Origin of the sequence: Desulfopila aestuarii DSM 18488 (genome assembly GCF_900143695.1) — a bacterium.
Taxonomy (GTDB): Bacteria; Desulfobacterota; Desulfobulbia; order Desulfobulbales; family Desulfocapsaceae; genus Desulfopila; species Desulfopila aestuarii.
Genome location: NZ_FRFE01000029.1, coordinates 1 through 57,671 on the forward strand (window position 1 = coordinate 1; position 57,671 = coordinate 57,671).

Here is a 57,671-nt window from a genome sequence, read left to right on the forward strand (position 1 = left end):
GACAGACCGTGGTTAAGTGTAGGAGCTGAAACCATATCTTCAACTCACTCACTTTTCAATCTTCAGTCTGTTGCACTTATTGTATTACTCCAGCCAAAATCTATTACAAAAAAATTATCCATGATTCTTCCGAAGGCAATAGCTCAAGCAATTTCTGCAATCTGTGTCGCTATACTATGCAGCATTTCCACCTTTTCTCATGCTGAGACGATGAGAGTTGGCTATTTCATTACTTCTCCCCATGTCATCATTGAACCTGAAACGAACAAACTTACAGGAGCATGTGTTGAATTTTTTGAAAAATACATAGCGCCAGAAATGGGTATAACTGTTGAGTGGGCAGCAGGTGCTTCGTCTATTCCACGTCTATTGAATCAACTTGAAAATCACACTCTTGATGTCGGTTTGGTTTTTGCCAAGAATGCTGAAAGAGAAACAATACTCAATTATCCACAAAACCCGTTTCTTACATCCCATACAACACTTGCTTTCCTGAAAAATCACCCCATCAACAAAATTGAAAAACCTGAAGATATATTTGGATTAATAATTGGATATGGAAATAAAGCACATATATCCCCATTTATGAGGAATAAAAAAATAATATTTGATATTGTTTCTTCGCCTGACTGGATGGACGTCAATCTTCTGAAACTTTTATCAGGAAGAAATGATGCGATTTTTCAACCAGAAAGCTCTTCCCTTCTATACTATATTAAGAAACATAAGCTTGAAGACAGAGTCAAACTTATTAGCCTACCTGAAACCGTCGGTTTATATACTACTTTTTCTAAAAAAGCTGATAAGAGTTTGACAGAGCGATATGATCGAGCTTTTGAAAAAATTAATGGAACCGAGCTCTACTTGCAAATTCTTTCAAAATATATTGATATTAACAGTCTTCGATAGCTTTCCGTATCAGAATCGACACCGCGGCAAAACGTCAGTATTTCAACGGAATCAGTCATCCAGTGCGCTTCTAACTTTTGAGGCAAGCGCAGTGGTGGTGAACGGCTTGTGAATAAAATGGGCCCCATCACTGAATATCCCGTGATGGGTAACTACATCACTTGTATAGCCCGACATGTAGACAACCTTGAGATCCTCCCGCCTCTCCTTCAACGTTTCATAGAGCTCCTTACCATTCATGTTGGGCATGATGATATCGGTCAGGAGCAGGTCGATTTCCTCTGCATGGGTGTTGAATATTTCAACCGCCTGCGCTCCGCTTGAGGCAGCAAGAACAGTATAGCCCAGTGACTGCAAGAGCTCCAGAGTCACTTGCATAACCTGCTCGTTGTCCTCTGCAAGAAGTATTTTTTCATCCCCTCGGAGGTTCGCAGGTTGTATTTTTGCGGCCGTAGGCAGCATGTCCTGCGAGTCTGAAACGGGCAGATAGACATGAAAGGTCGTCCCCTTGCCCTGCTCGGAGTAGAAGTTGATAAACCCCCCATGCTGCTTGACGATACCGTATACGGTGGAAAGCCCAAGGCCTGTCCCCAGCTCTCCTTTCGTTGTAAAGAATGGTTCGTAGATCTTCTCGCAGGTTTCTTGATCCATACCTGTACCGGTGTCGCTTACTGTCAGTCGCAGATAGGAACCGGGTTGGGCTGTCAAGTGAGATGAGGCATACAGCTCGTCCAGTTCTATCGATGAAGTCTCGAGGATTAGCTTCCCTCCGTCGGGCATGGCGTCTGACGCGTTGACGATCAGGTTCATCACCACTTGCTCAAGCTGACTGACATCTCCGAGAATGGGGCTGAGGCCGTCCCCTTTATTGACCGTAATTTCAATATTTTCTCGAACAGTTCGATAAAACAGATCTTCCAGGCCCGAAATGACACTGTTGATGTCGACTGGTTTGAATTCGAAGGTCTGTTTCCTGCTGAAGGCGAGGAGCTGTCGCACAAGATCCCTCGCCCGTTTTCCTGCGTTTGCTATCTGTTCGATGGCGAATTGCTGTTTCTCTGCCGGGAGCACTGCCTGTCCCAGCAATTCAGCATACCCGAGTATCGGGGTAAGGAGGTTGTTCAGATCGTGGGCGACCCCACCGGCTAGCCGGCCGATTGAGTCCATTTTCTGGGATTGAACCAGCTGATCCCGAAGGTTTTTTTCCTCGGAAAGATCCCTCAGGAAACTGAGAATTGCAGGACGCTCCTGCCAATCGATCAGGACGGAATTCACTTCAGCAAACCGAACCTGCCCGTTTTTGTGAAGAATACGACAGGAAAAGGTTGGCGACAGGCGTTCCCCCCTCAGGCGCCGGCTTATCCTGTCCTGAACAAGCTCCTTGTCGTCCGGATGAACCAGGTTGCTGATCGGGATATGGGATAACTCATGAGCGCTGTAACCGGTTATTGATTCGGTTACCTGGTTACAGAATCTGACCGCACCATCCTGGATTATATATATGGCATCATTGGCATTTTCGACAAGCTTTCTATAAGCTTCTTCTCGTAAAAGAATCTCCTTTCGCGCTTTATCCCGCTCTTCCATTCCTGATTCAAGCCTGTCGAGAACCTCGTTGATCGCCTTAACCAGCTTGCCGAGTTCATCCTTACCGTTGCCCGGGTTGACAGGCAAGCGGCTGTTGATCCGCTCGGCGTCGATTTCTGAAGCAAAGTTTGCTATACGGGCAAGGGGTGTAGCGATGAAGCGCCGAAAAAGCATTGAGACGACAACAGCCAACAGGCAAAGAGCGATAAACAGGGAGACCAGCCTGACCGAAAGCCAGTTCCAGACCACCTTGTTTACCACATCATATTTGACTTTTACTTCAAGCCTTCCAAGATACAGGCTCTTGCCGGAGGGGTAGATGTACTCCAGGTCGTAATTCTGGCTTTCGTCATCACTTGTGCTCCTGGGAAGGGGGGAGTCGCCTTCGATGATCGAGCAGGAGGCAACTCCGTCAAGTCTTTGTATGGCATCGAGAAGAAGGCTCAATTCCTCCTGGTTATAATTATAAAGGCTAAGAGCGACGGGTTTAAGGTAGCTCCGCTCGATGAATTCAAGATTGCTTTCTACCTTCCTCACCCCGGCCAGGTAACCCTGGTATACTTCCAGCAGGGTTGAAACCGAAAACACAAGGAGGCTGCTGAGAAAAATAAAGCCAACAAATTTGGTATTTAGTGACATTGAGTTTTCAGTTCATGTTTAAAATGTCGGCGAAATGCAGATATCCGGAACTCTTGCAAATCTCTATTTTGCAACTGACATTGATATTTTAGCCTGACTGGAACCGGAAAACAAGGTGAGGTGATCGCAGACAGTAGATCGGCATGTGAAACGCTTTCCTTCAGTCAATATACGCATTGTCGGGTACCGCGCCCCCCTTATGACTTTCACTTGATACAGCATAGTGCAATAAGTAGACTAAAATAAGATATCCACGGTTAAAAAAGGTTAGAAAGTCTGAGAGGCAACTGTTCTTCATTGTCATGAAACCACGATCCGCATAGCGGCCGACTCCGGACTTCGACCTTCAAGCTATGGCCTTGATCGCGCTTTGCGGCATACCTATCAAGCTTAAAGCATAAGCAGAGTGGTGGGTTGCCCTGTATCACCTAGCAATTTCAGAACCAGATAAATCTTCCCCAAATAGGTGGCAAAAGAAGAGATTTTTTCATGTTACTCAAAAAAACAGATCGGTCTTTCTGGATACAATGAACAAGAGAACCATTCCCATATACCAGGCTATCATCCCAAGGCGCATCATGGGTTATCAAATTTTTTTCTCGTGCTTTCTGCTTGTGTTATTAATCGCACCTCTCTCCTATGCAGAAGAAGAGATCTTGATAGCCACTGAAGACTGGCCCCCATACAGCTATGTACAAAACGGGGAGATCACCGGTGTATCGGCAGACATCGTGAAGCACATTCTTACAATGTTGAACAAGAGCTATGAAATATTCTTGTTTCCAAGCACTCGAAGCACATATACTCTCAACAACAGACCGCACACGATGATGTTTACATTGTTTCGAACACCTCAACGAGAATCTCAATATAAGTGGATAGGGCCGCTCAGCAACGGTTCAATCTACCTGTATAAACGGAAAGATACCTATGAAGAAATCAAAAGCCTTGATGATATCAAAGAGGCAAATCTACTGATCTGCTGCAGGAAGGAAGGTTTGATCCACGACTTGCTCACAGAGAAAGGTTTTAAAAATCTAGATGATACGGCGGCACTTGGCCCGCAAATCTACAAAAAACTCTTGGCGGGAAGATGTGATTTTGCGATAAGTGAGACCGACCTCGGCGTTCGATACATTCTCAAATCATTCAACCTTAAGGTTGAGGATCTCCTCGAAAAAGTACCATTCCCCATCTTCGAGGCGGAACTCTATATTGTCGCGAGTAGAGATATTCCTGATGAAGAAATACAACTCTGGCAATCTGCACTGGAGTCCATGAAATCCACCGGCGTCTATGAGGAAATCATTCAGAAGTATCGTTGAGAGCAATAACATCTTCAACAGCGACGGCCGTTACTGCTCTGGGAGCGGTCTCAACCCCTTAGGTAAAGGCGATAACAAGCTCTTTTATCCAGAATCATTCCTTGACTGAACCGGCCAGCAATCCACGAATAAAGTACCTGCCAAGAACAATATAGATAAGCAATACCGGCAAAGCCGCGAGAATGGAGCCAGCCATAGGCAGGTTCCAGCTCACCGCCTGTCCACCTGCCAGTTGGGCCAGCCCAACGGTGATCGGATTGTCGGCATGCCTGGTCAAACAGATACCCCAGAGGAACTCATTCCAGATCTGGGTGAACTGCCACAGCGATGTCACCACAAAACCGGGAATCGAGAGAGGAAAGATAATTCTGGTATAGATCGAGAAAAAGCGGGCACCGTCAAGGGTTGCCGACTCCATCAGGGAATCGGGAATCTGGGCGTAAAAATTTCGAAAGATGAGCGAGGTGATCGGCAGGCCGTAGACCACATGGGCAAGGATCAGTCCCGGCAGGCCGCCATACAGGTTCATGGCCCGGAGTGTCTGAAAAAGCGGGATCAGGATGACCTGATAGGGAATAAACATCCCGAACAAAAAGAGAGTGAAAATAATTTCACTCCCCGGAAACTTCCATTTGGAAAAGACATAGCCGTTCAATGATCCCAACACTGTCGAGAGCAGTGTCGCCGCAACAACCAGGATGACGGAGTTGGCAATATTGCCTTTCAACAGGGCAAACGCTTCCGAAAAGCTCGAGTAGTTGACATCCTTGGGGAATTCCCAGGATTGCGGCAGACTGATGTCCGCCGGGAATTTCAGAGCAGTGACAAAGGTCAGATAGGCCGGCATCAGATAGGCGACTGCCAAGAGCACCAGCAGCAGATAGAGACCAATGGTCGCAGGAGTTATTCGTCGTCTCATCTATCTGCTTCTCCTCTGCCGGTAACTGCTGATCATATAGGGGATGATAAAGGTCGCGGCGATAATAAACAGAATAATCGCTATGGCAGCGCCCCTGGCAAAGTCGTTGGCCCTGAAGGTGGTGAGGTACATATTCAGGGCTGGATGGCCGGTCTGGCCGTTATCCGGCCCGGTCATGGCGAAGATCAGGTCAAACATCTTCAGGGAGATATGCGACAAAATGATAATGGCACTGATAGTAATGGGTTTCACCATCGGCAGAGCAATATAACGGTAGTATTTGGCCGTGCTCGCTCCATCCAGCATGGCAGCATCCCGGAGATCCTGAGATATCCCGGTAAATCCGGCAAGGTACAGGGCCATAGTATAACCGGAATATTGCCAGATGGTGGCCATGATAATACCGAAAGTTGCGGTATTAAAGCCGTGTATCTCTTCCATGAAAAGTGCCTGGGGTAAGAGATCGCCCCAAAGCCAGACACTTCCCCCAACAACGACACCGGGAATAAGTAACACCAGCGCCTTTGCCGGATTATTTTTCAGTCTCCATAAACCCCAGATAATCAAAACGAGCGATACCAGATATAACGCAATCGGAAGAAGATTCTGCCAGTTAAACAGCAGGATTGCGTCGGTACTCGACAGCCAGGGAAAGCGCAGCGGTGGCAGCCCCACATAGGTCGGCAGGATATTGACGCCGCCCTGGGGCGCAAGCATCCAGCGCCAGATGGTGCCGGTAACGATAAAAGAAAGGGACATGGGGTAGAGAAAGACGGTACGGAAAAACGATTCTCCCCGCGGTTTATTGTCCAGCAGCATCGCCAGGATCAAGCCTATGCCGATAGCCCCGGCGAGCAGCATGACGGAATAGAAGACCGCATTCACCAGGTCCTGGCGGAACCCGCCGCCCAGAAAACCGGTAAAGAGATCGAGATAATTGGCAAAACCGACATAGCTCTTCACCGGATTTTCTGCCAGGGCGGCCGCCCCACCCCAGTCGCTCAGCGATATCCAAAAGGTATTGCCGATAAAACCGTAGACGAAAATCCCGATAAGAATGATCGACGGAAGAAGTGTCAGAAACGCACTGATCCTGTCCTTATTTCTCATACTCGTCCCAATAGCCTGGTCCGGCATCACCGGACCAGGCATCTGTGTTCCTTCTTACTTGCCGATACCGTTCTTTGTCGCTACCTGCTGTGCCGCCTTGGCCGTGGCCACAGGACTATGGGTCTTCAGAAATACTTCCATAATGGAAGCGAAGTCATTCATGAACCCTTCATTGGCGGTAACACCATGTGCCAGAGAACCGACAATACGATCCTTCTTAAAATCGGCTGCTGCCGACTGGCCATAGGCATTATATTTCTTGAGATCACTATCAGTTCGGGCCGAAATGGAACCTTTCAGAGGATTAAATGCATCACTCCCCTCACGGCTGCCAAGCAGCGCCAGCCACGCAAGAGCGGTTTCGCGATTCTTTGCCCCTTTCGGCAGACCAAATGAGTCGGCAAGGAACATGAACTTTCCGCTGGTGCCAGGAGAAGGCGCCCAGCCGAAACCGGTCTTCGGTGCAAGTTGCTTTGTGGTGCTCAGGTAACCGGCGGCCCAGTCGCCCATGATGTTAAAGGCTGCCCGGCCATCAACCACCATATCAGTAGCCTGCTGCCAGCTGAGCGTGGAAGCGTCGGCGTTGGTAAACTCCAGAACCTTGGTAAATTCCACCCAGGCATTCATTGCTACCGGGCTGTCAAAAGCCAACTTGCCGGACCAGAGATTGTCCCAGTTCTCCGCTCCTAAAACCGAAAGGGTAACGGATTCCCAGAGATGGTTGACGGTCCAGTTTTCGCCGAGCGCCAGCGGCACAATGCCCTGCGCTTTCAACTTCGGAGCGATCTCAAAGAACTCATCCCAGGTGGCTGGAACCTTTACACCCCATTTCTCAAGATTGGCAGGGATATACCACATCACATTCGAACGGTGGATATTCACCGGTACAGACCAGATGCCTTTATCGGTACCAATGTTTTTCAGCAACCCTTGCGGAAAAACGGTCATCAATCCCTGTTTTTTGAAAAAGGGTGTGAGGTCTTCCATACGATCAGCCTTCACCCAGGTACCAATCAGTTCCTGACCTGCGTGCACCTGGAAACTGTCCGGCGGCTCGCCGCCCAGCATACGTGTCTTGAGCACAGCCTTGGCATTGACGCCTGAGCCGCCGGTGACAGTAGCATTTATTACCTTCACGTTGGGATTCTTCTTATTATAGATATCAATCAGCGCCTGCAGGGCTGGACCTTCGTCTCCGGCCCACCAGGAAAAAATCTCCAACTCACCGGAAAGCTCCTTGGCCTGAACTGCCGGAGCACCTGCCAGCAGCACTGCTGCGAAAGCAGCAACGCACGCCCGTAACACAAGCCTCTTCATAACAGCCTCCTTCAAAATACAGATAGTTTGATTTTACGGCAGCCGGCACATCCCGAACTGCCCATTCACAACATCGATTCAACAGCACAACATCAATACAGCGCTAATTCTGTCTCGGGATCAAAAAACAGCAGTCGGTTCAGATCAAAGCCCAACTCCATGCTCTCACCTTGACGGGCCAGGATCCGCCCTTCCAGTTCGGCGATCATGGTATTTTTTCCGGCAGTGAACTCCAAAAGCGACTGGCCGCCGAGAATTTCTGCAACAACAACATCCACGGTGAACCTCCACTCCTTCGGGAATCGGGTCACGCTATCCCCAGCTTTGATTGCATCGGGCCTGATACCGACCAGGACCCGCTGGTTATCCTGTAAATTCCTGGCTTCTGGCACCGGCAGGGTCAACGCTCCCATGGTAACGGACGAACTCTCACCCTCCCGGTGGAACACCCCGGGAAGCATATTGATTGGGGGATTGCCGATAAAACCGGCCACAAACCTGTTTGCTGGTCGCTCAAAAACTTCGACAGGAGACCCCACCTGCTGGATAAAACCATCCTTTAAGATAACGATCTTGTCGGCGAGTGTCATCGCCTCGACCTGGTCGTGGGTGACATAGATGGTGGTGGTCTTCATCTTCAGATGCAGCTTTTTCAACTCCATCCGCATCTGCGTCCGTAACTGGGCATCGAGATTGGAGAGTGGCTCATCAAAAAGAAAGACACTTGGCTGACGAACAATCGCCCGCCCCATGGCAACCCGCTGCCGCTGACCGCCTGAGAGTTCTGCCGGCTTTCGGTTCAGATACGGTGACAGCTCAAGAATTTCTGCCGCCTCATTCACCTTACGAAGAATCTCCTGTTTCGAATCACCAGCCATTTTCAGGCTAAATGCCATGTTGTCAAAGACGGTCATGTGCGGATAAAGGGCATAGTTCTGAAAAACCATAGCCACATTGCGATCTACCGGATCCACTTCGTTAATGGGTTTGTCGGCAATACGTATTTCACCGCCACTCACCGACTCAAGTCCGGCAATCATCCGCAGAATGGTCGATTTGCCGCAACCCGACGGGCCGACAAGGACAATAAATTCATTATCCTCTATGGTAAGATTGGTCCCATGCACCACCTGAGTGCTGCCAAATTTTTTTACAACATCCCTCAGTTCCACCTGGGCCATAATAGCAACTCCCAATACTTTCGAATTACCTATGCATATCGGGCAACAACCCGATTATCGCACCATGAATTTCGCCTGTGCCAGTAAGAACGGAGCTGGGGTACATCACAGACCTTCAGGGCCAGCACGTAAGAGTAACCACCCAGTCCCAGCATCAGGACAGAACACCCCTGTAAATACCCTCCAATCCAAGTAGGGTTACGAATAGCAGCCCTTCAGGCGTTTGGAAGTTTCGCACATCTATCTTTCGTGTTCGCAATGAAGATACGTTGCCGAAAACGTTTGCAATTGTGAATTTGTATAACAACAATAGCTGATAGGCAAGGTAAGACAATAAGGATCGGTCTAGTCATAATCCATTGAAATATAAAGCAACTCTCCCCAGTGGCTATCAACCTGATAATATTCTACCGGATCAATGCAGCCGAGTCCACACTTCTTCTTGATATCCTGAGTAATTGTCGAACCACCTGCCTAGGCCCTAGCGAACTGGCAGCATTACGGTAAACAGAGAGCAGGATATCTTGTGCTTTTAGAATAGTACAGCTATCGAAATGTTAGGGAATTCAGGCATTGACACATTCACCAAAGAAGCCTTACAGGTGAACGTCCAACAATCATTTCAATGCGGAGAGATTAAGAAGAATCTTGCAGGTTGGTCTGGGTTCTCTGATGAAGCAACTGCCAGGTATTCGCAGAAAGTTGATGCGAATACCCGGCGATATTGGGCTGCTCTGACCTACTCGGAAATGTGCAGATACTCTTGTTTCAGAGCGGCCATCTCCCCTTTCAGGATCATCTCATCCATCATGAAGTTGACCGAATCCTGCAGACGCTCAGCACTGGCCGGCATGAGATAGCCAAGCTCTGAACGGGTAAAGGGGGTATCGGCAAGCGGAGCGGCCAACTTTGCATCGGTTGCGGCGTAATAGAGTGCCTCAACGCTGTCTGTAATCATCACATCCACTTCTTTGGCAGCTACCGCAGGAGGAATGGCCAGATTGGATTCAAACATCACGATCTCGGCATTCTTCATATTTGCCTTAACGAATTTCTCATTGGTACCGCCGGGGTTCACGCCGATACGCACGTCTTTCACATCAATGTCGGCAAGCGACTTGAATTTTTGTGCATTGTCGGTGGCCACCAAAATCGTTTTGCCAAACATCACATACCCCTGGGAGAAGCGAGCCTCTTTCTGCCGGGCAACGGTACGGGTTATGCCGCTCATGCCGATATCATATTTCCCATCATGCAGGTCCTGTATCAACGTCGGCCAGGTGGTGGCAACCAGTTCAAGCTTGAGTCCCAGTTTTTCGGCAAAGCTCTTGGCTACAGCAATATCAAACCCTTCGTATGTTCCATTATTGTTAAAGGAAAAGGGTTTGTAATCCCCAGTTGTTCCAACCTTCAGCGTGCCACTGGCGACGATCTCATCCAGATCGCGTGAATGGGCTGTGCCCACAAGGGCAAAAAACATGGCGCAGGCTATCAACCAACATATTTGCTTTCTCATCTACAGGTCTCCTTAATAATTAAGCCAAACATCAATACTGCCTCATTATGCGAGGCGCCATTATACAAATCGCCATACAAATAACAACACAATTCATAATTTTCTGAGTATTATTCGGCAGACACATGCATCCATATCGACCTTGGTATTCTTGGGGACGTTGAAAATACATATCGATCATCACATTTTACAGAGAAAAATCTTGCCAGGCTGTTCCGATCATGTTAACAGCTGTTAACATGATCGGAACAAAAGAAACAATTCTTGCGGCGGCATGCGATATCTATCTGCTGGAAGGCTACAAAGGGATGAGCATGCGGAAAGTGGCCGACAAGGCCGAGATCTCAGCCACAGCTATCTACCGCCACTTTGAGAACAAGGAGGCCCTCCACCATCAGGTTCTCCGGGAAGGTTTCAGGACTTTCGACTCCTACCTGCAACCGGCCCTTGTGGGCAAAACCGCTATGGAGCGACTTAACCTTGCGGCCGAACTCTTTTTCGCCTTTGCTACCAAGCAGAAGAAATATCATGAGATCCTCTTTCTCACCATGGATCATACCGTTGAACATAAAGTAAAAGGCGCCCTCACCAAGGATGCCACGGTGAGTCAGAAATTCATGGTAGACCGTATCAGGGAATGCATGGCCGAGGGAAGCCTGAGGCAGGATGATCCAGAAGAAGTGGCCACGCTGCTACTCTGTACCTGCAATGGATTTTTCGCCCAGTATGTGTCAAAGAAGGTTGTGGATACTCCAGTTGTGATGAAGGAAAAATATTGGCGGATGTACAAGCGTTTGTTGCATGGATTAAAACCTTAAAGAATATAGATGTACCTAGAATATTCACTGTACTCTTCTCCCTTTAAGAGCACGTAATAAAGATTTTTTTGGCCATAAAGTTAACATGCGTTAACTGTGTCAAGTAAACGAAGTTGCCCATAATCACCACCAGGAGATAACACCATGTTACTCAACAACGGGAATACGACAATCAAGAACAGCCAGAACCATAAAGATCCCATCAAGGCAACCCAAAACCTTTTATTAAACCCCAAGACAACGTCGTATGAGGAACTTGATCACGACTCCAGACAACTGGTAAAAAAAACCATCGAGTTCTTTGAACATAAGGGTAAGGAGCAACTCAAACACGATGATCACGAACGCGTCTGGTACGCAGATTTTCTTGAATTCTCAAAAAAAGAGCAACTTTTTGCCACCTTTTTGACTCCCGAAAAATTGGGCAGCGCCCCCCAGCGCTGGGACACCTTCCGGAATTGCGCCATCAATGAGGTTCTGGGTTTCTACGGCTTGAGCTACTGGTACACCTGGCAGGTCACCATTCTTGGTCTTGGACCGATCTGGATGAGTAACAATACGACAATTCAGCAAAAAACTGCAAAATTTCTCAAAGAAGGAGCTATATTTGCCTTCGGTTTATCTGAAAAAGAACATGGCGCTGATATCTACACCAGTGACATGATCCTCACTCCACAGACAGATGGAACCTGGCTGGCCAACGGCTCCAAATATTATATCGGCAACGCCAACGAAGCAGCCCTTGTTTCAACCTTTGGCAAGTTCGGCGATTCCGGCGAATACGTCTTTTTTGCCGCCAACTCCCAGCACGAAAAGTACGAACTGGTCAAGAATGTTCTGAACTCGCAGAATTACGTAGCCGAATACAAGCTCAACGACTATCCAATTGCAGAGCAAGACATCCTCGCTAAAGGAAGGGATGCATGGGATATGGCACTGAACACCGTCAATGTCGGTAAGTTCAACCTCGGCTGGGCCTCGATCGGCATCTGCACACACGCCTTCCATGAGGCACTCAACCACGCTGCCAACCGCTATCTCTTTGACCATTACGTCACCGATTTTGTCCATGTTCGGCAGCTCTTTGTCGATGCCTATGTACGTCTTGCCGCCATGAAACTCTTTGCTCTGCGTGCCATCGACTATATGCGGATCGCCGGCCCGGAAGACCGCCGTTACCTGCTCTTTACCCCCATGGTGAAGATGAAGGTCACCACCCAGGGAGAAGAGGTGATCAACGCGCTCTGGGATGTCATTGCCGCCAAAGGGTTTGAAAAGGATATGTATTTTGAAATGGCCGCTCGTGACATCCGGGCCTTGCCGAAGCTGGAAGGAACCGTCCATGTGAATATGGCGCTTATCGTCAAGTTTATGGCAAACTACTTCTTCAAGCCAGGAAAATATACCGATACGCCGCGACAGACCGAACCGGCCAATGACGATTTTCTTTTCCAGCAGGGGCCGACAAAGGGCCTCGGCAAAACCCGTTTCCACGATTACCGCAAGATCTACAATGAGTACGACCTGCCCAATGTCAGGATATTCAAGAAGCAGATTCGATTGCTCAAGCTGCTGCTCGTTATCGACAAGCCAAGTAAAGAGCAGATTAAGGATTTTGATTTCCTCCTCAATCTAGGCGAGCTTTTCACGCTGGTGGTCTATGGCCAGCTGATCCTCGAAAATGGGAAACTCATGCAGATCGACCATGCACTTATCGACCAGATCTTCGAAGTGATGATCCGCGATTTCTCGAAATTTGCCCTGCAACTCTACACCAAGGGTTCCACCAGTTATATCCAGCAAAAAATCTGCACGCGCATGGTAAAACGGCCGGCGGTGAACAAAAAACAGCTGGACCATCTCTGGGAAACCTATGTGTATAGCATGAAAGATCAGTACACGATGAATCCTTGAAATCGATTATCTCAGCGCACTGTGATTTTTAGCATGGTGAAGACATCGTGACAATCAGCCCCGCCGCAACCTACCGGGTTGAGCGCGAAACCGGTTTGCCAAACAGTTCAAACTCAAATATACTGTCAGGCATGCTATACTTCGTTACCTAAGATAAATACATAACCGGATCGAGAGGGTATGGGCAGAGAGAATCAGAACGGTTTGCATCTCCTGGGGTTGTTCGTCGCAATCGGTTTGTCAGTCGCTGGCTATTTTATTGGCCAGACACTGTATAACGCCAAAGTCGGCCTTAATACTGCTGTGGTTAAGGGATTAGCGGAGAGGCGTGTCGTTGCGGATCGTGCCAATTGGGAAATTGTCTACAAAGTAAAAGGAACGAGTCGAGAAGAGGTGCCCAAACTCTATCAACAGGCAGAAGAGAACCAGCGTAAAATATCAACGCTGCTAAAAGACAATGGTTTCAGCGACAGTGAGATCCAATTGGGCGTGATAAATTATGAGTATTTAGAATATCGTGATGATAATCAGAACCTTGTAGACCAGACACACACTCTTGTTGGTAATATCAGTGTGGAAACTGATAAGGTTGAATTGGTGAGCAAAGTGCGCACCAGCGTGAATACCTTGATAGCCCAGGGGCTTGACATTGAAAACAGGTCTCCTGCCTATCGTTTCACAAAACTCAACGAGATTAAACCGGAAATGTTGCGTGAGGCCACCCAGAATGCTCGCATTGCAGCGAACGAATTTGCCGAAAATGCCGGAGTAACAGTTGGCAGTATTCAAAGCGCATTACAGGGAAGTTTCTATGTGCGTGACGCCGGTGAAGAATATGGAGATACGGTGAAGCTGGAAAAAGATGTCCGCGTTGTCACCACTATCACATTTTTCTTAACAGAATAAGCACCTCAAATACACCTTGCCGGAAGCGCAGAAAGAGCTCCCGGCAAGGCCTCCATTGTACCTCTCCTTTGTTCACATTCTTGCCCTCCTTTATTTAGCTGATCACAATGGCTGACATCTCCCAAGCCATTGAGATGGCGCTGCCATACCACAGGGAACCTGAAAACAATAGCTTTTCTATCACTATTGCCTGAGTCCGCATTGACATCCATATAATGAGTGGAAAAATTATCAATTAAGAAAGCCTCACGAGAAAGATGCGCGTTCATCTCAATCGCAGGCTGAAAAAATGCCGGACCGCAGACCACCCCCACCGTTGCAGTGGTATTACGCAAAGATGTAATCGTGCTCCAATGCAACCCGATATCAGGAGACTCGTTTCGTATCAATGTACGGCCGGCTGTAAATCACGCCTGGAAATGCGATTTTGAATACGGTACGTCCAGGCCTTGTAAAGGAAACAATGACCATGCCTGATTTTGTATACCGTCTTGGCCCGCTGGTGAAATATGGTTTCATCGGCTTTTTCGGTGGCCTTCTCTTTTTTCTCATCTTCTCCGCTACCAACTCCCAGTCGGAGATTCCCTGGATAAGTATTGCCGGAATCACTTTCGGCGCCGCGATCGGAGGTCATATTCTACAACGGCTCAATACAAGCGATGATACTGGCTCATCAAAAGACAATTAGACGAATCCACGCGACCTTTCTCACATTTTGATTGTATCGTTTATTGGTCCTCAGACAACAGAGGGGATAACGAAGCCTGTATTACCTCGTCGTCCCCTCTCCACTATTCCATCGGTCACAATAATGACCGATGGAACTGTCAGAAATCCCGGTTAGATTTCTATCTTGGCCCCAAGCTTCTCAACAAATTTCGCCAACCAGGCAGGATGGGCAGGCCAGGCAGGTGCGGTAACAAGATTTCCCTGCACATGGGCCGCATCCATTTCGACGGCGACGTAGGTCCCGCCTGCTGCCGTCACCTCCGGTGCACATGCGGGATAGGCAGAACACTCCCTCCCACTCAGCACGCCGGCAGCACTCAACAGTTGGGCACCATGACAAATAGCTGCAATTGGTTTCTCTGATTTGGCAAATGCGCGCACAACTTCCAGCACATTCTCATTTAAACGCAGATACTCCGGAGCACGTCCACCGGGAATGACCAGACCGACATAGTCATCTGTCTTCACCGTTGCAAAGTCCGCTGTCAGGGTGAAGTTATGGCCACGCTTTTCGCTGTATGTCTGATCACCCTCAAAATCATGGACAGAGGTACGGACAAAATCACCAGCCTTTTTGTCGGGACATACCGCATCCACCTGGTAACCGAGCATCGCCAGGGCCTGGAATGGCACCATTACTTCATAATCTTCAACATAATCACCAACCAGGACCAAAATTTTTTTCACTGACATGGCAAACCTCCGTGTTATGTATTTTTCAAGAATTCATTCTGCATCACTCCCGTACAGATGCTTGTAACCAAAATTAACGAAGCAATTCTGGTGCCACAACACTATGCGAGCGCATATGATCTTTAATTCATTCACAATAAAAGCTAAACATACCATGCATTGACACACCCTAAATGTTCGAATTTCGGACATGCACGACCCGTTTTCGGACATGTCCGAATAATATGGCCGAAAAACACCCTTCCTCATCCGGTCAGCGCCAGTTCCGGTCGCCTCGGCGCAGATCAGTCAGCTCTATCTCAAATTTTCTTAACTTTTCATAGAGGGTAGAGCGGGCAACACCGAGCAACTCGGCGCTACGGCGGATATTACCATCCGTGGTGCGCAACACATCCATGATCATGCTATACTCGCTGTCCCGAAGCGAGCGGGAAGCGGTCACTGCTGCGGATGTCCTGGGACGATCTGGATACTGAGGTACCTGCGATGTGGCCAAGGACTCTTCTCGTCCGCCGGCAACGCCGATATCGCGACCCAGATCTGCTCTCCTCACGATACCTCCCTGTTGGATGTGAACGGCCCTCTCAATGACATTCTCCAGTTCACGTATATTGCCCGGCCAGCTGTAACGGGTAATAGCCAGATATGCTTCGTTATCGAGCTGGGGACGTTTGCTGCCAATTGCATGACAGACCTTATCCAGAAAATAGTTCAGCAGCACCTCTATGTCCCCAGCCCGCAATCGGAGGGGTGGCAGATTGATGGTCATGACATTTAATCTGTAATAGAGGTCTTCCCGAAAGGTTTTCTCGGCAATAGCCTGCGTCAGCCTGCTGTTGGTGGCAGCAATGACCCGCACATCCACGGGGCGGGAATAGCTATCCCCCACCCTGACCACCTCCTTATTCTCCACCACTCGCAGCAGATTCACCTGGTCAGCAAGGGGCATTTCACCGATTTCATCAAGAAAGATGGTACCACCATCAGCCAGTTCGAACTTACCGGGATTACCCTGGCGCCTGGCGCCGGTAAAAGCGCCCTCTGCATAGCCAAAAAGCTCACTCTGAATAAGTTCTCTTGGCAAGGCCCCGCAGTTGATAGCAACAAAAGGCCCTTTGCGTCTATCGCTGCCATTGTGAATAGCCTGAGCAAACATCTCCTTGCCGGTACCGCTTTCACCGAGAATAAGGGTATTGGTGTTTGACTGCCCGGCAATTTTCGCCAAACGGATCGCCTCCCTGATCTGCGGGGACGCGCCAATAATATCATCAAAAGTGAATACCGCCTTGGCCCCCGCATATCTGTTCACCATCCGGCGGACAGACTTGGCCTCACGCAAGGTGATTACCAATCCGCCCGAGGTTGAGACAGGGGTAGCCGACAATGTACAGTTTACCACCCCACCCTCCAGGCGCAGGGTAACATCCTGATCATGGATACTTTTGGCCGATGCCACAAGCGCTTCGAAATCAAGCCCGGCAAGAACAAAATCGTACACCGGTCTGCCGCAGCCCAGCTCAGCCCCAATCCCCAACATTCTCCGTGCTTTGTCATTTATATCGGTGATCAGCAGACGGCGATCGACAGTGAGCAACCCATCCTGGATCAATTCAAAAATCACCTGCTTTTCCTGGAGAAGCGCCACTTTGTTGGCCAGTTCCGCCTCTATACGTAACTGCTGTTCGATGGAAGCCGCTGCCGCCATAACCATCCCAAGGGTATGGGTATGCACACTGTTCCAGAGACAGGAGAGGTTCAGGCAGCCAATCACCTTCCCACCAGGATCGTGAATCGGCGCAGCGGAGCAGCTCAGCTCATGATTGCGTCTGGCAAAATGCTCTTCTGCCCAGATCTGCACCGGACTGTCCAGATACAGCGAGGTGCCAATGCCATTGGTACCCACTGTACGCTCTGAGTACTCAATGCCCGGCTCGTAGGCTTTTGAATTGGAGAGATAATCAGGGTCCCCGGTTCGGCTCAGGATGATACCGTTCTCATCGCTCAAAATGATGATGGAACGAGAGCCTTTGATCAAGCCATACAGGTTCTCAATCACCGGAAAACTGATGCGAACGAGATGGCTGTGATCGGCAAGGATCGTTTCGAGTTGTTGTGCTTCAACCCTATGCGGTTGAACCTTCTCCGGATCGACGCGGAAATTTCGGCTTCTCCGCCACGACGCCAGAATAAAATCCCGCACCAAAGCGGGATCGGCACTGCCATCCGTGCAAAAACGTGACCACTGCTCGGCTATCTTTCTCTTTGCTGTGTTATCGACCATATGGTGCTCATGAATTGTTTCCTGAAAACCTTGTCGAACTCATCCTCTTGAAAACGTATCAGATAGTATTGCTTTTCCTAGTCCATCACATGATGAAGAACGAGCAATGGTGAGCAGAAGATAGAATGCCGCTCAATGGGAATCGGACTTCAACTTCCTATACAGCGTTGCCGAGCCTATCTGAAGCGCCTTGGCAGCCTTGGTCTTATTGCCGTTCATCATCTCCACCACTGAGCGGATATATTCCCGTTCAATGTCAGCAAGAGGACGAATCGGTCCGCTTCGCGCAACATATTGAGGAGCAACAAACTCCTCCGGCAGGTCGTCAATCATTATCTGTTCGCCAGAGGTCAGGGCGATTGCATATTCGACCGCGTTATGAATTTCGCGAACGTTGCCAGGCCAATCGTATTGCAAAAGCATCCTGAGCGTTTCCTGGCTGAAGGTGATGGGCTTTCTGCCTAAACGCCTGATATTCTCTTCAAGACAGGCCTGAGCCAGAGGAAGAATATCTTCCACCCTCTCCCGCATCGGTGGAATTTTCAATTCTATCACTCGCAGCCGATAATACAGATCCTGCCTGAATCGCCCGTTTTCCACATCGTCTGCCAGATTGCGATTGGTGGCAGCGAGAATACGTACATCAATAGGCCGGGCACGGCTTTCCCCAATTCGCCGCACCTCCCGCTCCTGTAATACACGAAGGAGCTTAACCTGCATCGCATAGGGCATATCCCCGATTTCATCTAGAAAAATCGTGCCGCCATTTGCCGCCTCAAACAAACCTGTCCGATCAGAAGTGGCATTGGTGAAAGCGCCCTTGATGTAGCCGAACAGCTCGCTCTCCAGAAGCGTTTCGGTAAAAGCTCCGCAGTTGACGGCGATAAACGGCTGCTTGGAACGAGGAGACTGATCATGGATGAGACGGGCTATCTTCTCTTTTCCTACACCACTTTCACCGCTGATAACAACCGTCGACTCAACATCGGCAATCTTTTTGGCCAGATCGATCACTTTACGCATAGTTGCGCTTCGCGCAGAAAACTGGCTATACAGCTGTTCATTGTCGATCTCAGAGATCTGCTTTTTTCGCAAATGCAGCTCTCTTTCCAACTTTCTGAGTTTTTTATTAATTTCCGGAAGAAAAGAGTCAATGGCTCCCGGACTGTAATAGTTCAGATGCTCGGCGTACTCCTCCCCCCAGTTTTTCTTCAATCGGCCTTCAACCCGGCAGACAGGATCACCGTTTGCGGTACATTGGGTTTCGATGAAGACGAGCTCTTGGCCCAGACGGTTCGAGGCATACCCTGAGCCAAATGCTGATATTGTCCAGCAAACAGGTTCTTCAGGGGAACCGAAATGCAGTTGGTGCTGTTCCACCTCATACGAATCTTTCCAGGTGTGGATGACAAACGGATCGCCATTCTCATCCGTCGTTCGCTCCATGCTGATATGGGTCAGCAGGCCCTGCATGGCGTGAAGACGCGGACCGGTCTCTTTGTCCTTATAAAAGAGCTCAGACCAGTTTTTTTTTAAACTCTCGGCTGTCCTCCAGCCATGTGCATACGCAAACCTGGCCAAGATGGTCCGGGCAACGTGCATACCCATGGAATCTATCAGCTCTTTGCGCAACAATCCCAACGCCATTGCATCAAATATCAGTATTCGGTGGTCCAGCAAGCGGATGATACCGCTATCTGGGGCATACTGCAGCAGGTCTTTCAGATGGAGATCTTTGGCTTTCATATATCAACCCTATCAAAATGAAACGCCACTCTATCAAAATGAAACACTTTGTCAAGACAAAACCATAAAATATATCGCAAACACAAGGCACTAGCATTTAGGCACGAATAGTGCTTTAGCGGGATGTTTTCCAGTTAGCGCGACCAATTTGGTCACATTCATCATTACACGCCGAATGGGCTGATTGAATCGCGGACAGGAAAACTGATTCGTCTCTGCTTCAGGGGCAGAGCAATATGAGCAATAGCAGTAATTGTAATCAGCCTGCTATGAGCTAGTTGTTTTTAAGGAGCCTGTACAAGAAGGAAGGAAAATGAAAAAAAGCTTACTGTTACTGTCCGCACTACTGCTGCTGTCGGCTTCAGCTTCGGCTGAAGAGATTGGCGGCGCGCACGCCGGCATGGATTTCAGTTGCGCCGACTGTCACCAGACCGATACTCCGGAAAAGTCGCCGACCACCAAGAATTGTCTCGAATGTCATGACAGCTATGAGGCACTTGCCAAAGCCACTGCACCAGAGCATATCGACCCAGAAGACAAAGAAAGCGCTGCCAATCCTCATGATTCGCATATGGGACCGATTGACTGCTTCAACTGCCATAAAACCCATTCCCCATCAGAACTGGTCTGCGCCGAATGCCACAGTTTTGAGTTTGAGCCCAAATAACTACAATTTTCGACCCTAGAAGGTCGGGAAACACTTCAATACCATATTTTTTTAGGAGATTGCATGAAAACATCGTGGAAAATGAGTCTTGCCGCCATGCTGGCGGTACCGGCCGTCATGGCCTTCGGCTCCCTCTCTTTTGGGGCGGAGAAGACTATGGAGTCAGACATTACTATCATCGGTGGCGGTACCTCTGGACTTGCAGCCGGTGTTCAGGCCATCCAGGAAGGGGCCAAAGTCATCATTCTTGAAAAGCAGGCAAAAGTTGGCGGAACAGGCCAGTTCTGTGAAGGAATTTTTGCTGCGGAGAGCAAAATCCAGAAACGCATCGGCATCAACGTTTCCAAGGAATTCGCGTACAAGACCATCATGGATTACAGCCATTGGAAGGCAAATGGCGCCCTGGTGGCACAGGTTGTTGATAAATCAGCTGAAACCATCGACTGGCTCGACGCACTTGGTGTCAAAATTGAGTATGTCGGTGTCGGCGGTTTTGGCGGCCCACTCACCTGGCATGTTATTGCTCCAGGCCCTGATTACCCTGACAAGGATCCAAAAGATTATCATTGCCAGCGCATGATCAACGTCTTCAACAAGTATATCCTTGATAACGGTGGCCAGATTTACACCCAGACTCCCGGCACCGGCCTTATCAAAGAAGACGGCAAAGTCGTAGGCGCGACTGCAACAGACAAAGAAGGGAATGCCATCACCATCAAGTCGAAAGCGGTTATTGTAGCAACCGGTGGATTTGCCAATAATAAAGAGATGATGAAGCAATATGCACCTGATCCTGACATCATCCCGGTAGGACAGATCGGCAAGGATGGCGACGGTATCAAAATGGCATGGAAAGCTGGTGCCGCCGAGGAAGGTGTATCTGTAATGCAGCTGTATCGTCCCGGCCTGAAAGGATTCCATCCTGCCGATCAGATGATCGCCCTGGCTGTTCAGCCATATTTCTGGGTCGATCCACAAGGAAAACGTTACACTGATGAAGCAAGCGTACAGTTGTGGCCATACTCAGGCAACGCCCTGCTGCGCATTGGTGGTGTAGCCTATTCCATTTATGATGATGCCACCCGCAAGAAGGCCGTCGAAGAGGGCATCGAGATGCCTCTTGGTGAATGGGTACTGCAGGGAACCAAGTTGACCAAGTGGGAAGACTCCTTCAACAAAGAACTTGCCAAGAAGAAAGGTAATGTTTTCAAGGCTTACACGATTGAAGATCTGGCCAAGCAGCTCGGTATGGATCCTGCTGCCCTCAAAGACAGTGTAGAGAAGATGAATACCTGGGCTGACTCCAGGCATGATGGTGAGTTCAAGAAGGAAAGCAAATTCCTGCGCCCGGTTGCTACCCCTCCGTTCTATGCGACCAAGCTGAACCCCCGTCATCTCGGAACCCTTGGCGGTGTACGCATCAATGAGAAAACAGAAGCTGTCAACGAAGAAGGCCATGCGATTCCCGGCCTCTATGTTGTCGGGACAGACGCCGGCGGCATGTACGGTGACAGCTATGACCTGCTCCTTGGCGGTGGTACCGTCGGTTTTGCTGTCAACTCAGGTCGAATCGCCGCTGAAAACGCAGCAAAATTTGTAAAATAAGCAGTTGATCCATCATGGAGCCTTCTCCCTGGAAATACGGGGAGAAGGCTTTCGTCGTAAAAGGTTGAGGTGGATCGGATGAAGTCATGTAATAACAGAATGTTCTTCCAAGGGCTGTTCGTCATGAATTTTGCTCTCACCCTTGGCTTCGGAATTGTTGAGACATTCTTTACCGTCTTTCTGCGCGGGTTTGGTGCTCGTGGGCTGACGATCGGAATCGCCATCAGCTGCTATGCGGCGGCCAAGATTCTCTTTGGTCCGGTGATGGGAACGCTTGCTGATCGTCTGGGCCAAAAGACAAGCATCCTGCTCAGCCTTCTTCTCCTTGCAACGACCTCACTTCTCTACCTTTTTATCACCAACCTCACCTGCATTATCATACTGCGAATGCTGCAGGGAATTGGCTTTGCCATGTATCGCCCGGCGGTCGTAGCCCTGATCGGAGATCTTGTCGGGACAAAGCAGCGCAGTACTGTCCTTGGCACCTTCGACATCTCTTTTTATACTGCGATCGGCACAGCACCACTCTTTGGTGGAATAATTAAGGATCTATGGGGCTTTGATGGCATATTCCCTTCGCTTTCCTCTTTGTGCCTCCTTGCGTTGTTTGCCTTTCTTTTCGCTGTCCATTCACTGCCTCAAGAGACGGGTGAGCTTTTTCGAAAACCAGGTCGGAAACCTGTTCAAACCACCAGGAATCCTTCCGTACGCTACTCCAGCAACCGGGTTTTTTCCGGCCTCCTGATCTACATCTTCGGCCGTTCCTGCGGAATTATCGTTTTCGTTTCGTTTTTGCCGGTTCTCCTTATCTCACAGCTGCATCTGAGCGGCACTGAAACCGGAATCGTCCTGGCTTCCACCACCATCATTACCGCCATGATGTTGCGACCAATGGGCAAGCTTGCCGACTGTGTCCCTCGCAAAGCCCTGGTTGTTGCTGGTGGCGCTGCCGTCTCCCTACTTTATCTCTTTATTCCCAGTGTGAATAGTTTTGCCGAAGTGTGTCTCTTAGGTATCGGCATCGGAGTTTTCAGCGGAGTCGCACAGCCTGCCAGCAGCGCTATGCTGTTTGAAGAGAGCGTCCAACTCGGTACCGGTTTTGCTCTTGGCATCTTCAACACCACGTTAAACCTCGGATTTGTCTGTGGTTCGCTGGCAGGTTCTCTCCTGCAAGGTTTCTCTGGAATTTCATCAGCATTCTATGGGGCAGGGATTATAGGAATTCTTGCAGTGGTTCTGTTCTCTATTCTCTCAAAATCAGAACCGGTGCAAGAATCTGTAGAATTTGCCAGGCCAATTCCAGGATTGCACAGGGTTGGGCCTGACTTCCTGAAAAGACTCTACTCGCCAGGCAGCAAGTGATTATCGCCTCTTTCGCTTTTCGTTTTTCTCATTGAGAAAACTGGATTTTTTTGTATTCTCAAATCCATATGATTTACGTGTGACACTTTACCGCATCTGTGGCAAAAGGACGGTTGCAAATAGTTGCAAGGCTCACCGGAACAGACGTCTACAGCGTTATGCAAACGGAGCGCATCATGAAAAAAAAGATATTGTCACTATCGTTCCTCCTCTACGCCCTTACCATGGTGCCGAATACAGGATATTGCGCTCAAAAGCCGGAAGATATTGATCCCTGCGGGCTCGTCACAGTCGAAAAGATGCGTTCAGCCTTTCCCCAACTGCAAAGGGCAGAAAAAAAACAGGTCGGCCCAACCATTGTCTGTAATTACCTCGATAAATTTGACATCCCGGCACTCATCGTTTCTGTCAACCAGGCTGGGGAACATGCCCGGGACACCTTCGCCCTGCTCGATTCAGGCTATGTGATACAGGAAATCGCCGATCTTGGCGACAACGCGGCCATTGCCATCCAGCAGGCCAATCCCACCTTTGGACTTCAGGAAGGAGTTGCCGCACTCCAGATCAATAAAGGCGATCTTGCCCTTAACCTGTCATTTACACGTTTGACCATTCAGCCAGAAGGACCTGAAATTGAATCGGTGAAAAGCCTCGCAACAGAAATGCTGTCGAGTTTATAACACGGTAAGCCCCTATGAATGGCAGGACCTGCGCCATCCTCCAGCTGCTCGCGACACCGATCTATTTAAATTATAATTACACTAGATAAATACGCCGTTTTTCAAGTCGGCCGCCCAAAAACAACTATTCATTCAGCCCCCCACATGAACGGCAATGAACCGTAAAGATATAACAATTGCCTTCCTTGTGGTAACAATCTGGGGAGCAAACTTCACAGTAATACGGCTTGGCCTTGACGGAATCCCCCCGATGCTTTTGGCATCACTCCGTTTTCTTTTGGCTGCATTTCCAGCTGTTTTTTTCGTAAAAATGCCGGCGGTAAGCTTTCGCTACTTGCTGGCTTACGGCATGTCCGTTGGTGTAGGACAGTTTGGTTGCCTTTTTTACGCGATGCACATCGGCATGCCTGCGGGGATAGCCTCAGTTGTCCTGCAGGCACAGGCTTTTTTCACGCTTTTCTTTGCAGTTACGTTGCTTCGAGAATATGTCGCCCTCAGGCAGCTCGCCGGGCTTGCTCTTGCAGCAACTGGCCTTTATCTGGTGGGAGGACTATCCGGTATGGCAAGTGAAATAACTCCAGGGGCACTCACGCTGACCCTGGCAGCAGCCGCCTGCTGGGGGATGTCAAATATCGTTGTGAGGAAAGCAGCAGCATTTTCCGCCTCTCAAGGTGAAAAGCTCGATATGCTGAGTCTGGTGGTTTGGTCGGCGCTGGTGCCGCCAGCCCCTCTCCTTCTCCTTTCATACCTGATTGAAACCCCGGACAAAATTATTCGCGCTTTCACCCATCTCAATGCTGTTTCGCTGTTTTCAGTTACCTATCTCGCCTTCGGTGCCACGATCTTTGGCTACGGCGCATGGAGTTACCTGCTATCCCGGCATCCGGCCAACCGCGTTGCCCCCTGGTCCTTTCTGGTGCCCGTGGCTGGATTGATCACCGCACGCATAGTCCTCGATGAACGATTGTCGGCAATACAATGGACCGGCTGTCTACTGGTTGTGACCGGTCTGCTGGTAGCTTTCTCCAGCTTTGTTTCATGGAAGCCTGCTGCCCGTTCGCTCTAAGCAATTAGTATAACTGTTTAAAAAGACAGGATGCATGGAATTTTTGAAGTCCATATATCCCTATCGATCAATTCAGACTAAAAGGCAACATCACTCATCAAATGAAGTTTCAAGCTAAATCAATGGGATTTCAACTTATTCCATGCGCCTCATGATTTTTGTTATTTAGAAGAAAATGATAAATCTCGAGAAGTGAACGACCAATAGAAATACAGCGGTGAATCAGTAAGGCGGTAAGAAAAAGCATCATAAGGGGGAGATCAACGGAATAAATATTGCGAAATATTTTAATCTTAGAGAAACCGGAAGAAATTCCCCCACACGAAAAGAGGGGAAATGCCAAAATTGACATTTCCCCTCTATTAACAGCCATAGAGAGCAACTATTTGCCCTCCCTCTCAGTGTAAACAGATCAGAACTTTCGGTTATCGATCACGCGTGCGCCTTTCCCATCAAAGCGCTCCAATGTGCGTTCTTCCACCAGCTTCACATCCACACCAACTCCGACCTCAGCGGCCAACCTTTTTTTAATGGTATCAACAAGGGTGCGCTGCTGTTTCATGGCGTCAAAGAATATCGATTCCACCACCTCGACCATAACCGTCAACTTATCCTCGTTGTTCTCTCGATCAACAATCAACCGATAATGCGGTTCGGTTCCTTCAATATCAAAGAGCACCGCCTCGATCTGGGTCGGGAAAACGTTGACACCCTTGATGATCAGCATGTCGTCAGTTCTCCCCATAACCCGATTCATACGGGTAAGGGTCCTGCCACAGGGGCAGGGTTCCGGCATGAGTCGTGTCAGGTCTCTGGTGCGATAGCGGATAACAGGGAAGGCCTCTTTGGTAAGCGTGGTAAGTACAAGCTCACCAACCTCGCCGGGAGCAACAGGCTCAAGGGTCTCAGGATCGAGGACCTCAACCAGAAAGTGGTCCTCGTTAATATGCAGGCCATTACATTCCTGACATTCACCAGCCACACCCGGCCCCATAACCTCGGAAAGCCCGTAATTGTCAGTGGCGATGATACCAAGCCGCTCATTGATCTCCTTACGCATCCCTTCAGACCAGGGCTCGCCGCCAAACAGCCCGTACCTGAGCGATAAGCCGCTGGGGTTGATGCCCATGTCCATCATGATGTCCGCCATCTTCAGTGCGTAGGATGGGGTGCACACCAGCGCGGTTGTTTTGAAGTCCCTCATGATCTGGATCTGCCGCTTGGTGTTGCCTGATGAAATCGGAATCACCGAAGCCCCTACCCGCTCAGCCCCATAATGAAGCCCGAAACCGCCAGTGAACAATCCATAGCCAAAAGCAATCTGAACCACGTCATCGGGTGTCACACCGGCACCGCAAAGAATGCGTCCCGCCAGATCTGACCAGGTATCGATATCCTGTCGGTTATAGCCTACCACCGTGGCCATACCGGTAGTACCGGACGATGAGTGAACCCGGACGATATCGCGGAGCGGCACGGCAAAGAGGCCATAGGGGTAGTTGTCCCGCAGATCCTGCTTCATGGTGAAGGGAAAATCACGAATGTGCTCAAGTGATGTTACTTGTGAGACATCGAGTTTCTTCTCCCGAAAAGTGTTCCGATAAAACGGTACACGAGCAGCTACCCGCTGCAGGGTATGTTGCAAACGTTTCAGTTGAAGCGCCCGCAACTCTTCTACAGGCATACACTCGGACTTCTGTTGCCAGATCATATTTTCATTCCCGAAAAGGCTGTTACCTCAGTTGATGTCTATCTCTCGTCAACAGGCTATAAAGAGCAAATCTGCTCGCCAGTCAGTAGAGTGTAACCTTCAGCCATGAGTGAATCGATCGCCTTGTCCATATCTTCGAAGCGAAAAATAAGAACCGCATTTTCCCCGCTTTTATTGACAAAAGCATACATATATTCGACATTCAGCCCCGCACCCTCTATTGAGCGCAGCACCTTAGCTAATCCACCTACCTTATCCGAGACTTCCACCGCCAGAACATTGGTCTTACCGACGGTAAACCCCTTTTCCTTCAGGGCATTCTGGGCTTTATCAACGTTGTCGACAATCAGCCGCAAAATACCAAAATCAGCTGTATCTGCTACAGACAGGGCCCTGATATTCACCCCTTCCTCAGCGATGATGGAGGTAATCTCGGCCAGTCTTCCGGATTTATTTTCCAAAAAAACTGCGATCTGCTCAACGCGCATCATCATGTCCTCCGTTAGATTTTTGGCCTCGTGATCAAACACGAAACCGAGCGATATATTCAAATAATCTGCGTATGTACTGTCGGCCTATGAAACTGAGTAAAGCCCAGTACTATTCTATCACATTTTACGTCGGTCAAAAACGCGCTGTGCTTTTCCTTCGCTCCGCTGAATGGTCTTCGGCTCAACCAGCTTCACGCTGCAGGTGACCCCAAGATAATCCTTGATATCGGCCTTGATCTTGTTGGCAAGATTCTCCAGCACCCTGATCTCGTCGGAGAAGATGTTCTCACTCACTTCAACCTGGACCTGCATGGTATCGAGGTTTCCTTCCCGCTCAACCACGATCTGGTAATGGGGCTCAACGCCATCAATTCCCATCAGCACATGCTCGACCTGGGACGGGAAGACATTGACACCGCGGATGATGAGCATGTCATCGGTACGGCCAGTCACTTTTTCCATTCTTACCAGAGTCCTACCGCAGGCGCAGGTCTCATACATAAGCCTGGAGATATCCTTTGTCCGATAACGGATCAGCGGGAACGCCTCTTTGGTGAGTGTGGTGAAGACCAACTCGCCCTTTTCACCCGGCGGCAGGACTTCGCCGGTTTGTGGGTCGATAATCTCCGGCAGGAAATGGTCTTCGAAGATATGCATGCCGCCCGAACTGGCCACACATTCCATTGATACGCCGGGACCGATAATCTCGGAAAGCCCGTAGATATCCACAGCCTTCAGGTTCAGTTTGCGCTCCACCTCTTCACGCATATTCTCGGACCACGGCTCCGCCCCGAATATGCCAACCCTCAGCGACAGCGATTGAGGATCAACCTCCATCTCTCCCATGGCATCGGCCAGGTTGAGGGCGTAGGACGGGGTGGACATCAGGACAGTGGAACCAAAATCGCGCATGATATTGATCTGTCGTTTGGTGTTGCCGCCTGATACCGGAATAACTGTCGCCCCCAACCGTTCAGCCCCATAATGGGCGCCAAGACCGCCGGTGAACAACCCGTAGCCGTAAGCGTTATGGACAATATCGCCGCTATGCGCACCGGCACAGCAGAGAGCCCGGGCCATGACACTAGACCAGAGTTTTATGTCGGCTTCGGTATACCCAACAACCGTACTTTTACCTGTAGTGCCGGAAGAGGCATGAACCCGCACCACTTCATCAAGCGGCACGGTAAAGAGACCAAACGGGTAATTGTCGCGCAAGTCATCTTTATACGTAAACGGCAGCTTTTGAAGATCAGCCAGACTATTGATATCTTCAGGTTTGACCCCAGCTGCATCCATCTTCTCTCGATAGGGTTTCACCTTTTCATAAACCCTGGCAACCAACCGCTTCAACCGGAGCAACTGAATCGATTCGAGCCCCACCCGGGGCAGGGTTTCTATTTCCTCTTCCCAGTATCTGGTCGTCATGATGTGTCCTTTCGCTCTTATTTACTTTGATCCCGACCAGCGCGATACGCCTTGAGGTTCACCTCAAGAAAACGCTCAGGTACCCGGGTTCGGATTGCTTCTTCGAAAATCGCCCCATCCACCGGCATAAAAGCGGCCATAGCTCCAACCAGTACCACATTGGCGGTACGCACTTCACCAACCGACAGCGCAATGTCAAAGGCATCCACCGGGACAACCTCGATGCCGCGTTCAGTAAGTTGTTCGACCAACCCTTCCGGATAAACGGCCTTACCGGTAGCCACTGCCGGAGGTAGAATCCGCTGGGTATTCACCACAACCTTGCTGCCTTTGTGCAGGTAGGGCAGATAGCGAACCGCCTCCATCATTTCAAAGGCCACCTGGATATCGGCGCAGCCCGGTTCAATCAGTGGGGAATAGACCTTTTTCCCATAACGCAACTGGGCCGTAACCGAACCGCCACGCTGGGCCATCCCATGCACTTCGCTCTTTTTCACATCAAAACCTGCACCGAGAAGCCCCAGCGCGGTGATCTCGCTGGCCAGGAGAATGCCCTGGCCGCCTACCCCTGAAAAGAGGATGTTTCCTGTCGTTTCCATTATTTTTCCTCCTTCCTGGTGATCGCGTTGAACTTGCAAAGAGATGCACATTGACCGCAGTCATTGCAAAGAATCTCATCGATCTTCGAAACACCCTTTTGTTTCGCTTTAAAGCCTTTAGCCTCGGCCTCACCTTCACCAAAGGCGGTCCAGCTGATGGCCGGGCAGCCAAGACGGATGCAGGCCATACAGCCCACACAGTTCTCCTGGTTGGTAAAGTAGGAGACCGGCTTGCGCTCCTTCATCTCGGGGAGCAGCACACACGGGGCTTTGGAAATAACAACAGACGGCTCTTCAAGTGCGATAGCCTCTTTCAGTACCTTTTTGGTCTCGGGCACATCGTGAGGATTGACGACAAAAACGTGCTTGACCCCGATGGCTCGACACAGTCCCTCGATATCGATACCGTGGGCGTGCTCACCCTTAATCGAACGACCGCTGGCCGGGTTCTGCTGCTGACCGGTCATGGCGGTTATGCTGTTATCAAGAATGATGGTGGTGGCCCCCGAGTTGTTATAGACGGTATTCATCAGACTGTTGACGCCTGTGTGCATAAAGGTGGAATCGCCGATAACGGAAACAACCTTATTATGCCCATCGGCACCGAGAGCCTTCGCCATGCCGTGCGCGATGGAAATTGAGGCACCCATGCAGACACAGGAATCCATTGCAGAAAGAGGTGGTAAAAAGGCAAGGGTATAACAGCCAATATCACCTGAAACAAACACCCCAAGTTTTGAGAGGTTAAAGAAGATACCGCGATGAGGGCAACCCGCGCACATATTGGGAGGCCGCATCGGCAGAGGAACCGGCGCAAACAGATCAGCTTTCTTTTTGCCTTCGATAGACTCGCGAACAATGGCGGTGTTCAATTCGCCCTGGTTTGGAATAAGATCCTTACCGTGACAATCGATCCCCATGGCCTTGATGTGCGTCTCAAGAAACGGGTCCAGCTCTTCAACGACATAGAGTTCATCAACAGAAGCAGCAAACTCGCGGATCTTCTTTTCCGGCAATGGCCAGCACATACCGAGCTTTAACACCGTCGCCTCTGGAAAGGCCTCTTTCACATACAGATAGGCAACGCCGGACGTGATAAAACCTCGCTTGGTGTCACCAGGTTCGACCACATTGAAGTCGGCGGTTTCCGCCAGCTCCCGGCATTTTTTCATCCGCTCTTCCACATAGACCCGACGGCCCCGGGCGAGTGCCGGCAGCATAACCATTTTCTCCGGCACCTTAGTAATACCGCAGGCAGGATTCCCGCTTACCGTTTCGCCTTTATAAACCACACCTTTAACGTGGGAGACGCGGGTAGTGATACGCAGCATCACCGGAGTATCCAGCTCTTCGCTCAGCGCATATGCTATTTTCAAGAACTCTTTGGCATCTGACGGATCAGACGGTTCCAGCATAGGCAACTTGGCGGCAAAAGCGTAATTGCGATTATCCTGCTCGTTCTGGGAGCTATGCATCTCTGGGTCATCGGCGCTCACCAGCACCAGCCCGCCACATACGCCAGTATAGGAGGCTGTAAAGAGCGGGTCGGCAGCAACATTCACCCCGACATGTTTCATCGTCGCCAGCGCTCTTGCCCCGGCAAAAGAAGCACCAATGGCCACCTCCAGCCCGACCTTTTCGTTCGGTGCCCATTCAGTATATACCCCTTCATATGTTGAGAGGTTTTCCATAATCTCGGTGGAAGGCGTGCCCGGATAACCGGAGGCGACCTTCACGCCTGCCTCGACAGCACCCAGCGCGAGCGCTTCGTTGCCGGACATCCAGAATGCATTTTCGCGTATTTGTGTCACAGTAGCTCCTGATGGTTGTACGTCTGTCTTTCCTCGCCCGATAAGCATGTGAAATCAGGCAACCGATCGTTAGATTGACTCAGCAAACTACTCCGAAATCAGGTTATCAGGCAAGCTTTTTTCAAAATTGAGAAATCGGAAATCGCAAGGTTATACGGGAATTGTCTGACAGGATGCGACGGCCCGGTAGAAATCTTCTAAAGAAGCCAAAGGGGTTGATTTCAATAGCGAGGGGAACATCTTGTTTTGACAACTGTAATGTTTAGAATATACTGCAGATCGTTATAGCGGCGAGGAGCAATGGCCATTTCCGGTCTGACCGAGGCGCACAACTCTACAATCTGCCAGAATCATGACCTGATACTGGTTGAATGATTTCACTCTGGAGGATCACCACATGTATATCGGCAGAATCATGCACACCGACCTGGTCACCGTTTCGCCGGAAACAACCCTTGAAGACGCCCGAGATATTATCGCAAAGAAAAATATCGATCACCTGTTGGTGGTGAATGACAAAGGCAAGCTGGTCGGTATCCTCTCCGACCGCGATCTCAAACAGAACTGGGCCTCACCAGCCACGTCGCTTTCGACCCACGAACTCAACTACTTGCTGTCAAAGGTCTTGGTCAAGATGATCATGATCAAAACCGTCGTCACCATCCCGGTGGATACCACCGTTGAGCGAGCCGCCTATATCATGCAGCAGCATAATATCAGCGCTCTGCCGGTGATGGAAAACGACGACCTGGCCGGTATTATCACCTCCACCGATGTCATGGGCGTACTGCTCGACGCCATAGGCATGAGCGACGAATCAATGCGGCTTGGTGTATTTGTCAAAGACTCCATCGGAGTGCTCGCCGAACTGACCGCTATCTTAAAAGACGAAAAAATCAATATCCAGAGTCTGCTCAGCTGGCCCGAGAAAAAACATCCTGGTGTAGCCCAGCTGGTCATGCGTGTTGCCGCTCAGGATGGACTCAAAGCCATTAACGCCCTGCAAGCTAAAGGTTTCAAAGTAAAAAGCGGCTATGTGAAAGATATTACGCCGTATCTCCCCGCATAATTGCTTCAATCCCTTTTGTAGTATGCTGCATGAAAAGCCCGGTTTCCCTGCCGGGCTTTTTCTTTTTCAGCTCCCGAGACTGTCATCTCCGGCCAAATCACGTGAATAGAAATTGAAAAGCCTTGCGAAAGGGGCTAGGATCAGTGCGTATTTTCTTGAAACAACTCCATCCTGGACACTGCACGAACGGCAGACAACCCTGAGCTCAAGACATATCGACGTGAATAGCAGCAACGAACATTTCCTTCAATGGTTCCGACACGTTTCCCCCTACATCCATGCACACAGGGGAAAAACTTTTGTCATCATGATCCCAGGCGACTGCCTCGCCCAGGAGAATTTCACCAACATTGTAAGCGATATCGCCATTCTCCATTCTCTTGGCGTGCGGCTGGTGGTGGTTCACGGGGCACGTCTGCAAATCGAGGATGAACTGACCCAGGCCGGATACAGTTCCAATTTTCATCACGGCGCCCGGATCACCGAGCGTGAACATCTGCCCTACATCGTCAAGGCAGCCGGTACCGCTCGCTGTCAGGTCGAAGCTCTTTTCTCCAGCGGACTACCCAACTCGCCAATGTTCGGTGCTAAAATAAAAGTGCGTGGCGGCAATTTCATCGCCGCCCGCCCGCAGGGTATTATTGACGGCATCGATCACCAGATGACCGGCAAGGTCAGAAACGTGGATCGACAGGCTATTGTTGAAATCCTGCAAAACAACTGTATCGCCCTGCTCTCACCCATCGGCTACTCCATTACCGGCGAGGTGTTCAACCTCTCGTTTACCGATGTCGGCATCAGTGTCGCGAACGCCATCGGCGCCGACAAAGTGCTGATTTTCAACGATGACGGTCCGATCTACGACCGGAACGGCACCCTCTTCCGGCAATTGAATCTTGCCCAGTGTGAACAATTTCTCGCCGAATCGTCCGAGCACGCCCCGGCCAACTCATACTTTTCGCTGAGAGCCGGTTACACTGCCTGCAAAAAGGGCGTGGCGAGAGCACACATCATCTCCTCTACCGAAGATGGCACCCTGTTACGGGAACTCTACACCCGCGACGGTTCCGGAACCATGGTCTACAGTGACAGTTATGAGGTGATCCGACCGGCCGGCCTGCAGGATGTACCAGGTATCCTCAACGTCATCAGTCCGCTTGAACAGAAAGGTATTCTGGTCAAACGTTCCCGGGAACTGCTCGAAAACGAGATCAACTACTTCACGATCCTGGAAAAAGATAACCTTATCATCGGCTGCGCTGCACTCTATCCGATGCAGGATTCAGCCGCAGGTGAACTGGCCTGCGTGGCAATGATGAAGGAATATCAGAAAGGGGGCCGTGCCAGGACGCTTCTTGAACATGTTGAAAAACAGGCAGTGGAACTTCAGCTTGACGAAATATATGTGCTGACCACCCGCACCGCCCACTGGTTTATCGAACAGGGCTTTGTCGAGAGCACGGTCGAGGCTTTACCAGCTAGCAGAAAGGCGCTTTACAACTACCAGCGGAATTCGAAAGTGCTGGTCAAGAAACTCGGCATTTAGATTTTTAACTCTGCCCGCGTCCGGGCAGAGAGCAGAGGCTGACTATCCTGAGCAGCCGCATGCAGCTACCCGTTCAAATTGAGGCGCCTCCCCCTCCGTCTGATAGCCGTCACGCTTCCACCAGTCCATGCTCCATAGAAGATCTCGAACATTGAAGCCGATCTCTATGATCTTTATTGCCTTATTAGTGAAAGCATTGCAGCTGATACCGTCACAATAGGTAATATACTTTTCTGGGGAATCGAAGATCTTTATACAAGCAAAAACTCATGTTCGGTAGGGAAGGTCGACGGCAGTAGCTAAATGTTCTGCATCATGTGCCTCCTTCCCAAACAGCTACTTCGGCGCATACTTCGCCATATGCAATATTTTAGGCATCGCCTCTTTGCGCCTCCACATCCACAGAGACTTGCGATAACGTATATTGTATTCAGGTGGTAAGACATTCAGCCTCAGGTTACTTTCGTACAACAATTGTCGCAGCGTTACCTGATCTTTCGTCAAACCTGCACTATGAAAAGCTGTTTTCCATTCTTCAAAGAAGTTGATAACAGCGGGGTCCTTCCGAAAGGCAATAACACCGCCGTTGAGCTGAGGGAAACTATAAGGGATGGGCTTTGTCCATTCCCTTAAGGTGTTCGGATGGTTTCTACGATGAGCATGAGCCAGAGCTATATCAAAGTGGTCGAGCATGTCAAATATCTCTGAAATGTCGACCAACACCCTGGTATCGGAATCGAGATACAAAGTTTTGTAAAAGGGAGACTGACCTATATAGTCAACCTTTGAACGGTAGTGACCGTTTTCAATAAGACTATGACTGCTAAAAATTGTCTCATCTACATTTCTCGAGTCTGTAAAAATATGAACATCCAGGCCTGGATTGGTTTGCCTGACACTTTCTGCCGAGCACCTCGCCGCCTCAGCATGTTTCTTACCAGCGGCAATGTATAGTACTCCCCTACTCTTCTTTGAGGTGAAAGTCATTATTTACACCTTTTTGTAAATTTATATAATCGAATCATTTTTTTCATTTACGATAGGCTTGAAACTGCCACGGATGAATGAAAAAGTAAAAGGTTGATAAATAGTTGACGAGATCGGTTTCATGATAGTAAGTGATTTTCCTTGGGTGGTGCTCATCCCATCACGCCTTCTATATGCTACATACAAATAATGGTGAGACAATGGTACAGTCTTGTGGTCGGTTGATCATGATTCTTTCAACAGAGCGCTCCGGGTCGACACTACTGGCCGCAATTCTTGGGGGCAATAAACGGGTTGTCGCTCCTCCCGAAATGCATGTGTTACGCTATGCCGACTTCTCTGCCTGGCGGCAGGCGAAACCCGAAGCTGTTTCGTCCCTCTCATGGGTTATGAACGTCCTTGGTGAACCCTCTAGCCCTCAGGAACTCGATAACCGCTTCGGAGGACTTACGACAGAAGATGTTTATCGAGAATTGCTCAAGCTGTGTGGTTCAGACCAATTGCTTGTTGACAAGACACCCGCATATGCCCGTAAAGATGACGTCCTCGAACGAATCGAAAAACTCGAGCCATTTTATATCTGGCTGGTTCGCCACCCTCTTGCAGTACTTGCTTCCTCGCAGGACCGACGCATACAGCGTTATACTGAAGAGCGGAACAATACCACAAATTTGGCTCTGAAAGTCAAGCTTGATCTACGGCGAGCATTGGACCGCGTGTGGCGATTTCGCTATGGCCACTACAGACGCGAAAAGCTCCGTTACTGGTGTGATATAAACGTTCGAATCGACGCCTTCCTTACTGCTCTTTCTGAAGAACGTTTCATAAGGATCCATTACGAGAAACTGGTCCGAGCGCCGGAAGAACAACTCGACCGACTTTGCGCAGCGTTGGGTTTGGATCTGGAACCGTCCATGCTCAATCCTGGAAGCAATGTGCCAGAACCTCTCGCCTGGGGCCTGGGAAGTGAAAAAGTTCGCGCACATTCCAGCATCAATCCCCAGATCGCTGACCGCTGGAAAAATCGTTTTGATGAAAGCCTGCTCGACAAACAGACCTTGAAAATCATGGAACGTTTAGGTGTTGAATAGGTTGAAGAAGACCACAATATCAATTTCGCCGAATATGATCAGGACACTCTCCTGACAACCTGTGACAATACCTTGATATATTCATCTGCTGCATTGGTCACTGAAAAATCTGAGGCCCTGGCTCTCAGGAGCTGTTCCTCTCTAGGGGAATCAAGAGTCGCCATGATAGCCTGAGCAAGGGCAAGGGGATCTTTGACAGGCACCAAGCGGCCGAACTTGCCATTTTCCAGAATTTCAGCAGGGCCACTTGGACAATTGGTGCTGACGATCGGACAGCCCGCAGCCATAGCCTCAATAAGAACACCTGGCAACCCTTCGCATTCAGACGACAAGACGAATACGGAAGCTCTCGACATCCATGCCAGGGGATTTTGTACAAAACCCGGCATATCGACATCTTTGGAAACACCAAGGTCCCTGGCGAGATCTAGAAGTTCCCCGCGTTTTCCACCTTCTCCAAGAATTATAAGACGTACCTCCCTTTGCTTTCTCACCACAGCAAAGGCTCGTATGAGATTGTTAAAATCTTTACGACTTGTTAACCTGCCTGCCCCAAGGATTACCTGCGGCCCTTTTTCGTCGAACCACGGATGATCAAACGATTCTAACGATCTGTCAATCAGATCAGGAGTGAAGGTCGGGTTGTAGATGGTTTTTATTCGTTGAGGTGAAAGCCTCGTATTTGCAGCGATGTCTTCTGCAATTCCATCAGCAACGGCAATCACTGCATCAACCTCAGAAAACCATTTGCAAGCTGTCCTGTAACGAATTCTATTGAATATATTCAGGGCACCAGCATGAGAAGCTGTAAGATGGCTGCTTAAACGGAGCACTAAAGGCGTTTCTGTCCCTGATAGCCGTCGGGCAGCAATAGCTGTCAGACTCGTATGACTGGCTGCAGACAACAGCACCTCCGGTTTTTTCTGACACAGGTACTCAGCAAGAGCATTTCGACTGCAAAAGAGTTTCAGCTTCCTGAAATTTTTACCAGGCAAGAACCGTATGAATTTGTTTTTCAAAGAGAACCTATGCACTTCTGGTGGGACTTCCGACGATAGCACGCCCCCATCCATAACGGTAACAAGATCAATGCGATGGCCCCGGCGTACAAACTCCTGCATAAGTGTCAGGATTCTGCGCTGAGCACCACCACCGGTCATCTCATATATAAATATTGCAATGTGCACAGGTCGAATTGATTTTTGTAGAGTTTGAAAGAGTTGAAATGTGATAAAGGTGTATCATACGTATTGAAAATCACGTTAACGGCACAGCCGACTACTGTAGGATAATCCTGAAGCACTTGTCAATAATTGAGGCTTTGACCAATTGCTTCTGTCTGCAGGTTTAAAACTCTGCAATAGGCTATCGGCTGTAAACCAGCAAAAGCATGGCTGCCGGTGTGCTTGCCGCTGCGACTCGACAACTTTTGCAAAAAATGTATCACGTATTGATAATGCGACAATTTACGAACCACAAATTCGCCCTCACCCTTATTGTCCTTGCAACGGTATTGCTCGTGCTCTATTTGCATTATTACAGTTCGTCAAATCAAAAATTCAGGCCTGAACAGATTTCCACCGATACCGATCTTACTCTGCAAAAAATTAAATATACCAAGACACGCGCAGGCAACGCCCTGTGGACCCTCAGCGCTGAAACAGCAGACCAACGAGAAGACGGCGTCATTTCGGCCAGAAAGGTTAGAGTGACATTCTTTGACAGAAAAAAAGGGGATATCCATATTTCCGCCGATCAGGCACAACTTGTCCCTGAGCTAGAGAAGGTCTCGTTGAGTTCAAACGTCAAGGTCACTACGTCGCAGGGAGAAACGTTACTAACGGATTTCCTGGAATACAAAGAAAAGGAACATCTCCTTCATAGCGACCAGCCAGCTCATATTTTCACCGATAGTTACGAAGCAACTGGCAACGGCATGAGTGTAGATTTGCGATATCGGACACTGGTCCTTTTCGGTGGTGTTAAAGCTTCAGTTCCTAAAAATAGTAATAAGGGTCCAGTTTCCGTCCCCCCTGAACAAAAATAGGCAAATTTCGTCAACAACCCGGTAAGAATGTCAGCTTTGGGGGGACAAATACGGGGAAATCGCGCAGAAATGATGCACGTCATGCCAACCGCAACCAATTCGGCACACACCGATTGTCAGGAATACCTGAAACCATAGACTCCTTTTTCAAACATTTACCGCATAGCGAGTGATTAATGGCAAGAAAACTTTCAGCACAAGGCTTGGAAAAATCCTACAAAGGAAGAACAGTTGTTAAAGGCGTCAGCCTGGAACTCAACGCTGGTCAGGTCATCGGCCTGCTTGGCCCAAACGGCGCAGGAAAAACTACAACATTTTATATGGTCGTCGGACTGATCGAACCCGACAAAGGCCACGTTTTTCTCGATGAGAGGGACATAACCGATCTGCCGCTCTACGCCAGGGCCAAGGCGGGCATTTCATACCTGCCCCAGGAAAAATCGATTTTTCACCGCTTGTCGGTTGAAGACAACATTATGGCAATTCTGGAAACCCTCGATCTCAGCCTGGGCGAAAGGAAATACCGGCAAGAGCAGTTGTTACACGATTTCAGGTTAACACATGTGGCAAAAAGCCTGAGCTTTACCCTCTCTGGTGGAGAGCAAAAACGTCTCGAATTTGCCAGGGCAATGGTCATTGAGCCAACGTTTATCCTGATGGATGAACCTTTTGCCGGAGTCGATCCTATCGCTGTCATAAACATTCAGAATATTATCAGCGAATTGAAGAAAAAGGAGATAGGTGTCCTGATATCCGACCATAACGTTCGTGAAACATTGGAGGTCTGCGATTCCGCCTATATTCTCAACCACGGAGAAGTGCTGGAGTTTGGAGAACCAAGCCACATTGCTGCCAGTTCCAAAGCAAAAGAAGTGTATCTTGGTGAAAAATTTACTCTGTAAACCTGGGACGGCTAGGCAGTTGCACATCTCAATTGTACAGTTGTCAAATAACATCCTGAGGAGACGGACTCATTCTCATATTCCGCAGCAAGAATCCCTCATACCCCTACTTCTGCCCTAAATACTCCTTACCGAGCCTCCTTCGACGCGATAGGCCCGGTCTGATGCGTTAAGCAGGGCTGTTTGATGCGAAATAGCAAGGATGGTCAGTTTACCGCGCAAACGGCCCAAGCTCTGACAAATTTCCGTTTCGCTCTCAGGATCAAGGGCACTGGTTGCTTCATCAAGAATGAGCAACTCCGGCTTGCGAACCAGAGCCCTGGCGATGGTGATGCGCTGCCGCTGCCCTCCGGAAAGACGGCTGCCCCGCTCACCCACGATCGTATGCATTCCATCGGCTAAGCCCTGGACAAATCTCCATGCACCTGCATCACGCAGGGCGTTCTCCACATCCTCTTCGGTCAACTCGCTATCACCGAAGGTGACGTTCATATATATGGTGTCATGCAGCAACAGGGTTTCCTGGGGCACATAACCGATCAACCGCCGCCAGGCTTTCAGGTCCACGGTGTCAAGTCGCTTCTGATCAAGCCACACATTCCCCTGCTGTGGCAACAGCAGACCGATTATCAGGTCAACTATGGTCGTTTTGCCCGCCCCGGAAGGCCCGATAATTGCTGTAAATGTACCCTTGGGTATCACCAGGGACACTCCCTGCAGAACCGGCTGCTGGCTGTAGGCAAAACTGACACTCTCTAATCGTATTTCCGTATTGAATGTGGGCCTGTCGGTGCCGGAGATGACCTCTTTTTCCTTTTCAGTCTCTTCAATGATGGAGACCAGCGACCAGTACGCACTCTCGGTAACCACCATGGACTGGTAATCATTCTGGGCTTTCTGCATCGCCTTGAGGATTTTCACCAGCATGAACATCATGAGGAGAATCGTGGCCAAGGGGATCTTCCACCAGACCATGGCCACATAGAGTGCCCCGGCAAAAAAAATGGTGATCAAGGGCTCCTGAAGAGCTTTCAGGGCCTCCTTGCTGAAAACCTGATTCTGCAGGGCGCTGTTGAGCTGTTCCGTCTCCTTCTGCAACACCCGGATAGCAGTTTCTTCACGGGCCATTGCCCGCAACGGCTTTATTGACTGAAGAGTATCAGTTAGAAGGGTAAGTACAATCTTCAGGATACGAGTCTGGTTTCTGCCGGCTGCTTTTGCTCTAGTAACCAGCCGCCGGAGAACAAACAGAATAATCACACCTGCACCCAGAGTAGCAATAGTTGCCTTCCAGGCCAGTACAAGCGCAATAACAGCATATACAACCGCAAATACCAGCGAAGCAATAAGACGAATACTAAACGAATAGGCCTCGGCAGCCCGGTTGGCCTCAGTGGCGAAAGCATTGCCAAACCGACCTATCTGCTGATGGACATAATATTCCCATCGTGATGCAAAAAGAGCATTGATTAAAGCAAGCCGCAAATCGGTGGCAACCTGCGCAACCATATAGCCGACCCGCTTGTCTGCCAACAAAACCAATAACGCTTTGAGCAGAATACTCAGAACAAATATAACAAGCAGCACACCTACTGTCGGCGACAGATCAACGCTATCCAACAAGCGGATGACCAACCCCTCCAGCGAAGACTGCTTCTGCGAAGCAGCCCCTAACGTTTCCGGGTTGTCAAAGGCGAGGCTCAACAACGGCACCAGCATGGAGAGCCCAAAACCTTCTGCTAAACCAGCAAACAGCACGGCCACAAGAGTTATGACGCTTTGTGCCGGGTACCGTCTGAGAAATGTGAAAATGAAGCGCACGACTGTTCGAGCTCAATCCTGGTTCTTGCTCAGGGAAGCAAAAGCATCGGCTATTTTTTCCACCTGCTGTGGTGAATGAGCGGCACTCAAACTGCAGCGAAGCAGCACACCACCATCCGGTGTGGCGGGAGGCAAAACCATGTTGACGTAGATGGAACGCTCCAAAAGCCCATTCCAGATAGCATAGGCCTCATCGATATTGTCATAACGGATGGCAATAATCGGGCTTGGTTCCGAACCTACCTTGTATCCCAAATCCTGGAGTCGCCGATGCAAATTTCTGGCGTTATCCCAGAGTTGCGTCCGCAATTCCGGCTGAGAACGGATAACCTGCAGGGCTGCACGAGTGGAGGCGATAGCCGAGGATGCGGATGAGGCGGTAAACACGTAAGGCCTGCTCGCATAACGGACAAGATCAAGTTCCGGGTGATTACTTGAGCAAAATCCGCCAATCGCACCAAGACTTTTACTGAAGGTGCCAATCACAAAATCCACATCCTCCTCAACCTTGGCCTCTTCAGCCAAACCGCGCCCATTCTCCCCGAGAACGCCCAGAGAGTGTGCCTCATCAACAATGAGGTTCACCCCGTACTTTTTCTTGAGTACGACGATCTCTGCCAAGGGCGCTCGATCACCCATCATGCTGTAGATTCCTTCAACAACAATCAGGATATTGGTTTTTCGTTCTGCAAGGCGCTGCAGACGCTTCTCCAGATCCGCTGGATTGTTGTGCCGGAACCGAATCACTTCAGCACCACCGAGTTTACAACCGTCGTAAATGGAAGCATGACAGTCACCATCGAGAAGAATAACCTCTCCAGGTCCAACCAAGGTAGAAAGAATCGCCAGATTCGCCACATATCCCGTTGAAAAAACAATGGTTTTCTTTCTATCTAAAAAATCGGACAGTTCCTGCTCCAACGCGACATGTCCTGAAAGTGTGCCATTCGCCATGCGGGAACCTGTAGTGCCAGTCCCCTCTTTCTTCACAGCCTGGCATGAGGCCTGGATGCACGCATCATTAAATGTCAGCCCCAGATAGTTGTTGGTCCCGGCAAGGATGACAGGTTTACCGTCGATCACCGCTTCGGTCGCGGAGCGAATGTCTTCCATCACGATATTCAGGAACCTGCCGTGATGTCTCTCCAACTCCTCACGAACTACTGCCAGCTTTTGAAACTTATCGAAAATAGCCACTCTTATTCACTTTTAATTATTTTTTGTAATTCTCTGGCCAAATCATTCGCCGTGCGAACCCCAGGCATAACATTCATCGGAATGGAAATATCAAAGCTGTCTTCCAGGGATTCCAGGATTTCAAGGACTTTCATTGAGTCGAGACCCAAATCATCAATCAGATCCAGGTCGGCTTTTATCTCCGGTCCACCTTCCGGCAATGTCACTGCCAGTATTTCAAGAATCTTTTGCAAAACATCATCATGTTCCTTCATGGAGCCTTGTTCCTTCTTCAGTCCTTATGTGTTAGCAACAACACCTTCACTTTGACAAGCATATTATCTATCTCTATGAAGCTGCGATACAATCTCAATTTTCCATCAACCGGCCCCCTCGCACATCTCCAGAGGACGGCCGATGACTCAGGCAAAGGTATTTCTCAATCCTTCCATGAGGCCAACCTCAGGTTTCCAACCAGTCTCAAGGCTGAGTTGCGAGTTGTCAGCAACCCAGTCAGGATGTATCAATTCCCGCACCTTACCAGGCGTCAACATCGGCATGCCGCCAAACACCTTTCGCGACAACAGGTTGATCGATGCCAACCGATCGACAACAGTAATCGGAATATGGACCCGATGGATATCTTTCCCCCGCATCTGCTCAACTACTTCAATGATTTCCTGCCAGGAATACCCATCCTGTTTTCCGTCATGCAGTTCATATATTTGTTGCGGCCGCCTGCCATTCTTCAACCAGCTGATTACCGCACACGCCAAATCCTCCACATGGAGAAGAGAGACACGGCTATGGTCCCCACCAATCAGCGGAGCCACTCCGCGGAACATCCATTGAAACAGTGGTCGCATCTCCCGATCCCCTGGTCCATAGACAGCTGGCGGCCGAAACGCCCCCCAGAACATATCTCCCGCATGAGCGGCCAACGCCTCCTCCCCTCTCCGTTTACTCGCAGCATAATGCGATAGCTGTGGCTCTCTGGCAGCAAGAGAGGAGATCAGTAAAAAGCGCGGAGCCGTCTCCTGGCTGGCTGCTATCCGTGCCAAATGGGTGGTGCCCTCAACATTCACCCGATCAAAATCCTGCTGTGCAGCACCTCGAACAGCGCCGGCGCAGTGAACCACCGCGGTTGTGCCTGCTACCAGCCGTTGCAATGCTTCCGAATCCTGCAACCCACCGACCACCCACTCTATCGCCAGGTCCTGTGGTCGCTTAGGGTATGATGCTGCCCGCACAAGCGCACGGACACGCCAGCCGGTTTCTGACAGCCGCTGCGCCAACACACGGCCTATAAACCCGGTCGCTCCGGTTATGGCGATGATATTATCCATGAATACTTAAAAGTCCCTTGCGCCATGCAAAGGTATGGCGATATCTGCTGTTAGTCTGGATGTAAAATGGTCATCAGGAGAATGCGGCAACAGTAACAACAGTACCTGGAAAGCCAAGCTTCCCTATACTGCAAAGGGAATTCAAGACATCTGGCTATCGGTTGCAATCTTTTGAAGATAAATGTTTTTTGTCGCGTGTCGTGATGGCTTCCCTGATGTCGTACGAGTCAACGTTCCTCGTGGCACCAGCTCAATGACACAGTCAATACCCAGCTCCTGCCGAATTTGACGGCTCAAGCGGTTGATGAGATCCAGACGCGGCTGTTGTTCACTGATTCGGCATTCGACCATCATAACAGCCAGTTCCTCTCCTTGGGAATTATGAACGAAGAAGGCCATCGCATCTCCGGTCCGAATCTCATCCTGGCATTCTGCAATGTATTCGATGTCCTGAGGCCAGATATTACGGCCATTGATGATGATCATATCTTTGGCGCGGCCGGTGATAACAATCTCTGAACCGATGCGGTAAGCAATATCACCGGTATTAAACCAGCCATCTTCAGACAATACTTCACGGGTAAGCTTCAAATTGCCAAAATAACCGGACATGAGGCTTGCCCCACGCAGAAACAATGCCCCACATTGTCGCTCGGGAAGAGTATGCCCTTCACTGTCCCGGATTTCGAAATCATAATCCGGCATTAAGACCCCACAATTCACGAAGGAAGTTGAACGATACTCCTCCTGGTCCCCCGCCGGTGGCACCGGTATGGCCCGGCCATGCTCCAAAAGCTGATCGCTGTTAACATGATCGATCTTCAGCCCGTCTTCCAGGGAGCCGAAGGTTACAGCCAGAGAGCATTCCGCCATTCCATAGCAGGCCAGGAATGCCTGCTCGTCAAAACCAGCAGGTGCCAGTCTTTCTGCAAAACGGGCCAAAGTCTGCGGCCGAATGATTTCCGCGCCGGCACCTGCCACTCGCCAGCTCCGTAGATCATATGCCTCAACATCGCCATCTCGGAGACGGCGAGCCACAAGATCATAGCCGAAAGGTGGGCTGAAGGATATTGTACCTTTATTCTCTGAAAGCAGCTTCAGCCACAACCTGGGCCGCATAGCAAAATCCCTGGTACGCAGAAAATCTACGGAAAGCTGACATGCCATCGGAACCAGCAATAAACCAATCAACCCCATGTCGTGATAGAAAGGCAACCAGGATACGGCACGATCCCCAGTGCGTACCTTGACGCCATGCTGAATGATGATCTGGAGGTTATGGCAAACAGCCTTCTGTGTTATCATAACCCCACGGGGAAACCGGGTACTGCCTGAGGTATACTGCAGATAAGCAAGCTCTTTCGGACCTTTGGGCTGCAGGTCTTCTGCTGAATCGGGAAGATTTTTCACATCTTGCAGACTACCAATAAAAGGTATCATCAGGTCATCGGCTGCCTCGGTCAAAAAAGGCATGAATTCATCAGTAGCCAGTGCAACCTTAGCCTGACAGTCATCTAACAGCCGTCCAAGCTGCCTCACATACTCCTGTCGGCCATTTAATTGAATCACCGCCGGCAGGGGGACAGGAGTCAACCCAGCATATTGACAGGCAAAGAAAAATACGACAAAATCCGGATGAGTATCGGCGATAAGTGCAACACGCGAACCTCGAGATAACCCAATAGACAGCATTTTTTTTGCCAGGGAGCGGGCCTCAACTTGCAGATTGGCATACGGCAAAACGGAACACAGTTCACCACGTCCGGAATAGAAATTGTAGCCGGTTTCGCCTCTTGCAGCATAGTCCAATGCTTCTACCAGTGTTGTAAAGCTCCCTTTCTGCAATGGTAAGTTATGAAAAGTCGGCGTTGCCTGCATGATGTGTCACATCTCCAACATAAAGCATCTATTTATTTTGTTCACATTACTGAATAGTTAATTTTCCCTTTGACTACATAACAAATACAAGCATATTCCACCAGCCAAAAAACAGGAAACTGGCCATGTCATCACCCTCTTCTCTCCTTATTACAACGTGTTTACTGGTTATCTTGTGTATTACCCCTCATCCCTCCTACGCCCAGGAGCAAAATAGCCACGGAGCACTACCGCGGGAGACGAGCCTCTGGCGGGGGCTCCAATTTACCTCTTCAACCCTTCTGGCCAAACTCAAGGTAAAGATCTTTCTTGACTCCGTCACTGTGGAAACTCCCTTCAGTTCATTGGCAAAAGATCTGCCTGATGACTCAACAGTAAACGAGCACCGTATGCAGCTAACCGTTGACTTTGCTGCTCAAGGTGCGTTTCTGGGCGAAACCCACTACAAGGAGAGCACGATTTTCAACGAGGAGAACCTGCTCCCATATCAGCGAAATCGCATCATGGATAATGGTACGGAGAAATGGGCCAAGGTATACTTCTGGCAGGAAAAAGGAGTGCAAAGATATAGAATTATGCCGGCAAATGGAAAGGAGAAAAATCTTTCCCCAGAGAAGTGGACACGAAAAACCGCAACTTTTTATCCATACCCGCAACAGAGCATCAACTGCGGTACTATATTAGACTCTTCTCTTCTTCTCTACCTTCTGTCTAACCGAACTACAGCTCAAAATCAGGAACCTTTCACGATATGCGTCTTTGGCAAGAAACAGCTGCACCGCCTCTCAATCACTCTGGCAAACAGCAAACCACTATCAGTATCCTACCGCAGTCGTTCTGCTTCACAAAACATCACGGTGAAAAGGGAGACACTTCCGCTCGTCTACGACATCGCTGTGGAGACGATCCCAACAGCAAACGAAGAGCCGGAAACATTTTCTTTTGTGGGTTTGAACAATGACATCCGGATCGCCATGGACCGAGACACCCGCCTGCCACTGAAAATCCAGGGAACAAATAAGAGCATCGGCCGGCTGGTACTGGATCTCCATGAAGTATCCTGGGGACCTGGAGGTGAATTAAACCAGATAACAGATTGATTACTCTGACAAATAAGTCAGACGTTCATCATTTATGCAAAGCTATTTGTCGAACGAGTTGCAAGTCTTCCGCGGAGTCGACATCTATGGCTGCCTCTGGGTATGGCATAACAACAACTCCGGCCCTACAACCTAGTCGTTGTGACAACTGTCCCATTGCATCAGAAAGTGTCAGCCGTCCTGCCAAATAACGAAAGACAGTCAGCCAGCCGAGAATGGAGATCACCTTGAAAGGATTCTTACGTTGCTGCTCAACCTGCCGCCAGAACGACGGAACAGTTCTGGATTGCGGGGTTATGAATGCAAAAAGGTTGCAGGAGCAGTAGGCTCCATCCCGAAATCTGTAGGCCGTCCTCGAGGTTTGCGGGTACGCGGACATGACCGTTTCACGTCTGGCTACCGCTGCAATCACATCACATCCCGATTTCTCTGCTTCATCTAAGAAATACGTAACTACCCTGGGACTCAACAGGGCATGATCACTGGTCGTCAACAACACAGCTTTGTCCGCCGGTTGTGATTTCAGCGCCTCGTACGCACTTAAGCTTGGAGTGGCCTGGCTTTCCATCCAGTCGGCCTGACCGGACGTAAGATAGTCATCAAGTTCCCGTTCCTCTTTGACAATAGAACCAGGAGGACCGCAAAGAAGCACACTGTCAATCTTCCCAGAAGCAGAAAGTGCACCCAAGACCCTGAATATCATGGGAATCCCGTTCACCGAAGCCAGCGATTTGCAACGAACACCGGCAGCGGCAGCCACCGGATTCTCCGCTTCCCTGTCAGCCGCGAGGACAATTGCCGAAAAAGACTGCCCTATGCTACGCATGGGACCCCATCTTAAATATCCCTGCCATAGATTCGATAGGTTTTATAAACAGTACCACCAAAATCCTCGATTATATCCCTCATACCGATATTATCTTCAAGTATCCAGGAAAGCTCTATATCTTCCATACCGTATCGGACCACGTCGCTCTGCATGTCGTTGATCACCCGGTATGCAAGTGCCGCACCCAGAAGAGTCTCATGATATTTGGTCTTGACCCCCATCAGGAGTATCCTGCCGCTCCGCGGTGATTTGACTTTCAGGCGCCAGAGCATCTTCAACCAGCCAAAAGGCAGCAGGGAGCCATTCAAGTCGTGGATAACCTCGTTAAGATTCGGGAGCAGAACAACGAATGCAGCAGGTGCATCATCGACATAGGCAATCCGGACAAACTTGTCATTGATCAATAGTTTCAGATCCTTGGCAAGATGGGAAAATTCAGCCTCCGTGAAAGGAAGAAAGCCCCAGTTCCGAGACCAGGCATCGTTGAAAATGGAAAACACAATATCCAGATCTTCATCGAATTTGGACTTTCTCAACGTCCGGGTCGTTATACGGTTTGCGGTGGTACGAATAATCCTTTTCCGTGAGGCGGATGGCGCTACATCTCCGTGAATCATGTATGCCAATAAATCTTTAACCTTCGAGTAACCGCATTGCTCAACCCTCTCACCATAATAGGGCCGGGCATGACCCATCATCATCGAGGGCTGGGTTTCAAAACCATTGACCAATAGGCCGCATTCCTGATTTATTGACAGGTTAAATGGCCCTTGAGATCGTGTCATCCCCTTCTCACGCAACCATGATTCCACTGTACGCAATAGCGCCTGAAATGTCTCGGCTCTATCTTCAGCCTCAAGCAGGCCCCAAAAACCGGTTGCGTCCTGGTATCGCTCCAGGTGCAGCTGGTCGACCTGACCGCTTATCCGTCCGACCACCTTGCCGTCGCGGAGCGCAATCCACAAGCAACACGTCGCATGCTCGAAATAAGGATTTTTAGGGGAAAGTTGCATGCTCCGCTCGAGCTTCAACGGCGGAACCCACTTGGGATCATCCGCATAGAGTTCCCAAGGGAGATTGATAAAAGCATCACGAGTCTTTCGGCTGTCAACCTGCACAATCTGCAAACCGTCCTCAATGCTAACCGTATTGCTCGCTTGCTTAATTTTGCCAGGTGTAAACTTTTGCATAAGGTGTACACTCATGTTCACAAAAATTGGGGAGAGTCATGAGCCGCCATTGCTTACGTGCGCCTCTCCGGCAATTGCTTTGCTGTCACAGCTGAACGTGTGCAGCTACATCGCCCTCTCTTTTGGCAGGTATACATCTGACCACAGATGATCATAAAAAAATAGAGAGCTGCGAGACTACCACAACAGCATCCTGGCAACAAGCTGAAAGACCCTGCCGAATACACCTCGCAATAGTGTAAGACATTGTGTCCGTTACCCTCCAGGTATTGTGAGTGGCCATATAAGAGAAAAAACTGGCTTCCTCATATCATATTTGCTATTACTGCTGCAGAATTCTGCATGCTGAAAAGAGAATGGATCCACCGAAAATCGAGTTAGCTTAGAGACACAATATGAGACTTCATGATGCCAGCAAATGCCATCCTTAGCTGCTATTTTTTCAAATTCGGCAAGTATGCCACGTTGAATAAGACTCGAAATTTCTTCGCCAGGTCAGTCACTGACACATACTCCCTGGGGCACTCCAATCACCTACCAACATAACTAGACTATACCCCCATGCCACTCTGCATGCATTCTGAAAACCATGTATGAAGAGGGGCTGAGTTCATCATGATGGGCAAAAACGACAACAGAAAAGGATGCTGTAAATGAAGGCAATTATCTTAAGTGCCGGGCAGGGCAAACGTTTGTTGCCATTCACTGCTGATCTCCCAAAATGCCTTGTAAAGGTCTCGGGTAAAGCAATTTTGGAGTGGCAGATCGACGAATTGGTAAAATGCGGCATTAGTGAGATAACTGTCGTCACAGGTTATGGTGCCGACAAGGTTACAGCTCTTCTTGAGAACAATGACAAGCCGCAGGCTATTAGCACCTTCTATAATCCAGATTATGCCACAACCGACAACCTGGTCAGCTGCTGGTCAGTTCGTGAAAAGATGAATGAAGATTTCATTCTTCTTAATGGTGACACCCTGTTTGAAGCCGCAGTACTGAAAAAACTACTCACATCACCAGCCAGTCCGATCACCGTGACAATCAATCACAAAGATCGTTATGATGCGGATGACATGAAAGTCAGCTTGGATCAGGACCAGCTCATCAGGATCGGCAAGAAACTCTCAACTGATGAAACTCATGGTGAATCCATTGGTATGATCCTTTTTCGTGGGAATGGCCCGGCAACATTTCACAAAGAGCTGGAAAATGCCATGGCCGAACCCCAGGCATTGAACCGCTGGTATCTTTCAGTTATCGATGCAATCGCCCAGAAAAACACAGTTTTGACCTGTTCTATCAAAGGGCTCCGCTGGTGTGAAGTCGACTGCCCTGCAGACCTGCAGGAGGCTGCCAAAGTGGTTGCAGGTTTCCACCCAAAAGCCATCTCCGATATCAATGTGGAGGCATATGATCTACACGAAGCTGTGGCATTCTAAAAAGCAGACAGTCCGGAGCAATGCTGTAACCTACTGGTCTTGCAGGCCACGGGAATAGCGTGATCATTCAGCGCTATATCATTCGTGAGATACTTAAACCTGCTGCAACCATTTGTGCAGTGCTGGTCTGCATTTTCGGTTGCTACATCTCTACCCGTTACGGTGAAGATGCAATCCAGGGACTGCTGCCAGGTTCTTCGGTCTTTCAGCTGATTCTTCTCCGAATTGTCATTGCCCTTGAAGTGCTGCTACCGACAGCGCTGTTCTTTTCTGTAGTGATCGCGCTCAGCCGCCTCTACAGGGACGCCGAACTCGTTGCCATGTTTGCCTGCGGCATCAACATAACACGGGTGATCAAATCGGTTTTTCTTGTCGCCCTCGCCGGCAGCATGCTTGTGGCATGCCTGTCTCTCTTTCTTCGCCCGTGGGCCTGGCACCAGTTCTTCCAGATCAAAGCGGAAGCGGAAGCGAATTTTGATCTGTCCAGAATGACAGAGGGCAAATTTTACAAAACTGGCAACCGAACAATTTTCGCAGGGAAAATAGACCAACAGAGAAACCAAGCCAGTCAAATCTTTATTGAAACACAACGAGCCAATTCGCGGCGACTCATTTACTCCGACCAGGCGATACAGTACCGCGATAAAACTACCGGCAAACCGGTCCTGCTCTTTCAAGGAGGCCATCTCTATGAATTTTCCAACATCAACGACAATGGCTTGATCTTCGAGTTCGAGAGTTCGGCAATGCCGCTTGAGCCAAAGCAGATTATCGAGCAGGAATACAAAGTAAAGGCGGCCGCAACGAAAACATTGTTCCACTCAAGCAACCTTGAAGAACGAGCTGAGCTCCAATGGCGCCTCACGGCCCCGTTGTCGATTATACTGCTCGCCCTTCTCGGCATTCCCCTAAGCCGTTCAGCCCCCCGACAGGGCAAATATGCCAACACGTTTGGGGCAATAGGAATATTTGCTGTGTACTATAATTTCAGTGTACTCACCAAAAAGTGGATGGCGCAAGGTGTTATCGCCGCACTGCCGGGAATCTGGTGGGGACAGCTACTGCTGGCCACCTTGGTCTGGGTACTTTTATTGCAGCCACTTTTTTTCCCCTTCAAGCGAAAGCGGTAATCTTCACGATGCGCATACTCGATTTTTACATCGGCAGAAGCTTTCTCCGCCATTTTACGCTCATCGCCACGATTCTCCTCACACTGTTCAGTCTCCTTGAACTGATAACCCAGCTCGACGATGTCGGCAAGGGGAGCTACCATCTGTCGGACGCACTTCAGTTTGTCGCTCTTACCTTTCCCAAACGCTTGCTCGACCTGATGCCCATCAGCACCTTGCTTGGCGGTCTTCTCGCCTTGGGCATGATGGCCGATCACGGAGAACTTGTCGCCATGGAGGCTTCAGGTGTTTCGACTCGTCGTATAGGTGGCACAGCCCTGGCAACCGGCATGGTACTCATGGTGCTAGCTGGTATTTTGGCAGAACTGTTAGTCCCAGGCATGGAGCAGATGGCTCGTAATTCGAGGGCGCAGGCGTTGTCTGAAACCGACATCACGCTCACCAGGCAGGGCTTCTGGGCACGTAGCGGTGAACGGTATGTCCACGTAGACAAGATGTTGAGCCATGGGTTAGCTGCTGACATTTCCCTCTTCAGTTTTGACAAAACCGGGAACCTGCAGAGCTTTATTCATGCTGAAAATGGCCACCTGGGAAACGATGGCAGCTGGAATCTTACAGGTATCACCGAAAAGACCGTTGCCAACAATGAAGTGACAACAACACGCCGGCAGGAGTTGGCACTGGAATTCTTCCTCAGCGCTGATCAGGTCAGAGTTCTGGAGTTACCGCCCTACAGCCTCTCCACCCCTGATCTTGTCCGCTATATCGAAGCGTTACGGCAAAGCGGCCAGAATCCTGATCAATACAAGATCGCCCTGTGGCGCAAGTTCACGATTCCCTTAACGACAGGGGCCATGGTTCTGCTGTCGCTCAGCTTTGTCTTTGGTTCAACGCGCAGTGTCAGCGCTGGGTATCGTATAACCTCTGGCACATTGTCCGGCATCATTCTCTACTTTTCTGATCAAATCCTCATCCAATGGGGTATGCTACTCAACCTGCCCCCTGGCATCACCGCCCTGCTCCCCGTCCTGCTTATTTCCGGCATCGCCCTTACCCGATTGCGCAACGTCCGCTGACAGGGGCAAAACCCCAGACCAGTTATCCTCGTTGAACAGGAAACGAATAATCGTCTATTTTCCCATCAATAAACCCGAGCTCTTCTCCCGAAAAAAAACGTTCCTTCATCCTCAGCTGCCAGGTTTTCTGTGAAGACATCGTCACGTCATATAGGAAATAGCTCGCCAACCGTCCTTTTTGACGAGTCACCGAGGAGGCTGATGGAGCACCGATAGCCGGAATAACACCTGCAGCCGTATTGAGGCTCAGCCTTACCGATTCATGGGCATGCCCAAAAAGCACCAACTCAACACCGTACCGTTGCAGCAGCATCTGCAATGCGTCCATGTCAGTAAGACGTTTGCGACGGCTCACTACGCCCTGCATAGGGGGATGGTGAAGCAACAGTATCCTGAAAAGCTGTTGACCGGCAAGATCTCGCAAAATCATCTCCAGTTTTTCCAACTGACGGTCGCCAATTGTCCCCGTGGCGAGATGCAGACTGCTTGGCCGTGCCGTATTGATGCCGATCAGGGCAATTGGGTCACGTACCCGCAGAATAGGATACAGATCCTCCAGGCTATCCGGCAAAGTCGGTTGGGTTGGAGGGTCGGCAACCATATAGTCCAGACAGCAGGCAAAGCTATCATGCCATCTGGTCCTGATATAGGCATCATGGTTGCCGGGAACGACGGTGACCCTGTCCGCCGAATCGAGAGCCTTCAGCCAATCACGGGCCATTGAGAATTCAGCGGGAAGTCCCAAATGGGTCATGTCTCCTGTGATCACGGTATGATCCGGTTTTGTTCTTTGCAAATCACGGCGCAGGATGGTAAGAAGCTTTGCATTGTGTCCGGCTTGACGCTTTAACTTCCATCGAAGATATCCGAGCAATCTTTTTGTTATAAAATCATGTGGTTGCATGCTGGAAACACAAGCAAAATGCAGATCGGAAAAATGTGCAAGCAGACAACGTTTCCCGCTGGCCGCATCATGGGCAACATGGTCTGATATCCGCTCGGAATAAAAGGAAGAAGAGCTTGTCATTGAAGTTCAATCAACACAAATAAATAGAATGGTGCAAACCGTAATTTCCGCCGCACCACCACATACCGGGAAAAAACATTATCATGAGTAATTTTGTGTATTTTTTCCAGCCCTGTCCTGAAAAGCTCTGGGGGCTGACTTCAGCCGACCGTATAGGACGGATTCTCAAGAAGAGCGGCGTGCAACAACTTGAAGTGTCCATCGACAGCCTGAATACCAACGATTCAGTCCTGATCGTCCGGGGTGATTATCTCTTTGACGATCGGCTCATAGAGTATCTGGCCAAAACACCGAAAATAATTCTTCACAGCGGTGACCAGCGCAACGACATTGTTGCCATACATTCCCCCGCGCATTCTGCCGCACAGGCCATGACGGTCATAGAAGGAAAAGCGGGCATTGATTCCCTCTCCGACTTTCTCTCTCAGACCCCGGCCACTACTTCAATCGCCTATCAGGAAAAACTCCACAAATCTGAGCCTCCATTTCTACTCCCCATCACCTCAGAAAACAAGGAGGAGTTGGAGAAGCGACTCTTTGACTGGTCCTATAAAGGAATCACCGACCTCGTAACAAAGTGGGCCTGGCCTCGTCCAGCCCGCCGGGCGGTCGGCCTTTGTGTACGTTGGAATATCCGCCCCAACCATGTCACCTTGCTGAGCCTGGTTCTGGTTATCATCTCTGGTCTCTGCTTTATCAAAGGACAGTATGGCTTGGGCCTGCTGGCCGGCTGGTTAATGACCTATCTCGACACTGTAGATGGCAAACTGGCACGCGTCACCTTGCAATCAAGCAAATTCGGTCACTATTTTGATCACCTCATAGACCTGATCCATCCCCCTGTCTGGTATATTCTCTGGGGGTTGGGACTCACCACCGCCCAGCTGTCCGGCCTCACCTTTCCTTTATCAACCGTATTGTACGCCATGCTTTTGGGCTATATTGCCGGTCGCCTGGTCGAGGGTTCGTTTAACTGGCTGCTTGGTTGCAGCTTCAGCATCTTCAGCTGGCAGCCGATCGATGCCTATTTCCGCCTGATCACCGCCAGGCGAAATCCCAACTTGATTCTGTTGACCTTGAGTATTCTTGTGGGGCGTCCGGAAATCGGTCTTCTGGCTGTGACGTTCTGGACAGTCACAACCAGTCTCTTTCTCGTGGGAAGGTTGCTCATGGCTGGCTGGTCACGCTATCATGCAGGTACGCTCAGATCCTGGCTGGCAGATGTCGACAGCCCTCGGTACAACACGTCACGTGCAGCCCGGCTGTTTACCCAACACTTCAAAAAGTAGCAAAACCTGCCAGGCATTGTCCGGCTCTACGGGAAAAAATGACCTCGCCGCAATCGTCATCAAATGCCATCTCGCGCATCGGGCTACTCACCAATCCACTGAGCGGAAAAAACCGTCGGCGACCTGAATCGCTGTCCATCGTCATTGACGAATACCCGGAGGTCATACGGCAAGATGCCACGACAATAGAAGAAATACATGATGCCCTTCTCTATTTCGCCAATCTTGGAATAGATATTCTGGCTGTGAATGGCGGTGATGGAACGATTCAAGCTGTTCTGACCATTCTCTGCCACGATGCCACCCCTTTTGTCACTCCTCCGCAACTCATGGTGCTCAAGGGGGGCACAACCAACATGATCGCCGGAGATGTTGGAATCAATGGCGACCAGATGGAGGCATTTAAGCGGCTACTCCAATGGGCCGAAACCGGCAAAGGCACTATTGGCAGGATTCAGCGGCCTGTTTTGCGCCTGCTTGTACCTGGCCACGAGCCAAAATATGGAATGTTCTTCGGTGCTGGCTGCATTACCCAGGCCACCAGCTACTATCACCAACACCTTCACAACAATATATTTGGTGGTTTTCCTGGGATATGCATGACCATTGGCCGTTTTCTCTGGGCGCTTATCCGAAAGCGGAAAAACTTTGCCGGCCTGACGTCAATGACCATAAACCGGGATGGACATCTCACCCCACGCGACGATTATATCCTTTTTTTGGCCAGCACCCTGAACGGGCTCATTTTCGGTCTCAACCCTTTCTGGGGAAGTGAAAACGGACCACTGCGATCCACTGCCATCACCTCGCAGGCACGATACATGCCGTGGGTGCTTCCTTTTCTGGCATTCAACCGCATGACGCGAACAGGCACCGCTGAAAACGGCTACTATTCCAGCAATGGCCATGAGGTGGCACTGCATCTCATGGACAGCGTCGTCCTCGATGGAGAGATGTACACCCCACAATCCAGTAAACATCCAACTGTATTGCAATACGGTGGAGAAGCGACCTTTATCCGGATATGAACGAGACTATTCCACCAAAACTTCTGTCAACAATTCAAGAGAGCTACCGGTGCCAGCCGTCCCCGGCCGTCGAGCTCCTGGTACAACGCCTTCTCTCGGATTACAGTGACGCAGTGCAGGGCATCCTGTTTTACGGCTCCTGTCTCCACAAGAAAGAAGACCTTGAGGGGCTCTTTGATCTGTACATCCTGGTCAAAGACTATGATGCAGTGAACCGCACCACCATGCATGCATTGCTCAACCGGTTGCTGCCACCAAACGTTTTCTATATGGAAGTCCCATATGGACAACAGACTGTGAGGGCCAAATATGCTATTCTGTCCTTGGATGACTTATTAAAAGGAACCTCCCGAGCCTGGTTCCACTCCTACCTATGGGCCCGGTTTTGTCAGCCGACACTCCTGGTATGGGAACGAGACAGCACAGTTGCAGAGATCGTCAACAGAGCCTTCGCCCAGGCTGTCATCACCTTTGTTGGCCGGGTCCTGCCTTCTCTCGAACAGGATTTCTCCATCCGGGAACTCTGGCAGAAAGGGCTCGAACTCACCTATCGCTCCGAATTACGACCAGAGCAGGCGAACATGCAGGTCCGTTTATTTGACAGCAAACCGGAATATTTTACGGCAGTTACCCGCCACGCCTTCGACGGCATATCCTATACAGTAAGACCTCATCCTGGTCACGATCCTGACCGCTACATCGCCGACATTCCGTCTGCTGTACGGTTTTCCGCCAATCTGAGTTGGGCATTACGAATAATACAGGGCAAGATGCTTTCGATAGCAAGGCTGATCAAGGGAACTTTAACCTTTGATGGTGGCGTGGAATATATCACATGGAAGATTCACCGCCATACGGGAGTCCGGGTAGAGGTAAGTCCCTTCTTAAAAAAACATCCCGTTCTCGCCATGTTTGCGCTTTCACTGCAACTCTTTCGCCGGGGGGGAGTAAAATAGAGCCGAGCCAAAACGATGAGTTTCAGCGCCGTCAACGATTTTGCAGGAAATGAGCGATTGCATCCGCCCCGCGTTCTGCCGCCGTGGTATTCGATTCGGTATGGAACGTGTAGTTGAATGCTTTCTGCTGTTTTTGGAGATATGCCGGATGGCTTACAGATGCCTGACCAAGGGCCTGCCCTAATTCAGTTTGTACATCACAGACTACCTGCCCCAGTTCCCAATGCCGATAAAAGGGGTTATCCCGCCATGTAATGCCGTGACCGTTGATAAAGATACATGGTCGTGGCTTCATAAGAAATTCATACACCTGACTGCTCACGTCACCCAAATAGATGTCGGCGGCCAGCATATAGGTCATGTCGCTTGATGCGCTGCTACCGGTATCAATATGGATATTTTCTATAGTGTGATATTTTTTCGGCAGATAGGCCCCATGCCGCTTAGCCCGCTTAAAAAGAACGACATGAGGGGCAAAAATAAGATTGTAATCGGTGCAGCCGGCAAAGAAATCAAGAACGTCCAGGCCTGAAGTCGACCAGGAAGACACCCGCTGGTCAAAATGCGGATTATACACAACGATCGGCCTGTCATTATTGAACCATCGAGGAATTTTCCGCTTAAGCCCCTGAATTACTTCAAATTTTGGCCACCCTGCGACCGCATACCTGCCATGATGCAGAATCCCGAGTTCGGTGAGCCTATCGACATACTTCTGTCCTGGCAGGAGCGTCAGATCAAAAGCCCCTGATTTATGATCAAAACCACCCTCGCGATCCCCTGCTCCATGACGGGTGTGGATCATAATCAGATCTCGGATTCCGTATCGTGTACGGAGCTGCAGGCAATTGCGCTCAGGCGACACCAGCGCATCAAGACTTTTGAAAAAATCCATATTATTTCGGAGAATAAGCCGCTTGCGTATCAAGACCCATTTCGATAGCAACGGGTCGATCAGGCTATAATAGAATGGCACCGACAACAGCAGAAATTCACATCTATGTTGCGGGTATAACGATGCAATATCTCTGACAAATGCCATCTCCTGCTCTGATGAGCAGGCAATCACCACCTCCATCTTCGGATACTTCCTCGACAATTCAAAGGCAAATGGGACAGCCTGAGGTATCTGGTGGGTAAAGTAATGGTTAAATAAAAAACCGACTTTCATGTCACTACACTTCAAAATAATTGAATATATTTTCCCTGCGCGAGCCTCCCAAGAATTTATCTGCCTCATCGACATTCTTGGCTCTAGCCCCTGGGATTATACCTGTATTGCCTTCCAAGCATCAGGATAAAAGAACTTCCGAAGTATCACAACCGATACTGGGCATACACATCGCTACGAATCCATCCACAAGATGAAATACACAGCGCTAGGACTGTCTCACTGATTCGACCACGGGCAGAAAACCTGCTCAGCAATCTACACTCCTGTCATTTCGATTATCACCGGAGATAATAACGAGGTTGGTAAATATCTCAAGGATCACGATGCGGGCGTCTCGCTTGCTGCATTTTTATGGTCATCGGCATTCGTAATTCTTCAGCATAGTCCAATTCTCAGGGAAATACACACGCACAACCATGCCAACCCCTCATCCATAATCGTCACATCAAAAGAATGGTGCTTTACCGGTATGTGCTTCGTACATACTCAATCGGACGGCGGATTGAAAATAATCACACCTGATGTTATCCAAACCCCTACAAGGTGAGGCCTCAACACAA

Annotated in this window: 49 protein-coding genes; 23 read left to right on the plus strand and 26 right to left on the minus strand. The window is 49.7% G+C overall.

All coding sequences use genetic code 11. From position 1 onward, the window contains the following. Positions 1–909, plus strand: a 909-nt coding sequence (locus BUF15_RS20760) for a substrate-binding periplasmic protein (protein ID WP_073615639.1), incomplete at its 5' end; no start/stop codon positions are given. Between the two features lie 51 nt (positions 910–960). Here BUF15_RS20760 and BUF15_RS20765 read toward each other — a convergent pair. After that, positions 961–3,135 carry an ATP-binding protein gene (locus BUF15_RS20765; RefSeq protein WP_073615640.1) on the minus strand — a complete coding sequence of 725 codons (2,175 nt, stop codon included), beginning with the start codon at positions 3,133–3,135 and terminating at the stop codon, positions 961–963. Positions 3,136–3,713: 578 nt separating this feature from the next. On the opposite strand from BUF15_RS20765, the gene BUF15_RS20770 reads away from it, so the two are divergent. Next, a complete protein-coding gene (locus BUF15_RS20770) occupies positions 3,714–4,460 on the plus strand; it encodes a substrate-binding periplasmic protein (protein WP_073615641.1) in 747 nt (248 codons plus the stop codon). Positions 4,461–4,554: 94 nt separating this feature from the next. On the opposite strand, the gene BUF15_RS20775 is transcribed toward BUF15_RS20770, so the two are convergent. The 5 genes from BUF15_RS20775 to BUF15_RS20795 all read right to left on the minus strand — a co-directional run bounded on the left by BUF15_RS20775 (position 4,555) and on the right by BUF15_RS20795 (position 10,503). After that, positions 4,555–5,379, minus strand: a complete 825-nt coding sequence (locus BUF15_RS20775; RefSeq protein WP_073615642.1) for a carbohydrate ABC transporter permease — start codon at positions 5,377–5,379, stop codon at positions 4,555–4,557. Further along, entirely contained in the window at positions 5,380–6,489 is a 1,110-nt protein-coding gene (locus tag BUF15_RS20780; RefSeq protein ID WP_073615683.1) for a carbohydrate ABC transporter permease, read from the minus strand. A 54-nt stretch (positions 6,490–6,543) separates the two neighbouring features. Beyond that, positions 6,544–7,806 carry an ABC transporter substrate-binding protein gene (locus BUF15_RS20785; protein WP_084554302.1) on the minus strand — a complete coding sequence of 421 codons (1,263 nt, stop codon included), beginning with the start codon at positions 7,804–7,806 and terminating at the stop codon, positions 6,544–6,546. Between the two features lie 92 nt (positions 7,807–7,898). Next, a complete protein-coding gene (locus tag BUF15_RS20790) occupies positions 7,899–8,987 on the minus strand; it encodes an ABC transporter ATP-binding protein (RefSeq protein ID WP_073615643.1) in 1,089 nt (362 codons plus the stop codon). 739 nt (positions 8,988–9,726) lie between these two features. Next, positions 9,727–10,503 (minus strand): transporter substrate-binding domain-containing protein, encoded by a 777-nt coding sequence (locus tag BUF15_RS20795; protein WP_073615644.1) that lies wholly within the window; start codon positions 10,501–10,503, stop codon positions 9,727–9,729. Positions 10,504–10,742: 239 nt separating this feature from the next. Between BUF15_RS20795 and BUF15_RS20800 the strand changes: the two genes are divergently transcribed. The 3 genes from BUF15_RS20800 (at position 10,743) to BUF15_RS20810 (ending at position 14,141) form a co-directional block, all read left to right on the plus strand. Continuing rightward, positions 10,743–11,321 carry a TetR/AcrR family transcriptional regulator gene (locus BUF15_RS20800; RefSeq protein WP_073615645.1) on the plus strand — a complete coding sequence of 193 codons (579 nt, stop codon included), beginning with the start codon at positions 10,743–10,745 and terminating at the stop codon, positions 11,319–11,321. A 144-nt stretch (positions 11,322–11,465) separates the two neighbouring features. Continuing rightward, positions 11,466–13,235, plus strand: a complete 1,770-nt coding sequence (locus BUF15_RS20805) for an acyl-CoA dehydrogenase family protein (protein ID WP_084554306.1) — start codon at positions 11,466–11,468, stop codon at positions 13,233–13,235. Positions 13,236–13,415: 180 nt separating this feature from the next. Continuing rightward, complete coding sequence (locus tag BUF15_RS20810) at positions 13,416–14,141, plus strand: SIMPL domain-containing protein (RefSeq protein WP_073615646.1); 726 nt, start codon at positions 13,416–13,418, stop codon at positions 14,139–14,141. Positions 14,142–14,146: 5 nt separating this feature from the next. Here the strand turns inward: BUF15_RS20810 and BUF15_RS26890 are convergent, their stop codons facing one another. Beyond that, positions 14,147–14,476 (minus strand): hypothetical protein, encoded by a 330-nt coding sequence (locus BUF15_RS26890; RefSeq protein ID WP_143170810.1) that lies wholly within the window; start codon positions 14,474–14,476, stop codon positions 14,147–14,149. A gap of 134 nt (positions 14,477–14,610) precedes the next feature. Between BUF15_RS26890 and BUF15_RS20815 the strand changes: the two genes are divergently transcribed. Beyond that, positions 14,611–14,829 carry a hypothetical protein gene (locus BUF15_RS20815; protein ID WP_143170811.1) on the plus strand — a complete coding sequence of 73 codons (219 nt, stop codon included), beginning with the start codon at positions 14,611–14,613 and terminating at the stop codon, positions 14,827–14,829. 152 nt (positions 14,830–14,981) lie between these two features. On the opposite strand, the gene BUF15_RS20820 is transcribed toward BUF15_RS20815, so the two are convergent. From BUF15_RS20820 to BUF15_RS20830, 3 genes are all read right to left on the minus strand, one after another. Beyond that, entirely contained in the window at positions 14,982–15,563 is a 582-nt protein-coding gene (locus BUF15_RS20820; protein ID WP_073615648.1) for a DJ-1/PfpI family protein, read from the minus strand. 253 nt (positions 15,564–15,816) lie between these two features. Next, on the minus strand, positions 15,817–17,844 hold the full coding sequence (locus tag BUF15_RS20825; protein ID WP_073615649.1) for a sigma-54-dependent Fis family transcriptional regulator: 2,028 nt from the start codon (positions 17,842–17,844) through the stop codon (positions 15,817–15,819). A 132-nt stretch (positions 17,845–17,976) separates the two neighbouring features. Beyond that, on the minus strand, positions 17,977–19,590 hold the full coding sequence (locus BUF15_RS20830) for a sigma-54-dependent Fis family transcriptional regulator (RefSeq protein WP_073615650.1): 1,614 nt from the start codon (positions 19,588–19,590) through the stop codon (positions 17,977–17,979). A gap of 313 nt (positions 19,591–19,903) precedes the next feature. Between BUF15_RS20830 and BUF15_RS20835 the strand changes: the two genes are divergently transcribed. The 5 genes from BUF15_RS20835 to BUF15_RS20855 all read left to right on the plus strand — a co-directional run bounded on the left by BUF15_RS20835 (position 19,904) and on the right by BUF15_RS20855 (position 24,970). After that, a complete protein-coding gene (locus tag BUF15_RS20835; RefSeq protein ID WP_073615651.1) occupies positions 19,904–20,257 on the plus strand; it encodes a cytochrome c3 family protein in 354 nt (117 codons plus the stop codon). A gap of 63 nt (positions 20,258–20,320) precedes the next feature. Beyond that, entirely contained in the window at positions 20,321–21,862 is a 1,542-nt protein-coding gene (locus BUF15_RS20840) for an FAD-dependent oxidoreductase (RefSeq protein WP_073615652.1), read from the plus strand. Between the two features lie 78 nt (positions 21,863–21,940). Next, positions 21,941–23,224: an MFS transporter gene (locus BUF15_RS20845; RefSeq protein ID WP_084554308.1), complete on the plus strand. Its 1,284-nt coding sequence runs from the start codon at positions 21,941–21,943 to the stop codon at positions 23,222–23,224. A gap of 176 nt (positions 23,225–23,400) precedes the next feature. Continuing rightward, a complete protein-coding gene (locus tag BUF15_RS20850; RefSeq protein ID WP_073615654.1) occupies positions 23,401–23,904 on the plus strand; it encodes a hypothetical protein in 504 nt (167 codons plus the stop codon). 154 nt (positions 23,905–24,058) lie between these two features. Further along, positions 24,059–24,970, plus strand: coding sequence for an EamA family transporter (locus BUF15_RS20855; RefSeq protein ID WP_073615655.1), 912 nt, complete (start codon positions 24,059–24,061; stop codon positions 24,968–24,970). Positions 24,971–25,382: 412 nt separating this feature from the next. On the opposite strand, the gene BUF15_RS20865 is transcribed toward BUF15_RS20855, so the two are convergent. From BUF15_RS20865 to iorA, 5 genes are all read right to left on the minus strand, one after another. Next, on the minus strand, positions 25,383–26,681 hold the full coding sequence (locus BUF15_RS20865) for a phenylacetate--CoA ligase family protein (protein ID WP_073615657.1): 1,299 nt from the start codon (positions 26,679–26,681) through the stop codon (positions 25,383–25,385). Positions 26,682–26,737: 56 nt separating this feature from the next. Then, positions 26,738–27,169 carry an ACT domain-containing protein gene (locus BUF15_RS20870; protein WP_073615686.1) on the minus strand — a complete coding sequence of 144 codons (432 nt, stop codon included), beginning with the start codon at positions 27,167–27,169 and terminating at the stop codon, positions 26,738–26,740. Between the two features lie 120 nt (positions 27,170–27,289). Next, positions 27,290–28,600: a phenylacetate--CoA ligase family protein gene (locus BUF15_RS20875; protein WP_073615658.1), complete on the minus strand. Its 1,311-nt coding sequence runs from the start codon at positions 28,598–28,600 to the stop codon at positions 27,290–27,292. A gap of 17 nt (positions 28,601–28,617) precedes the next feature. Then, positions 28,618–29,199 carry an indolepyruvate oxidoreductase subunit beta gene (locus BUF15_RS20880; RefSeq protein WP_073615659.1) on the minus strand — a complete coding sequence of 194 codons (582 nt, stop codon included), beginning with the start codon at positions 29,197–29,199 and terminating at the stop codon, positions 28,618–28,620. Next, positions 29,199–30,980 (minus strand): indolepyruvate ferredoxin oxidoreductase subunit alpha, encoded by a 1,782-nt coding sequence (gene iorA / locus BUF15_RS20885; protein ID WP_407642637.1) that lies wholly within the window; start codon positions 30,978–30,980, stop codon positions 29,199–29,201. Before iorA ends, BUF15_RS20880 begins: the two co-directional genes overlap by 1 nt. A gap of 427 nt (positions 30,981–31,407) precedes the next feature. Between iorA and BUF15_RS20890 the strand changes: the two genes are divergently transcribed. Beyond that, entirely contained in the window at positions 31,408–32,079 is a 672-nt protein-coding gene (locus BUF15_RS20890; protein ID WP_073615660.1) for a CBS and ACT domain-containing protein, read from the plus strand. 220 nt (positions 32,080–32,299) lie between these two features. Continuing rightward, a complete protein-coding gene (argA, locus tag BUF15_RS20895; RefSeq protein WP_073615688.1) occupies positions 32,300–33,625 on the plus strand; it encodes an amino-acid N-acetyltransferase in 1,326 nt (441 codons plus the stop codon). A 336-nt stretch (positions 33,626–33,961) separates the two neighbouring features. Here the strand turns inward: argA and BUF15_RS20900 are convergent, their stop codons facing one another. After that, positions 33,962–34,612: a putative nucleotide-diphospho-sugar transferase gene (locus BUF15_RS20900; protein WP_073615661.1), complete on the minus strand. Its 651-nt coding sequence runs from the start codon at positions 34,610–34,612 to the stop codon at positions 33,962–33,964. Positions 34,613–34,812: 200 nt separating this feature from the next. On the opposite strand from BUF15_RS20900, the gene BUF15_RS20905 reads away from it, so the two are divergent. Continuing rightward, complete coding sequence (locus BUF15_RS20905; protein WP_073615662.1) at positions 34,813–35,703, plus strand: sulfotransferase family protein; 891 nt, start codon at positions 34,813–34,815, stop codon at positions 35,701–35,703. A 38-nt stretch (positions 35,704–35,741) separates the two neighbouring features. Here BUF15_RS20905 and BUF15_RS20910 read toward each other — a convergent pair whose 3' ends face one another. Then, positions 35,742–36,890 (minus strand): glycosyltransferase, encoded by a 1,149-nt coding sequence (locus tag BUF15_RS20910; protein ID WP_143170813.1) that lies wholly within the window; start codon positions 36,888–36,890, stop codon positions 35,742–35,744. A gap of 203 nt (positions 36,891–37,093) precedes the next feature. Here BUF15_RS20910 and lptC point away from each other — a divergent pair, with 203 nt between their 5' ends. Then, positions 37,094–37,750: an LPS export ABC transporter periplasmic protein LptC gene (gene lptC, locus BUF15_RS20915; protein ID WP_073615664.1), complete on the plus strand. Its 657-nt coding sequence runs from the start codon at positions 37,094–37,096 to the stop codon at positions 37,748–37,750. Positions 37,751–37,926: 176 nt separating this feature from the next. Continuing rightward, positions 37,927–38,652, plus strand: a complete 726-nt coding sequence (gene lptB, locus BUF15_RS20920) for an LPS export ABC transporter ATP-binding protein (RefSeq protein WP_073615665.1) — start codon at positions 37,927–37,929, stop codon at positions 38,650–38,652. A 117-nt stretch (positions 38,653–38,769) separates the two neighbouring features. Here lptB and BUF15_RS20925 read toward each other — a convergent pair whose 3' ends face one another. The 5 genes from BUF15_RS20925 to BUF15_RS20945 all read right to left on the minus strand — a co-directional run bounded on the left by BUF15_RS20925 (position 38,770) and on the right by BUF15_RS20945 (position 44,873). Beyond that, positions 38,770–40,473, minus strand: coding sequence for an ABC transporter ATP-binding protein (locus BUF15_RS20925; protein WP_073615666.1), 1,704 nt, complete (start codon positions 40,471–40,473; stop codon positions 38,770–38,772). 12 nt (positions 40,474–40,485) lie between these two features. Then, positions 40,486–41,670: a serine palmitoyltransferase gene (gene spt, locus BUF15_RS20930; RefSeq protein WP_200802442.1), complete on the minus strand. Its 1,185-nt coding sequence runs from the start codon at positions 41,668–41,670 to the stop codon at positions 40,486–40,488. Positions 41,671–41,672: 2 nt separating this feature from the next. After that, on the minus strand, positions 41,673–41,924 hold the full coding sequence (locus BUF15_RS20935; RefSeq protein WP_073615667.1) for a phosphopantetheine-binding protein: 252 nt from the start codon (positions 41,922–41,924) through the stop codon (positions 41,673–41,675). A gap of 147 nt (positions 41,925–42,071) precedes the next feature. After that, on the minus strand, positions 42,072–42,995 hold the full coding sequence (locus BUF15_RS20940) for an NAD-dependent epimerase/dehydratase family protein (protein WP_073615668.1): 924 nt from the start codon (positions 42,993–42,995) through the stop codon (positions 42,072–42,074). 141 nt (positions 42,996–43,136) lie between these two features. Continuing rightward, entirely contained in the window at positions 43,137–44,873 is a 1,737-nt protein-coding gene (locus tag BUF15_RS20945; protein ID WP_073615669.1) for a fatty acyl-AMP ligase, read from the minus strand. 125 nt (positions 44,874–44,998) lie between these two features. Between BUF15_RS20945 and BUF15_RS20950 the strand changes: the two genes are divergently transcribed. After that, positions 44,999–45,973: a hypothetical protein gene (locus BUF15_RS20950; RefSeq protein ID WP_073615670.1), complete on the plus strand. Its 975-nt coding sequence runs from the start codon at positions 44,999–45,001 to the stop codon at positions 45,971–45,973. Positions 45,974–46,001: 28 nt separating this feature from the next. Here BUF15_RS20950 and BUF15_RS20955 read toward each other — a convergent pair whose 3' ends face one another. Both BUF15_RS20955 and BUF15_RS20960 read right to left on the minus strand, forming a co-directional pair. Continuing rightward, the gene (locus BUF15_RS20955; RefSeq protein ID WP_073615671.1) at positions 46,002–46,799 is read right to left on the minus strand and encodes a nucleotidyltransferase family protein; all 798 of its coding nucleotides are present in this window, start codon (positions 46,797–46,799) and stop codon (positions 46,002–46,004) included. Positions 46,800–46,810: 11 nt separating this feature from the next. Beyond that, positions 46,811–47,992 carry an N-acetyltransferase gene (locus BUF15_RS20960; protein WP_073615672.1) on the minus strand — a complete coding sequence of 394 codons (1,182 nt, stop codon included), beginning with the start codon at positions 47,990–47,992 and terminating at the stop codon, positions 46,811–46,813. Positions 47,993–48,645: 653 nt separating this feature from the next. On the opposite strand from BUF15_RS20960, the gene BUF15_RS20965 reads away from it, so the two are divergent. Genes BUF15_RS20965 through lptG form a run of 3 tightly spaced genes read left to right on the plus strand, consistent with a single transcriptional unit; the run spans position 48,646 to position 51,637 of the window. Beyond that, on the plus strand, positions 48,646–49,431 hold the full coding sequence (locus BUF15_RS20965) for a phosphocholine cytidylyltransferase family protein (RefSeq protein WP_073615673.1): 786 nt from the start codon (positions 48,646–48,648) through the stop codon (positions 49,429–49,431). Between the two features lie 59 nt (positions 49,432–49,490). Then, positions 49,491–50,561 (plus strand): LPS export ABC transporter permease LptF, encoded by a 1,071-nt coding sequence (gene lptF / locus BUF15_RS20970; protein WP_073615674.1) that lies wholly within the window; start codon positions 49,491–49,493, stop codon positions 50,559–50,561. A gap of 8 nt (positions 50,562–50,569) precedes the next feature. After that, positions 50,570–51,637 carry an LPS export ABC transporter permease LptG gene (lptG, locus tag BUF15_RS20975; RefSeq protein ID WP_073615675.1) on the plus strand — a complete coding sequence of 356 codons (1,068 nt, stop codon included), beginning with the start codon at positions 50,570–50,572 and terminating at the stop codon, positions 51,635–51,637. Between the two features lie 22 nt (positions 51,638–51,659). Here lptG and BUF15_RS20980 read toward each other — a convergent pair whose 3' ends face one another. After that, positions 51,660–52,664, minus strand: coding sequence for a metallophosphoesterase family protein (locus tag BUF15_RS20980; RefSeq protein ID WP_073615676.1), 1,005 nt, complete (start codon positions 52,662–52,664; stop codon positions 51,660–51,662). Positions 52,665–52,747: 83 nt separating this feature from the next. Here BUF15_RS20980 and BUF15_RS20985 point away from each other — a divergent pair, with 83 nt between their 5' ends. From BUF15_RS20985 to BUF15_RS20995, 3 genes are read left to right on the plus strand one after another with little or no spacing between them, the layout of a single operon-like run. Continuing rightward, positions 52,748–53,953, plus strand: coding sequence for a CDP-alcohol phosphatidyltransferase family protein (locus tag BUF15_RS20985; RefSeq protein WP_073615677.1), 1,206 nt, complete (start codon positions 52,748–52,750; stop codon positions 53,951–53,953). A 38-nt stretch (positions 53,954–53,991) separates the two neighbouring features. Beyond that, complete coding sequence (locus BUF15_RS20990) at positions 53,992–54,981, plus strand: diacylglycerol kinase family protein (protein ID WP_073615678.1); 990 nt, start codon at positions 53,992–53,994, stop codon at positions 54,979–54,981. After that, a complete protein-coding gene (locus BUF15_RS20995) occupies positions 54,978–55,937 on the plus strand; it encodes a hypothetical protein (RefSeq protein WP_073615679.1) in 960 nt (319 codons plus the stop codon). Before BUF15_RS20990 ends, BUF15_RS20995 begins: the two co-directional genes overlap by 4 nt. A 31-nt stretch (positions 55,938–55,968) precedes the next feature. On the opposite strand, the gene BUF15_RS21000 is transcribed toward BUF15_RS20995, so the two are convergent. Then, entirely contained in the window at positions 55,969–57,108 is a 1,140-nt protein-coding gene (locus BUF15_RS21000; RefSeq protein WP_084554312.1) for a hypothetical protein, read from the minus strand. Positions 57,109–57,671: the final 563 nt, after the last annotated feature.

What these genes read in the sequence shown, in the direction of transcription:
- BUF15_RS20850 (WP_073615654.1), top strand. Translation starts at nt 23,401, where the DNA reads ATGAAAAAAAAGATATTGTCACTATCGTTCCTCCTCTACGCCCTTACC.
- BUF15_RS20905 (WP_073615662.1), top strand. Translation starts at nt 34,813, where the DNA reads ATGGTACAGTCTTGTGGTCGGTTGATCATGATTCTTTCAACAGAGCGC.
- BUF15_RS20800 (WP_073615645.1), top strand. Translation starts at nt 10,743, where the DNA reads ATGATCGGAACAAAAGAAACAATTCTTGCGGCGGCATGCGATATCTAT.
- BUF15_RS20785 (WP_084554302.1), bottom strand. Translation starts at nt 7,806, where the DNA reads ATGAAGAGGCTTGTGTTACGGGCGTGCGTTGCTGCTTTCGCAGCAGTG.
- lptC (WP_073615664.1), top strand. Translation starts at nt 37,094, where the DNA reads ATGGCTGCCGGTGTGCTTGCCGCTGCGACTCGACAACTTTTGCAAAAA.
- BUF15_RS20935 (WP_073615667.1), bottom strand. Translation starts at nt 41,924, where the DNA reads ATGAAGGAACATGATGATGTTTTGCAAAAGATTCTTGAAATACTGGCA.
- BUF15_RS20985 (WP_073615677.1), top strand. Translation starts at nt 52,748, where the DNA reads ATGAGTAATTTTGTGTATTTTTTCCAGCCCTGTCCTGAAAAGCTCTGG.
- BUF15_RS20940 (WP_073615668.1), bottom strand. Translation starts at nt 42,995, where the DNA reads ATGGATAATATCATCGCCATAACCGGAGCGACCGGGTTTATAGGCCGT.
- BUF15_RS20775 (WP_073615642.1), bottom strand. Translation starts at nt 5,379, where the DNA reads ATGAGACGACGAATAACTCCTGCGACCATTGGTCTCTATCTGCTGCTG.
- lptB (WP_073615665.1), top strand. Translation starts at nt 37,927, where the DNA reads ATGGCAAGAAAACTTTCAGCACAAGGCTTGGAAAAATCCTACAAAGGA.
- BUF15_RS20870 (WP_073615686.1), bottom strand. Translation starts at nt 27,169, where the DNA reads ATGCGCGTTGAGCAGATCGCAGTTTTTTTGGAAAATAAATCCGGAAGA.
- BUF15_RS20790 (WP_073615643.1), bottom strand. Translation starts at nt 8,987, where the DNA reads ATGGCCCAGGTGGAACTGAGGGATGTTGTAAAAAAATTTGGCAGCACT.
- BUF15_RS20875 (WP_073615658.1), bottom strand. Translation starts at nt 28,600, where the DNA reads ATGACGACCAGATACTGGGAAGAGGAAATAGAAACCCTGCCCCGGGTG.
- BUF15_RS20965 (WP_073615673.1), top strand. Translation starts at nt 48,646, where the DNA reads ATGAAGGCAATTATCTTAAGTGCCGGGCAGGGCAAACGTTTGTTGCCA.
- BUF15_RS20890 (WP_073615660.1), top strand. Translation starts at nt 31,408, where the DNA reads ATGTATATCGGCAGAATCATGCACACCGACCTGGTCACCGTTTCGCCG.
- BUF15_RS20955 (WP_073615671.1), bottom strand. Translation starts at nt 46,799, where the DNA reads ATGCGTAGCATAGGGCAGTCTTTTTCGGCAATTGTCCTCGCGGCTGAC.
- iorA (WP_407642637.1), bottom strand. Translation starts at nt 30,980, where the DNA reads ATGTCCGGCAACGAAGCGCTCGCGCTGGGTGCTGTCGAGGCAGGCGTG.
- BUF15_RS20945 (WP_073615669.1), bottom strand. Translation starts at nt 44,873, where the DNA reads ATGCAGGCAACGCCGACTTTTCATAACTTACCATTGCAGAAAGGGAGC.
- BUF15_RS20810 (WP_073615646.1), top strand. Translation starts at nt 13,416, where the DNA reads ATGGGCAGAGAGAATCAGAACGGTTTGCATCTCCTGGGGTTGTTCGTC.
- lptG (WP_073615675.1), top strand. Translation starts at nt 50,570, where the DNA reads ATGCGCATACTCGATTTTTACATCGGCAGAAGCTTTCTCCGCCATTTT.
- BUF15_RS20780 (WP_073615683.1), bottom strand. Translation starts at nt 6,489, where the DNA reads ATGAGAAATAAGGACAGGATCAGTGCGTTTCTGACACTTCTTCCGTCG.
- BUF15_RS20805 (WP_084554306.1), top strand. Translation starts at nt 11,466, where the DNA reads ATGTTACTCAACAACGGGAATACGACAATCAAGAACAGCCAGAACCAT.
- BUF15_RS20815 (WP_143170811.1), top strand. Translation starts at nt 14,611, where the DNA reads ATGCCTGATTTTGTATACCGTCTTGGCCCGCTGGTGAAATATGGTTTC.
- BUF15_RS20825 (WP_073615649.1), bottom strand. Translation starts at nt 17,844, where the DNA reads ATGGTCGATAACACAGCAAAGAGAAAGATAGCCGAGCAGTGGTCACGT.
- BUF15_RS20990 (WP_073615678.1), top strand. Translation starts at nt 53,992, where the DNA reads ATGACCTCGCCGCAATCGTCATCAAATGCCATCTCGCGCATCGGGCTA.
- BUF15_RS20770 (WP_073615641.1), top strand. Translation starts at nt 3,714, where the DNA reads ATGGGTTATCAAATTTTTTTCTCGTGCTTTCTGCTTGTGTTATTAATC.
- BUF15_RS20950 (WP_073615670.1), top strand. Translation starts at nt 44,999, where the DNA reads ATGTCATCACCCTCTTCTCTCCTTATTACAACGTGTTTACTGGTTATC.
- BUF15_RS20845 (WP_084554308.1), top strand. Translation starts at nt 21,941, where the DNA reads ATGAAGTCATGTAATAACAGAATGTTCTTCCAAGGGCTGTTCGTCATG.
- BUF15_RS20995 (WP_073615679.1), top strand. Translation starts at nt 54,978, where the DNA reads ATGAACGAGACTATTCCACCAAAACTTCTGTCAACAATTCAAGAGAGC.
- BUF15_RS20880 (WP_073615659.1), bottom strand. Translation starts at nt 29,199, where the DNA reads ATGGAAACGACAGGAAACATCCTCTTTTCAGGGGTAGGCGGCCAGGGC.
- BUF15_RS20820 (WP_073615648.1), bottom strand. Translation starts at nt 15,563, where the DNA reads ATGTCAGTGAAAAAAATTTTGGTCCTGGTTGGTGATTATGTTGAAGAT.
- BUF15_RS20830 (WP_073615650.1), bottom strand. Translation starts at nt 19,590, where the DNA reads ATGAAAGCCAAAGATCTCCATCTGAAAGACCTGCTGCAGTATGCCCCA.
- BUF15_RS20960 (WP_073615672.1), bottom strand. Translation starts at nt 47,992, where the DNA reads ATGCAAAAGTTTACACCTGGCAAAATTAAGCAAGCGAGCAATACGGTT.
- BUF15_RS20835 (WP_073615651.1), top strand. Translation starts at nt 19,904, where the DNA reads ATGAAAAAAAGCTTACTGTTACTGTCCGCACTACTGCTGCTGTCGGCT.
- BUF15_RS20980 (WP_073615676.1), bottom strand. Translation starts at nt 52,664, where the DNA reads ATGACAAGCTCTTCTTCCTTTTATTCCGAGCGGATATCAGACCATGTT.
- BUF15_RS20795 (WP_073615644.1), bottom strand. Translation starts at nt 10,503, where the DNA reads ATGAGAAAGCAAATATGTTGGTTGATAGCCTGCGCCATGTTTTTTGCC.
- BUF15_RS21000 (WP_084554312.1), bottom strand. Translation starts at nt 57,108, where the DNA reads ATGAAAGTCGGTTTTTTATTTAACCATTACTTTACCCACCAGATACCT.
- BUF15_RS20865 (WP_073615657.1), bottom strand. Translation starts at nt 26,681, where the DNA reads ATGATCTGGCAACAGAAGTCCGAGTGTATGCCTGTAGAAGAGTTGCGG.
- BUF15_RS20840 (WP_073615652.1), top strand. Translation starts at nt 20,321, where the DNA reads ATGAAAACATCGTGGAAAATGAGTCTTGCCGCCATGCTGGCGGTACCG.
- BUF15_RS20765 (WP_073615640.1), bottom strand. Translation starts at nt 3,135, where the DNA reads ATGTCACTAAATACCAAATTTGTTGGCTTTATTTTTCTCAGCAGCCTC.
- BUF15_RS20855 (WP_073615655.1), top strand. Translation starts at nt 24,059, where the DNA reads ATGAACCGTAAAGATATAACAATTGCCTTCCTTGTGGTAACAATCTGG.
- BUF15_RS20900 (WP_073615661.1), bottom strand. Translation starts at nt 34,612, where the DNA reads ATGACTTTCACCTCAAAGAAGAGTAGGGGAGTACTATACATTGCCGCT.